58 protein-coding genes and 1 tRNA gene (2 of these 59 running past the window's edge) are annotated in these 55,561 nt (G+C 64.8%); 42 read left to right on the plus strand and 17 right to left on the minus strand.

Annotated features, from left to right (window positions below; all coding sequences use genetic code 11):
* From BXA03_RS02480 to BXA03_RS02565, 17 genes are all read left to right on the plus strand, one after another.
* Positions 1-49, plus strand: partial view of a head-tail joining protein gene (locus tag BXA03_RS02480; RefSeq protein WP_143476190.1) — the end only. Its footprint begins 272 nt before the window's first position; only the last 49 of its 321 coding nucleotides appear in the window; its start codon lies beyond the left edge, outside the window; its stop codon occupies positions 47-49.
* 1 nt (position 50) lies between these two features.
* Positions 51-494, plus strand: coding sequence for a hypothetical protein (locus tag BXA03_RS02485; protein ID WP_076503571.1), 444 nt, complete (start codon positions 51-53; stop codon positions 492-494).
* 11 nt (positions 495-505) lie between these two features.
* Positions 506-1,165: a phage tail tube protein gene (locus tag BXA03_RS02490; RefSeq protein WP_076503572.1), complete on the plus strand. Its 660-nt coding sequence runs from the start codon at positions 506-508 to the stop codon at positions 1,163-1,165.
* A 4-nt stretch (positions 1,166-1,169) separates the two neighbouring features.
* Positions 1,170-1,610 (plus strand): hypothetical protein, encoded by a 441-nt coding sequence (locus BXA03_RS02495; RefSeq protein WP_143476191.1) that lies wholly within the window; start codon positions 1,170-1,172, stop codon positions 1,608-1,610.
* A gap of 56 nt (positions 1,611-1,666) precedes the next feature.
* Positions 1,667-1,981, plus strand: a complete 315-nt coding sequence (locus BXA03_RS02500) for a hypothetical protein (protein ID WP_143476192.1) — start codon at positions 1,667-1,669, stop codon at positions 1,979-1,981.
* Positions 1,982-2,012: 31 nt separating this feature from the next.
* A complete protein-coding gene (locus BXA03_RS26980) occupies positions 2,013-4,265 on the plus strand; it encodes a phage tail length tape measure family protein (protein WP_076503575.1) in 2,253 nt (750 codons plus the stop codon).
* Positions 4,262-4,906, plus strand: coding sequence for a hypothetical protein (locus tag BXA03_RS02510; RefSeq protein ID WP_076503576.1), 645 nt, complete (start codon positions 4,262-4,264; stop codon positions 4,904-4,906). Before BXA03_RS26980 ends, BXA03_RS02510 begins: the two co-directional genes overlap by 4 nt.
* Entirely contained in the window at positions 4,903-5,544 is a 642-nt protein-coding gene (locus tag BXA03_RS02515; RefSeq protein WP_076503577.1) for a hypothetical protein, read from the plus strand. The genes BXA03_RS02510 and BXA03_RS02515 overlap by 4 nt, the downstream gene beginning before the upstream one ends.
* Positions 5,541-5,975, plus strand: coding sequence for a DUF6950 family protein (locus BXA03_RS02520; RefSeq protein ID WP_159444697.1), 435 nt, complete (start codon positions 5,541-5,543; stop codon positions 5,973-5,975). Before BXA03_RS02515 ends, BXA03_RS02520 begins: the two co-directional genes overlap by 4 nt.
* Positions 5,963-15,424: a hypothetical protein gene (locus BXA03_RS02525; protein WP_076503579.1), complete on the plus strand. Its 9,462-nt coding sequence runs from the start codon at positions 5,963-5,965 to the stop codon at positions 15,422-15,424. Before BXA03_RS02520 ends, BXA03_RS02525 begins: the two co-directional genes overlap by 13 nt.
* Complete coding sequence (locus BXA03_RS02530) at positions 15,424-16,017, plus strand: hypothetical protein (RefSeq protein WP_076503580.1); 594 nt, start codon at positions 15,424-15,426, stop codon at positions 16,015-16,017. The genes BXA03_RS02525 and BXA03_RS02530 overlap by 1 nt, the downstream gene beginning before the upstream one ends.
* A gap of 54 nt (positions 16,018-16,071) precedes the next feature.
* Positions 16,072-16,374, plus strand: a complete 303-nt coding sequence (locus tag BXA03_RS02535; protein WP_076503581.1) for a hypothetical protein — start codon at positions 16,072-16,074, stop codon at positions 16,372-16,374.
* Between the two features lie 4 nt (positions 16,375-16,378).
* Positions 16,379-16,729, plus strand: coding sequence for a hypothetical protein (locus BXA03_RS02540; protein WP_076503582.1), 351 nt, complete (start codon positions 16,379-16,381; stop codon positions 16,727-16,729).
* Positions 16,726-17,037, plus strand: coding sequence for a hypothetical protein (locus BXA03_RS02545; RefSeq protein WP_076503583.1), 312 nt, complete (start codon positions 16,726-16,728; stop codon positions 17,035-17,037). The genes BXA03_RS02540 and BXA03_RS02545 overlap by 4 nt, the downstream gene beginning before the upstream one ends.
* 13 nt (positions 17,038-17,050) lie before the next feature.
* Positions 17,051-17,644: a lysozyme gene (locus BXA03_RS02550; protein ID WP_076503691.1), complete on the plus strand. Its 594-nt coding sequence runs from the start codon at positions 17,051-17,053 to the stop codon at positions 17,642-17,644.
* Complete coding sequence (locus tag BXA03_RS02555) at positions 17,641-17,994, plus strand: hypothetical protein (RefSeq protein WP_234983568.1); 354 nt, start codon at positions 17,641-17,643, stop codon at positions 17,992-17,994. The genes BXA03_RS02550 and BXA03_RS02555 overlap by 4 nt, the downstream gene beginning before the upstream one ends.
* 489 nt (positions 17,995-18,483) lie before the next feature.
* Entirely contained in the window at positions 18,484-20,448 is a 1,965-nt protein-coding gene (locus tag BXA03_RS02565; protein WP_076503585.1) for an AAA family ATPase, read from the plus strand.
* Between the two features lie 394 nt (positions 20,449-20,842).
* Here the strand turns inward: BXA03_RS02565 and BXA03_RS26475 are convergent, their stop codons facing one another.
* From BXA03_RS26475 to BXA03_RS26805, 4 genes are all read right to left on the minus strand, one after another.
* Complete coding sequence (locus BXA03_RS26475) at positions 20,843-21,865, minus strand: hypothetical protein (protein ID WP_076503586.1); 1,023 nt, start codon at positions 21,863-21,865, stop codon at positions 20,843-20,845.
* Between the two features lie 387 nt (positions 21,866-22,252).
* Positions 22,253-22,918, minus strand: coding sequence for a hypothetical protein (locus BXA03_RS02580; RefSeq protein WP_076503588.1), 666 nt, complete (start codon positions 22,916-22,918; stop codon positions 22,253-22,255).
* 139 nt (positions 22,919-23,057) lie between these two features.
* Complete coding sequence (locus BXA03_RS02585) at positions 23,058-23,348, minus strand: hypothetical protein (RefSeq protein WP_076503589.1); 291 nt, start codon at positions 23,346-23,348, stop codon at positions 23,058-23,060.
* 230 nt (positions 23,349-23,578) lie between these two features.
* Positions 23,579-23,914, minus strand: coding sequence for a hypothetical protein (locus tag BXA03_RS26805; RefSeq protein ID WP_076503590.1), 336 nt, complete (start codon positions 23,912-23,914; stop codon positions 23,579-23,581).
* Positions 23,915-23,985: 71 nt separating this feature from the next.
* On the opposite strand from BXA03_RS26805, the gene BXA03_RS02595 reads away from it, so the two are divergent.
* From BXA03_RS02595 to BXA03_RS02605, 3 genes are read left to right on the plus strand one after another with little or no spacing between them, the layout of a single operon-like run.
* Positions 23,986-24,183 (plus strand): hypothetical protein, encoded by a 198-nt coding sequence (locus BXA03_RS02595; protein WP_076503591.1) that lies wholly within the window; start codon positions 23,986-23,988, stop codon positions 24,181-24,183.
* Positions 24,173-24,418, plus strand: a complete 246-nt coding sequence (locus BXA03_RS02600; protein WP_076503592.1) for a hypothetical protein — start codon at positions 24,173-24,175, stop codon at positions 24,416-24,418. Before BXA03_RS02595 ends, BXA03_RS02600 begins: the two co-directional genes overlap by 11 nt.
* Before the next feature lie 3 nt (positions 24,419-24,421).
* Complete coding sequence (locus BXA03_RS02605; RefSeq protein ID WP_076503593.1) at positions 24,422-25,090, plus strand: SOS response-associated peptidase; 669 nt, start codon at positions 24,422-24,424, stop codon at positions 25,088-25,090.
* 157 nt (positions 25,091-25,247) lie between these two features.
* Here the strand turns inward: BXA03_RS02605 and BXA03_RS26480 are convergent, their stop codons facing one another.
* Positions 25,248-26,318, minus strand: a complete 1,071-nt coding sequence (locus tag BXA03_RS26480) for a hypothetical protein (RefSeq protein ID WP_159444698.1) — start codon at positions 26,316-26,318, stop codon at positions 25,248-25,250.
* Between the two features lie 593 nt (positions 26,319-26,911).
* On the opposite strand from BXA03_RS26480, the gene BXA03_RS26485 reads away from it, so the two are divergent.
* Positions 26,912-27,610 (plus strand): hypothetical protein, encoded by a 699-nt coding sequence (locus tag BXA03_RS26485; RefSeq protein ID WP_143476195.1) that lies wholly within the window; start codon positions 26,912-26,914, stop codon positions 27,608-27,610.
* A 310-nt stretch (positions 27,611-27,920) separates the two neighbouring features.
* Here the strand turns inward: BXA03_RS26485 and BXA03_RS27415 are convergent, their stop codons facing one another.
* The 3 genes from BXA03_RS27415 to lexA all read right to left on the minus strand — a co-directional run bounded on the left by BXA03_RS27415 (position 27,921) and on the right by lexA (position 29,282).
* Positions 27,921-28,052 (minus strand): hypothetical protein, encoded by a 132-nt coding sequence (locus BXA03_RS27415; protein ID WP_255377162.1) that lies wholly within the window; start codon positions 28,050-28,052, stop codon positions 27,921-27,923.
* 50 nt (positions 28,053-28,102) lie between these two features.
* On the minus strand, positions 28,103-28,456 hold the full coding sequence (locus BXA03_RS02615; protein ID WP_076503595.1) for a hypothetical protein: 354 nt from the start codon (positions 28,454-28,456) through the stop codon (positions 28,103-28,105).
* A gap of 133 nt (positions 28,457-28,589) precedes the next feature.
* Entirely contained in the window at positions 28,590-29,282 is a 693-nt protein-coding gene (gene lexA / locus BXA03_RS02620; protein ID WP_076503596.1) for a transcriptional repressor LexA, read from the minus strand.
* 119 nt (positions 29,283-29,401) lie between these two features.
* Between lexA and BXA03_RS02625 the strand changes: the two genes are divergently transcribed.
* Positions 29,402-30,340 carry an asparaginase gene (locus tag BXA03_RS02625; RefSeq protein WP_234983569.1) on the plus strand — a complete coding sequence of 313 codons (939 nt, stop codon included), beginning with the start codon at positions 29,402-29,404 and terminating at the stop codon, positions 30,338-30,340.
* 74 nt (positions 30,341-30,414) lie between these two features.
* Here BXA03_RS02625 and adk read toward each other — a convergent pair whose 3' ends face one another.
* From adk to BXA03_RS02655, 6 genes are all read right to left on the minus strand, one after another.
* A complete protein-coding gene (gene adk / locus BXA03_RS02630) occupies positions 30,415-31,071 on the minus strand; it encodes an adenylate kinase (protein WP_076503598.1) in 657 nt (218 codons plus the stop codon).
* 120 nt (positions 31,072-31,191) lie between these two features.
* The gene (gene kdsB, locus BXA03_RS02635; RefSeq protein ID WP_076503599.1) at positions 31,192-31,938 is read right to left on the minus strand and encodes a 3-deoxy-manno-octulosonate cytidylyltransferase; all 747 of its coding nucleotides are present in this window, start codon (positions 31,936-31,938) and stop codon (positions 31,192-31,194) included.
* Positions 31,935-32,117, minus strand: a complete 183-nt coding sequence (locus tag BXA03_RS02640; RefSeq protein ID WP_017756993.1) for a Trm112 family protein — start codon at positions 32,115-32,117, stop codon at positions 31,935-31,937. Before BXA03_RS02640 ends, kdsB begins: the two co-directional genes overlap by 4 nt.
* Entirely contained in the window at positions 32,098-33,072 is a 975-nt protein-coding gene (lpxK, locus tag BXA03_RS02645; protein ID WP_076503600.1) for a tetraacyldisaccharide 4'-kinase, read from the minus strand. Before lpxK ends, BXA03_RS02640 begins: the two co-directional genes overlap by 20 nt.
* Before the next feature lies 1 nt (position 33,073).
* The gene (locus tag BXA03_RS02650) at positions 33,074-33,508 is read right to left on the minus strand and encodes an ExbD/TolR family protein (protein ID WP_076503601.1); all 435 of its coding nucleotides are present in this window, start codon (positions 33,506-33,508) and stop codon (positions 33,074-33,076) included.
* A 62-nt stretch (positions 33,509-33,570) separates the two neighbouring features.
* A complete protein-coding gene (locus tag BXA03_RS02655; RefSeq protein ID WP_076503602.1) occupies positions 33,571-34,209 on the minus strand; it encodes a MotA/TolQ/ExbB proton channel family protein in 639 nt (212 codons plus the stop codon).
* Between the two features lie 304 nt (positions 34,210-34,513).
* On the opposite strand from BXA03_RS02655, the gene xseA reads away from it, so the two are divergent.
* Positions 34,514-35,827 (plus strand): exodeoxyribonuclease VII large subunit, encoded by a 1,314-nt coding sequence (gene xseA / locus BXA03_RS02660; RefSeq protein WP_076503603.1) that lies wholly within the window; start codon positions 34,514-34,516, stop codon positions 35,825-35,827.
* A 42-nt stretch (positions 35,828-35,869) separates the two neighbouring features.
* Positions 35,870-36,451 (plus strand): superoxide dismutase, encoded by a 582-nt coding sequence (locus tag BXA03_RS02665; RefSeq protein ID WP_076503604.1) that lies wholly within the window; start codon positions 35,870-35,872, stop codon positions 36,449-36,451.
* Between the two features lie 127 nt (positions 36,452-36,578).
* On the opposite strand, the gene BXA03_RS02670 is transcribed toward BXA03_RS02665, so the two are convergent.
* Positions 36,579-37,775, minus strand: coding sequence for an amino acid aminotransferase (locus BXA03_RS02670; protein WP_076503605.1), 1,197 nt, complete (start codon positions 37,773-37,775; stop codon positions 36,579-36,581).
* Positions 37,776-37,924: 149 nt separating this feature from the next.
* On the opposite strand from BXA03_RS02670, the gene uvrB reads away from it, so the two are divergent.
* The 11 genes from uvrB (at position 37,925) to BXA03_RS02725 (ending at position 48,091) form a co-directional block, all read left to right on the plus strand.
* Positions 37,925-40,036, plus strand: coding sequence for an excinuclease ABC subunit UvrB (gene uvrB / locus BXA03_RS02675; RefSeq protein WP_076503606.1), 2,112 nt, complete (start codon positions 37,925-37,927; stop codon positions 40,034-40,036).
* A 202-nt stretch (positions 40,037-40,238) separates the two neighbouring features.
* On the plus strand, positions 40,239-40,775 hold the full coding sequence (gene iscR, locus BXA03_RS02680; protein ID WP_017756985.1) for a Fe-S cluster assembly transcriptional regulator IscR: 537 nt from the start codon (positions 40,239-40,241) through the stop codon (positions 40,773-40,775).
* A gap of 87 nt (positions 40,776-40,862) precedes the next feature.
* Positions 40,863-42,083, plus strand: coding sequence for an IscS subfamily cysteine desulfurase (locus tag BXA03_RS02685; RefSeq protein ID WP_076503607.1), 1,221 nt, complete (start codon positions 40,863-40,865; stop codon positions 42,081-42,083).
* Positions 42,084-42,108: 25 nt separating this feature from the next.
* Positions 42,109-42,522, plus strand: coding sequence for a Fe-S cluster assembly scaffold IscU (iscU, locus tag BXA03_RS02690; RefSeq protein WP_076503608.1), 414 nt, complete (start codon positions 42,109-42,111; stop codon positions 42,520-42,522).
* Positions 42,523-42,539: 17 nt separating this feature from the next.
* Positions 42,540-42,863: an iron-sulfur cluster assembly protein IscA gene (gene iscA, locus BXA03_RS02695; protein ID WP_076503609.1), complete on the plus strand. Its 324-nt coding sequence runs from the start codon at positions 42,540-42,542 to the stop codon at positions 42,861-42,863.
* Between the two features lie 74 nt (positions 42,864-42,937).
* Positions 42,938-43,456, plus strand: coding sequence for a Fe-S protein assembly co-chaperone HscB (hscB, locus tag BXA03_RS02700; RefSeq protein WP_076503610.1), 519 nt, complete (start codon positions 42,938-42,940; stop codon positions 43,454-43,456).
* Between the two features lie 8 nt (positions 43,457-43,464).
* On the plus strand, positions 43,465-45,321 hold the full coding sequence (gene hscA, locus BXA03_RS02705; RefSeq protein WP_076503611.1) for a Fe-S protein assembly chaperone HscA: 1,857 nt from the start codon (positions 43,465-43,467) through the stop codon (positions 45,319-45,321).
* Positions 45,322-45,326: 5 nt separating this feature from the next.
* Positions 45,327-45,665, plus strand: a complete 339-nt coding sequence (gene fdx / locus BXA03_RS02710) for an ISC system 2Fe-2S type ferredoxin (protein WP_076503612.1) — start codon at positions 45,327-45,329, stop codon at positions 45,663-45,665.
* A 49-nt stretch (positions 45,666-45,714) separates the two neighbouring features.
* On the plus strand, positions 45,715-46,437 hold the full coding sequence (dnaQ, locus tag BXA03_RS02715; RefSeq protein ID WP_076503613.1) for a DNA polymerase III subunit epsilon: 723 nt from the start codon (positions 45,715-45,717) through the stop codon (positions 46,435-46,437).
* A gap of 60 nt (positions 46,438-46,497) precedes the next feature.
* A tRNA-Val gene (locus BXA03_RS02720) sits at positions 46,498-46,572 on the plus strand.
* Positions 46,573-46,738: 166 nt separating this feature from the next.
* A complete protein-coding gene (locus tag BXA03_RS02725) occupies positions 46,739-48,091 on the plus strand; it encodes a diguanylate cyclase (protein WP_076503614.1) in 1,353 nt (450 codons plus the stop codon).
* A gap of 11 nt (positions 48,092-48,102) precedes the next feature.
* On the opposite strand, the gene BXA03_RS02730 is transcribed toward BXA03_RS02725, so the two are convergent.
* Together BXA03_RS02730 and BXA03_RS02735 are read right to left on the minus strand one after the other, a co-directional pair.
* Complete coding sequence (locus tag BXA03_RS02730) at positions 48,103-48,351, minus strand: CsbD family protein (RefSeq protein WP_076503615.1); 249 nt, start codon at positions 48,349-48,351, stop codon at positions 48,103-48,105.
* A 176-nt stretch (positions 48,352-48,527) separates the two neighbouring features.
* Positions 48,528-48,983: a DUF192 domain-containing protein gene (locus BXA03_RS02735; protein WP_076503616.1), complete on the minus strand. Its 456-nt coding sequence runs from the start codon at positions 48,981-48,983 to the stop codon at positions 48,528-48,530.
* A 107-nt stretch (positions 48,984-49,090) separates the two neighbouring features.
* Between BXA03_RS02735 and BXA03_RS02740 the strand changes: the two genes are divergently transcribed.
* From BXA03_RS02740 to glnA, 7 genes are all read left to right on the plus strand, one after another.
* Positions 49,091-49,855, plus strand: coding sequence for a pseudouridine synthase (locus BXA03_RS02740; protein WP_076503617.1), 765 nt, complete (start codon positions 49,091-49,093; stop codon positions 49,853-49,855).
* Between the two features lie 8 nt (positions 49,856-49,863).
* Entirely contained in the window at positions 49,864-50,886 is a 1,023-nt protein-coding gene (locus BXA03_RS02745; RefSeq protein ID WP_143476203.1) for a YVTN family beta-propeller repeat protein, read from the plus strand.
* A complete protein-coding gene (locus tag BXA03_RS02750; RefSeq protein ID WP_234983571.1) occupies positions 50,876-51,697 on the plus strand; it encodes a polysaccharide deacetylase family protein in 822 nt (273 codons plus the stop codon). Before BXA03_RS02745 ends, BXA03_RS02750 begins: the two co-directional genes overlap by 11 nt.
* A 28-nt stretch (positions 51,698-51,725) precedes the next feature.
* On the plus strand, positions 51,726-52,709 hold the full coding sequence (locus BXA03_RS02755; RefSeq protein WP_076503619.1) for a sterol desaturase family protein: 984 nt from the start codon (positions 51,726-51,728) through the stop codon (positions 52,707-52,709).
* Between the two features lie 60 nt (positions 52,710-52,769).
* Complete coding sequence (locus BXA03_RS02760; RefSeq protein ID WP_076503620.1) at positions 52,770-53,660, plus strand: EI24 domain-containing protein; 891 nt, start codon at positions 52,770-52,772, stop codon at positions 53,658-53,660.
* Positions 53,657-54,469: a competence/damage-inducible protein A gene (locus tag BXA03_RS02765; RefSeq protein WP_076503621.1), complete on the plus strand. Its 813-nt coding sequence runs from the start codon at positions 53,657-53,659 to the stop codon at positions 54,467-54,469. The genes BXA03_RS02760 and BXA03_RS02765 overlap by 4 nt, the downstream gene beginning before the upstream one ends.
* A 155-nt stretch (positions 54,470-54,624) precedes the next feature.
* A protein-coding gene (gene glnA, locus BXA03_RS02770; protein WP_076503622.1) for a type I glutamate--ammonia ligase crosses the window boundary here: on the plus strand, positions 54,625-55,561 show its 5' portion. Its footprint extends 479 nt past the window's final position; only the first 937 of its 1,416 coding nucleotides appear in the window; the start codon lies at positions 54,625-54,627; the stop codon falls past the right edge of the window.

Here is a 55,561-nt window from a genome sequence, read left to right on the forward strand (position 1 = left end):
GGGCTGGGTCACGGTCCGTCTATCTCAAGCCGCCGACCTGGGCCGCTGACATGCACGCACAGCAACAGATCCTCGAAGCGGTGCGGGCCGGCCTGGTCGGTGTCACCGATGCTGGCGACAACGTCTTTCTGGACCGAGCCCGCGCCCTCGGCGCGGGTCAGCTGCCCGCCGTCCTGATCCGTGAGCACGAGCAGGGCGAAGAGGTGGACCCGCCGGTCGCTGGCCGGGCCGAGCAGCGGCGCTTCCGCGTGCTGCTGCGGGCCGTGGTCGCCGACGACGCGGACGCACCCGCGAAGGCGCGGCAGCTGGGCCTGCAGCTGGAGCGGGTGCTCGGCTCGCCCCAGTTCAAGGCCGTCAAAGCCAACCGCATGCGGCTGCTCGCGAGCCGACACATGCCTTTCGACGGTGGCGAAACGCCCATGGCCGCGCGTGAGCAGCTGTGGACCGTCACCTACTTTCTTCTCCGGCGCGAGGCGCCGGATCAACCTTCCTGATCGGAGCGCACATGGACGTGCAAATCTGGGCGGACGTCAGCGTCGCGGTGCAGACCGACCGCGGCGCCGCCAAGGCCATCACCGGCGTCACCAAGGGCGCCGCCACCCTCATTCAATGTGCCGGCCATGGCTTCGAGGCCGGCGCCGCGGTGTTCGTGCGCACGCGCGGCATCGGCGCGCTGGACTACGCCGTGGGCCTGGTGGCCGACCCGAGCGCCGACGGCTTCACGCTGCATGGCGTCGATTCGACGGGCTTTCGCGGCTCAATCGCCGAAGGCTCGACGGTGCAATTGATCACCTTCGGCGCCGAGGCTGAGACGCTGCAGGAGATCACGCCCAGCGGCGGCGAGGCGCCCGATGTGGCGATCAACACCATTCACCCGCGCCCCGATCACTCGGTCCCGGGCAAGCCGGCGCCCATCGTGTATTCCTTCGGCTCGCTGTGGGTGCCCACCGATCCCGCGCTCGTCGCGCTCAAGGCCGCGGCCCGCGCGCGCAGCACCTGCGCCGTGCGCTTCACTTGGGCCGATGGCACGACGCTGCTTTTCGCGGGGATGCCGAGTGCCTCGATGGCCCCGGGCGGTGCGTCGGGTCAGCCCGTGACGACGCCGATCAAGGTCAACGTGCGTGGCCCGCTGGCGACCGTGGCCGGCGCCGACGGGGAGGACTGACGCAATGACGAAGTCAATAAGGGTCCGCGATGCGGTCGCGGAGGAAGCCGACGCGCGGACGGCGGCAATGGGCGTGGTCGGTGCAGCGGGAGCCGTGTCGTTACCCGGCGTGCCGGATGGCGTTCCGGCCGAAGAGGTCGCTTCGGCCACCCTCGGCCCAGTCATCGTGCGCGGCGCGCTCTTCACCGAGGTTCTGGCCGACGACGTCCTGGCCTCGCGCGAGAAGCCCCGCGCGGGCGAAGACGAGCAGGTCGCCGCTGTCCGCGCGGCCGTCGAAAAGACCGTGCGCACGCTCGCCCGCCAGGTGCTGGATGCGGACGGCCAGCCCCTCAAGACCTATGCCGAATGGAACGTCTTCGGCGTGCGGCACCGGGACGAGGTGCTGCACCTGTTCAACGTCGCGCGCCGGCTCAATGGCTCGGCGGAGGACGCAGAAAAAAACTGAGGGAGCACCCCGCACTGCGCGACGCGTACACGCTCGCGCAGTTGCTGGGGTGCACGGTGGCCGCCCTGGTGGGCCGCAATCTGAGTGCGCAGGAGTTCGAGCATTGGCGAGTCATCATGAAAGCGGAGCAGCTGCATCCCCGTGTGGCGCAGCTGCGGCATGCCCAGCTGCTGGCGGCGGTCTATCAGGGCCCGTCCACCCGCAAGGGTGTGCGCCGGCCATGGCTCGCGTCGGACTTCATAGCGCCCGATCCGTGGGCGGATTCGCCCGTGCCTGGTGCAGTGAGCGGCGGGGGCTCGGTGCGCCGCGTCACGAAGGGGCGGGACGTGCTCGCACTCGCGCGGGCCAGCCAGGCCAACAGACGCCGATGACTGCCCAGGTGAGCACGGGAAGGGCGGCGCGATGACCGCTGAAATCTCCATCCTGCTGACGGCCAAGAACGCGACGAAGGGGGCTTTCGACTCCCTCAGTCGCGACGTCGACAGCGTGATTTCCGGCATCGGCTCGCTGCAGGCCGTGTTCGCCGGTGCGCTCGCGGGCCTGTCCGTCTCCACCGTCATGACGAAGTTTCTGAACGAAACCCGTGATGCCGAGCAGGAGCAGGCGCAGCTCGCCGCCGTGCTGCGCTCCACGGGCGAGGCCGCCGGCTGGTCGCTCGATCAGCTCAACGACATGGCGTCGGAGCTGCAGAAGAACAGTGTTTTCAGTGACGGCGATATCAACAAGGCGCAGACGCGCCTCCTGAGTTACACGGGCGTGGTCGGCGAGCAGGTGCCGCGCGCGATGCAGGCCGTCATCGACATGTCGGCCCGGCTGGGGATGGACCTCAACCAGTCCGCCGAGACCATCGGCAAGGCGCTGGACGTCCCGAGCCAGGGGCTGACCGCCCTGTCGAAACAGGGTTTCCGCTTCACAGACGACCAGAAGGAACTGGTCAAGCAGCTGGAGGCCACGGGCAAGACGGCCGAGGCGCAGGGGATCATCCTGCAGGCGCTGGAGTCCAGCTATGGCGGCGCCGCCAAGGCCGCCCGCGACACGTTCGGCGGCGCGATTGCCGCGCTGCGCAACAACATCGACAGCCTCATGACCGGCGACAGCGGGTCCATGAAGCAGCTCAAGGACACCGTCGAGGGCCTCAATAGGACCCTGGAGTCCGACGAGACGAAAGCCGCATTCCAGACGCTCACGGGCTGGCTTACCGCGGCTTCCACGGCCGCGATCCGCGGTGCCGCCAACCTCATCACCTTCGCCAACGCGAAGAGCCGCATTGCCCTGGTGCTGGGCACGGACGACTTCGGCAAGATGAAGGCCGAGGCCGACGGCGCCGCCGCGCACGTGTCGCGCCTGGTGGAGATGGCCGAGCGTTACCAGACCGCCATTTCCCGCGGCGAGAACGTGGCGCAGAACCAGCGCAACCTCGACAAGCTGCGCCCGCGAATCGCGGAGGCGCAGGCCCGCGCCGCGCAGGCGTCCGGTGCACTCAAGGGCTTCGCCGACGAGGTCGCCCCGCTGCCGTCGAAGGCCGAGGCGCCGGCCATCAAGGGCCCGGGCGCGGGTGGCGGCGCCAAGGCCGGCAAGGACGAGAAGACGAAAGACCCCGAGGCCGCCGCAAAGCGCTACCTCGAAACGCTCACGAAGCAGGTCGAGAAGGCCCAGCAGCTGAGCCAGGTCGAGCAGACGCTCGCCGAAATCCAGCGCATCCGCAATGACGGCGGCACCGTCACCGAGGCGGCCAAGCAGCAGCTACTCCGCGCCGCCGCCGAGCTGGATGCGGCCGAGGAACGCAAGGACCGCACGAAGCGCGAAGAGAAGGAACGCACCGAGCGCGAAAGCGCCTGGCAGAAACAGCTCGAAGAGGGCCGCCGCATCATGGATCAGGTGCGCACGCCCCTGGAGTCCTACGCGGCCGAGGTCGAGAAGCTCAATGGCCTGTTGGCCTCGGGCGCCCTGGATCAGGAGACGTACACGCGCGCCGTCGCCGGTGCATGGGGTGCCTATCAGGAGGGCGAGAAGGCGCTCAAGAGTCTCGGCACCGAGGCCGACGAGTTCGCCAAGCGCGCGGCCGGCAACATTCAGGACCAGATCGGCCAGGGCCTGTATGACGCCGTCACGGGCCAATTCGACAACATCGGCAAAGCCTGGCTGCAGCTGCTGCTACGCATGGCCGCAGAGGCCGCCGCGGCTTCGCTGTCCCGCGCGATGTTCGGCGACCTCGTGCAGGGCGGATCGGGCTCGGGCATGTTCGGCTCCACGCTCAAGGCCCTCGGTGGCGTGCTCGGGCTGGTGAGCGGTGGAGGCTACAGCGCCGCCACGCAGGCGGGACTCGATGGCGCCGTGGCTGGCCTGGGCGCAGCGAAGGGTTTCGACGTGAGCGCCCTCATGAACGCCCCGCGCATGGACACGGGCACCAACTACGTGCCGCAGGACATGCTCGCGGTGGTCCACAAGGGCGAGAAGATCACCCCGGCCCGCTACAACCGCGCCGCCGATCCCGATGCCCAGAGCGCTGGCCTCACGTTCGCGCCGGTCCTGAACAACCACATTGATTCGCGCTCGGACAAGGCGTCGATCATCGCGACGACGCAGTCCATCGTGAATGCCTCGCTGCGCCAGTTCGCCGAGCAGCTCAAGCGCGGGGGAGTGATCCCCACATGAGCCGCATCGTTCAACTGAGCGACCTGGTGAACATTGCCGCGATCACCTGGGGCATCCGGTCCTTCGACCTGTCGCGCAGCAACCCCGACACCGGGTCGACGCAGGTGGCGGTGCTGGGTCCGATGCGCCGTACGTGCGCCATCGTGAGCAACGAGCGCGAGGAAGACCCCGAGGTGATCGCGCAATGGCGCGCCCTGCAGCATGCCCTCGCCGGCCAGGTCAACCGCCTGGCCGTGTGGGACTTCGGCAACCCCGAGCCCCGCGGTACCGCCCGCGGCGAGTGGCGGGCCGCTGCCCGCGCACCTGCTGGTGCCTCGTCCATGGTGCTCGATGTCAGCGCCGGCCAGAACGGCCGCACGCTGCTGATCGGGGATTGGATCGGGGTCGGCCAGGACAGCGAGGGCCCGGCCCGCCAGCTGCTGCACGTGCAGTCGAGCGCAACGGTCGCAGCCAATCAGCTGACCGTTGAGTTCGCGCCGCCCCTGCGCGCGTCCGTGCCTGCCGGTGCGCCCGTGCTGTGGGACCGTCCGACCTGTCTCATGCGCCGCAGCAGCGGCGATGCCAGCTGGAAGGCCACGCCCGGCGAGTGGAACCCCTTCGAGGGTGGGCACAGCCTGGACCTCATGGAGAGCTGGGAATGACCGTCGGCATTGACGCCAGCTTTGCCGCGCTCGCCGGGGCTGCTGCCTATGGCGAGCTGGCCCTCGTCGAGCTGCGGCCCACCACGGGCGTCCTGCGCCTGACAACGTGGCCGATGGACGTCGAGGTCATGGGCTACACGTGGAAGGGCCTTGGCAACCTGGGCCAGGTGGGCGAGATCCACGAGAGCGACGACGGCGGCGCGGAAAAACTGCAGCTGAGCCTGTCGCCTGTGCCGCTGGATATGCGCGCCTTCGCGCTGAGGGACCCGCACGAATACCGCGACCGGCCCGTCCGGGTGTGGGTCGCCATGGTCGATGCGCACACGCTGCAGATCAATGGCGCGCCGGTGCTGCGCTTCGCGGGCGTGATGGACCAGATGCGCATTGACCGTCAGGACTCGGGCGATGGGTCCTCCGGCGGGTCCTCAGGCGTCATCGGCATGACGTGCCGGACCCTGAGCTACGACGTGCGCAGCAACCCATCGAGCCTGCGCATGAACCACACGCAGCACGCTCGCCGCTTCCCCGGTGAGCGTGGCTTCGAGTACCTGCAGGGCCTCATCGGCAACCCGACGGTCTACGCGAGCCGGGCCTATCAGGCCTATATGTACATCCGCAACATGCTGGGCTACCGGTGACAGAGTTAGACGATTTCGTGAACGCGCGGCGCGCGATTCCCTTCGAGTATTTCCAGCACGATTGCGCCCACGTGGCGGCCGACTGGGTCAAGGCCCGCACCGGTCACGATGCCCTGGCCCCGCTGCGCGGGGAGGGCGCGCCGCTGGATGGCGGCAGCCTGCTGCGCGCGCTGCGCTTTGTGCGCCAGGCCGGCGGCGGCGCCGATGCCCGCGCCTCGTTCATTGCGGCGGGCGAGTTCCTGCTCGGGCCCGCGCGACCTGGCCTGACCGCGCGCCGCGGCGACGTAGTGCTGGCCCGCAGTGGCGCCAAGGTGGGCCGGGTGTCCGGCTATAGCTTCGGCATCTGCACCGGCGCCCATGTGGTGGCCCCGGGCACGGATCGCCTGGAGTTCCTGCCGATCACCAGCGCGGAGGCCGCATGGTCGCTGTGATGCGCGCGCTGCTCCTGCTGTGCCTTGCCCTTGCGAGCGTCTCGGCACACGCGGAGCCTGTCTCCACGTTCATCGGCGGCATCTATACCTGGCTTGGCACGGCCGCGGTCGGGACGATGACATGGGGGAGCGTCATCACGGCCGCGCTGACGGTGGTCAGCGTCGCCAGCACGATGCACGCCACCAGCCAGCAGAAGCGCCGGGCCCGGCAGGAGGCCGCGCACAAGCTGCAGCAGGACATCGCGAACCTCGCGGATCGGCGCCTGACGCTCCTGCAGAGCGATTCGCCCCATGCGGTGGTCTACGGCTCGCCCGCGCGTGTGGGTGGTGCCATCGTGGGCATGGTCACCACGGGCGCCGGTGCCCAGTGGACGCACATCGTCATGATCTTCGCGGCCCACCCCTGCGAGGCCATCGAAGAGCTCTACATCGACGATGACCCGATTCAGGCCGGGCCCGATGGCTGGACCACGAACGAAACGTTCTTCAAGCAGCCCGGCGGCTTCATGGACTACGACCACGGGCCCATGGTGCACGTGGGCGTGCACCTGTCGCCCGGTGGCGTGGACGTGGCCGATCAGTGGCTGATCGACCAATGCAATAGCGCCATCGGCGGCGCCCCGGGCATGTGGACGGCTGATCACAAGCTGTCCGGCTTCACCTATGCCGTGGTGTCGGTCAACAAGATCATGGACCGCTTCCAAGGCGGCCCGCCCAACGTCACCGCCAAGCTGCGCGGGAAGGCGTCGATCCTCGATGTGCGCACCGGGGAGCGCGGCTACTCGCGCAATCCCGCGCTGTGCCTCGCGGACTTCATCACGTCGGAGCAGGGCTACGGCGCGAGCTGGGACCAGATCGACACGGCCGCGCTGATCGCCGCGGCGAATGCCTGCGATGAAGAGGTCTACGGCGCAGATGCGGACGACGGATCGGAAGGCGCCGCCGTGAACTTCGGCGGCAGCCGCGCCCTGTACGTGTGCGACGGCATGTTCCGCAGCGATCAGGACCGCGACAGCACCCGCCAGCAGCTCGAAGAGGCCATGGCCGGATTCAGCATGCAAAGCGGCGGCGTGTGGCGGATTCAGGCCGGCGCCTGGAGCACCCCGGTTCTGGTGCTGGGCGATGCCGACATGCTGCAGCCCTCGGTGGTGGTGCAGACCGGCAACCCAGGAGAGCGGGTCTACAACACGGCCCGCGGCACCTATGTGAACGCGGCGCAGAACGGCGTCAGCTCGGATTTCGCGCAGTACCAGAACGAGACATTCCTCGCGCTCGATCCGCACGCCAAGATTCTGGACATGGCGCTGCCCTTCACGGGCGCCCATGTGCGTTGCCACCAGCTCGCGCGCGTGGCCGTGGAACGCAGCCGCGGCGGCCTGGTGCTGCAGATCTTCCCCAAGATGCTGGCTTGGCACCTGCAGCCCGGGGACCGCGTGCTCCTGTCCTCTGCCTTCCTCGGCTTCGAGGATAAGGCCTTCATCGTGACGGACTGGCGCTACAGCCGCACGGCGCCGCTGACGCTGGAGGTGCAGGAAGACGTCCCGGCCTTCTACGACACGGCCGACGAGGTGCTGGCCGATGCCGCGCCGAATTCCAACCTTCCCAATCCCTACGCGCCGCCTGCACCGCCGCAGAACCTGCGCGTCGAGAGTGGTCCCGAGCAGATCGTGCAGCAGGTGGCGGGGGCCATGGTGCGCGCGCGCGTCAGCTGGGCCCCTTCGACCAGCTCCTACGTGATCCATGGCGGCCGGGTGCGGGTGCAGTGGCGCGCAGGCGCGACCGACCCGGGCCAGGTTGACGGCCTGGACGTTGCGGCCTGGAACGACGTCGAGCTGCCCGGCGACGCGGTCGAAACCTTTCTGCTCGGGCTGGATGTAGGCAGCGTCTACTCGGTGCGCGCGCGCTTTGAAACGACCTTCACGGCGTCGGCCTGGGTCTATGCGGGCCACACGCTCGAAGGCAACACGGGCAACCCGGCCGAGGTGCAGGGCCTGGCCCTGTGGGTGGCAGAGGACGGCATCCGCGCGCGCTGGGGTGCCCCGGTGGGCCTCGATCAGCTGGAGTGGGACGGCACACAGGTGCGCCGCGGCGACACCTGGCCGGCTGCTGCCGCTGACGTGCGCTTTGACGGCCGCGCCCTGACCGCATCGCTTGGGTGGTTCCCTGCAGGCGCGCAGAACGTGTGGGCGGCCCATCGGTCCATGACCGGCCGGTGGTCCTCGCCGATTTCCGCCGGCATCGCCATCCTCCCGCCTGCGACAGTGGTTCCGCAGTTCGAGCTGACCATGCAGTTTGTGCAGCTGCGGTGGGCAGACTGCCGCACCACGCAGCCGATTTCGCGCTACGTGGTGCGCAAGGGAGAAGCATGGGAGACGGCCGATCCGGTCGGCCAGGCCGTGGGCACGTCCTTCTCCCTGCAGGGCCAGGTGGGCGCGGCGCGCTACTGGGTGGCGGCCGTGGACGTCGCCGGCAACCTGGGTGTGCCGGGCGCAGTGGACGTGACGGTCGATCAGCTGATCGAGAGCGCCCTCGACGTGCTGGACAAGCAGCTCGGGGATGCCTTCGAGCTGCTGCAGCAGGACCTGACGGACACGAACCGCAGCTGGGCCCAGGCGGTCGCCGCCGAGGCGCAGAACCGCGCGCAGGCCATCATTGCCGCGGCCCAGCAGAGCGCGGCCGACCTTGCGGCCGAGGCGCAGGCTCAGGCCGCCGCGATCACGGCTGCGGTCGCTGCCGAGGCGCAGCGCAACACGCAGGCGCTCGCCGCGGAAGCCGCGCAGCGCGCGCAGGCGCTGGCCGCCGAGGCGGCCGCCCGTGCCGGCGACGTCGGCGCCGCTGCCGCGGCCGAGGCGCAGGCCCGCGCCGCTGCCATCGCGCAGGAGGCGCAAAGCCGCGCCGCCGCGCTCGGGGCCGAGGCCGTGGCGCGCAACGCGGCCATCCAGCAGTCCGCCGCCGCGCTGCAGGCGTCCATTGACTCGGTGCATGCCCAGCTCGGCGACATCCTGGGCGTGGGCGACTACGACCCCGCCCACGCTTACGCGGTGGGCGAGATGGCCAAGGCCGAGGGCAAGCTCTACCGGTCCACGGCCGCAACGCAGGGCAATCCGCCCCCGGACGCCGCGTTCTGGCAGCTCGTGGGTAACTACGCCTCTATCGGCGAGGCCGTGGCGGGGATCGCTGCCCAGGTACAGGATCACTCCACCCGAATCCAGCAGACGGAAGACGCGTTTACCGCGCAGGCCGCGCAGTTGTCGGGCGTCGCGTCAAGGCTCGGCGCAGCCGAAGGCGTGGGCGCCGCGAACGCGGGCGCTGTCTCGGGCCTGCAGTCGGACGTGAGCAGCATTAACGGCGCGCTGACGGCGCAGGCCCAGCGCCTGGACCGGCAGCAGGCCGCGCTCGACGGCAAGGCGTCGGCCTCGGCGCTCGCCGCCACCGATGCCAAGGTGACGCAGGCCGAAGGCGCGATCAGCAGTCACAGCGGCCAGCTGGCAAGCCTGGGTAGCCGCATTGGCGCCGCCGAGGGCGTGGGCTCGGCCAATGCCGGCGCTATCTCCGGCCTGCAGTCCGATGTGAGCAGCATCAACGGCACGCTGACCAGCCAGAGCCGCAGCATCGTGTCGCTCACCAGCGAGCTGCAGACGGGGCTCGCCCAGCTCGACACAGATGGCGGCGTGCCGGTGTTCCGCCAGGCCATGCAGCCGGTTGTCACTGGCGTCAAACGCAACCTGTTCGACTACAACTCATCGGGCCGCGGGGGCTTGTGGTACGGGTTCAATGGGCTGACCTGGCTCGACCCCAACGAGCTGGCTCCCGATGGAAGCTCGGGCGGCGTCATGAAGGTGACGGTGGCTCAGGAGCAGATCCTGCGCGTTGCCAAAGACGGTCACGAGGGCGGCGCGCCCGGTATGGCCTACGCCTACGGGCTGTGGATCCGAACGGCGGATGGCTCGTCGAAGCAACTCGTGATCGACGTCAACGATCGGTATCTCGGCGCTGATGGTGTGGTGACGGTCGATGGGACATATCGGCGCATCACAGCAGCGATGACGACGGAGGCGGACACCTTCCGCTTCATGGACGTCAACCTGACGCCGGGCAGCTACTACGTGTTCGGAGCGCAGATCGAGGTGGGCAGCCAGGCCACGGCCTATCAGGCAGTCGAGACGCCGACGAACTTCGCTGGCTCGGGGCTGCCGGTGGGCTCGCTATGGGTCGACACGGCCAACAACAACCGGCTGAGCCGCTACAACGGTGCAGGCTGGGACGAGGTGACGGACGCGCGCATCGGGCCCACCGCCAGCGCGGTGCAGTCGCTCGAAGCCAAGACGCAGCAGCAGGACGGCCAGATCAGCAGCCACAGCGGTCAGCTAGTGAGCCTGGGCAACCGCATCGGCGCGGCCGAGGGCGTGGGCGCCGCGAACGCGGGCGCTGTCTTGGGCCTGCAGTCGGACGTGAGCAGCATCAACGGCGCGTTGACAGCGCAGGCCCAGCGCCAGGACCAGCAACAGGCCGCGCTCGATGGCAAGGCGTCGGCCTCCGCGCTCGCTGCCACCGATGCCAAGGTGACGCAGGCCGAAGGCACGATCAGCAGTCACAGCGGGCAGTTGGTGAGCCTGGGCAATCGCATCGGTGCAGCCGAAGGCGTGGGCGCCGCGAACGCGGGCGCTGTCTCGGGCCTGCAGTCGGACGTGAGCAGCATCAACGGCGCGCTGACCGCGCAGGCCCAGCGCCTGGACCAGCAGCAGGCCGCGCTCGACGGCAAGGCGTCGGCCTCCGTGCTTGCCGCCACCGATGCCAAGGTGACGCAGGCCGAAGGCGCGATCAGCAGTCACAGCGGCCAGCTGGCAAGCCTGGGCAGCCGCATCGGCGCCGCCGAGGGCGTGGGCTCGGCCAATGCCGGCGCTATCTCCGGCCTGCAGTCCGATGTGAGCAGCATCAACGGCGCGCTGAGCAGCCAGAGCCGCAGCATCGTGTCGCTGTCCAGCGAGCTACAGACGGGGCTCGCCCAGCTCGATGCGGATGGCGGGGTGCCCGTGTTCCGGCAGTCCTCACAGCCTGCTATCACTGGCATCAAGCGCAATCTGCTGAACGGAAATTCCTCGGGTCGCGCCCACCCATGGGATTACTTCGTGGGCGACTGGACGATTGATCCGAGCGAGAGCGCCCCCGATGGCAGCGGCCTCGGCGTCATGAAGGTCACGACCTCCTCCAAGACAGAGTTTCGCGTCTCCGCCGGCTTCTACTACGAAGGCACCCCGGGAGAGACTTACACCTATTCGGTGTTCATCCGTTCTGCGGATGGCTTGCCGAAGCCGCTGCTGCTCGACCTCAACGACGCAGACTGGTCGGATGGCGGCGTGCCGGTGATCGATGGTGGTTACCGCCGAGTCGTCGCCACCGGTGTGACGTCTGCGAATGGCTACCGCTTCATGGATTTGCAGCTGCCCGCGGGCAGTTACTACCTCTTTGGCGCGCAGATCGAGGTGGGCAGCCAGGCCACGGCCTATCAGGATGTCGTTTCGCCGACGAACTTCGCGGGCTCTGGGCTGCCGGTGGGTTCGCTGTGGGTGGACACCGCCAACAACAACCGGCTGAGCCGCTACAACGGTGCAGGCTGGGACGAGGTGACGGACGCGCGCATCGGCCCCACGGCCACCGCGGTGCAGTCGCTCGAAGCCAAGACGCAGCAGCAGGACGGCCAGATCAGCAGCCACAGCGGGCAGCTGGTGAGCCTGGGCAACCGCATCGGCGCCGCCGAGGGCGTGGGCTCGGCCAACGCGGGCGCTGTCTCGGGCCTGCAGTCGGACGTGGGCAGCATCAACGGCGCGCTGACCGCGCAGGCCCAGCGTCTGGACCATCAGCAGGCCGCGCTCGATGGCAAGGCGTCGGCCTCGGCGCTCGCTGCCACCGATGCCAAGGTGACGCAGGCCGAAGGCGCGATCAGCAGCCACAGCGGCCAGCTGGCAAGCCTGGGCAGCCGCATCGGCGCCGCCGAGGGTGTGGGCTCGGCCAACGCGGGCGCTGTGTCGGGCCTGCAGTCGGACGTGGGCAGCATCAACGGCGCGCTGACCGCGCAGGCCCAGCGCCTGGACCAGCAGCAGGCCGCGCTCGACGGCAAGGCATCGGCCTCCGCGCTCGCCGCCACCGATGCCAAGGTGACGCAGGCCGAAGGCACGATCAGCAGCCACAGCGGGCAGTTGGTGAGCCTGGGCAATCGCATCGGTGCCGCCGAGGGCGTGGGTGCCGCGAATGCGGGCGCTGTCTCGGGCCTGCAGTCGGACGTGGGCAGCATCAACGGCGCGCTGACGGCGCAGGCCCAGCGCCTGGACCAGCAGCAGGCTGCCATCGACGGCAAGGCGTCCGCCTCCGCGCTCGCCGCCACCGATGCCAAGGTGACGCAGGCCGAAGGCGCGATCAGCAGCCACAGCGGCCAGCTGGCAAGCCTGGGCAGCCGCATCGGCGCGGCCGAGGGCGTGGGCTCGGTCAATGCCGGCGCTATCTCCGGCCTGCAGTCGGACGTGGGCAACATCAACGGCGCGCTGTCCAGCCAGAGCCGCAGCATCGTGTTGCTCACCAGCGAGCTGCGGACGGGGCTCGCCCAGGTGGGTGCCGATGGCGGCGTGCCGGTGTTCCGCCAGGGCAGGCAGCCCACTGTCACGGGCGTCAAGCGCAACCTGTTCGACGTGAACTCCTCGGGGCGTGCGGGGCCTTGGCACTCGGTGGGTGCGGCCTCGTGGGTGGTCGACGCGAACGAGCAAGCGCCGGACGGCAGCGGCCCGGGAGTGCTCAAGGTCACGATGGCCGTCGCTGACGTGGTGCGGGTTGCCGTCGGTCGATATGACGACGGTGTGCCTGATGTCTCGTACAGCTACAGCCTGTGGATTCGGACGGCTGATGGTTCGCAGAAGGCGCTCGCCGTCGACGTCAACGATGTGTTCTTCGGTGACGACGGCGTGCATCAGCTCGGCCCCGCTTATCAGCGTATTTCCGCGACGCTCGCAACGAACTGGAACTATTACCGCTTCCTCGACTTGAATCTGCCTGCGGGCAGCTACTACCTCTTCGGAGCGCAGATCGAGGTGGGCAGCCAGGCGACGGCCTATCAGGATGTCGTGTCGCCGACGAACTTCGCTGGCTCGGGGCTGCCGGTGGGTTCGCTGTGGGTGGACACGGCCAACAACAACCGGCTGAGCCGCTACAACGGCGCTGGCTGGGACGAGGTGACGGACGCGCGCATCGGGCCCACCGCCAGCGCGGTGCAGTCGCTCGAAGCCAAGACGCAGCAGCAGGACGGCCAGATCAGCAGCCACAGCGGCCAGCTGGTGAGCCTGGGCAACCGCATCGGCGCGGCCGAGGGCGTGGGCTCGGCCAACGCAGGCGCTGTCTCGGGCCTGCAGTCGGACGTGAGCAGTATCAACGGCGCGCTGACCGCGCAGGCCCAGCGCCTGGACCAGCAGCAGGCCGCGCTCGATGGCAAGGCGTCGGCCTCCGCGCTCGCCGCCACCGATGCGAAGGTGACGCAGGCCGAAGGCACGATCAGCAGCCACAGCGGCCAGCTGGCAAGCCTGGGCAGCCGCATCGGCTCGGCCGAGGGCGTAGGCTCGGCCAATGCCGGCGCTATCTCCGGCCTGCAGTCGGACGTCAGCAGCATCAACGGCACGCTGACCAGTCAGAGCCGCAGTCTCGTGTCGCTCACCAGCGAGCTGCAGACGGGGCTCGCCCAGCTCGACACAGATGGCGGCGTGCCGGTGTTCCGCCAGGCGACGCAACCCGCCATGCGGGGCGTCAAGCGCAACCTGTTCGACTACAACTCATCGGGCCGCGGCGGCATGTGGTACGGCTTCGGCGGGGCGACTTGGCTTGACCCCAATGAGCGCGCACCGGACGGCAGTGCAGGCGGCGTCATGAAGGTGACGGCGGATCAGGAGAGGATTCTGCGGGTCGCCAAGGACGGCCACGATGGCGGAACCCCGGGCCTGAGCTACGCCTACGGGCTGTGGATTCGCACGGCGGATGGAACGTCGAAGCAGCTGGTGATCGACGTCAACGACCGGTATCTCGGCGCCGATGGCGTGGTGACGGTCGATGGGACATATCGGCGGATCACGGCAGCGATGACGACGGAGGCGGACACCTTCCGCTTCATGGACGTCAACCTGACGCCGGGCAGCTACTACGTGTTCGGAGCGCAGATCGAGGTGGGCAGCCAGGCCACGGCCTATCAGGCAGTCGAGACGCCGACGAACTTCGCTGGCTCGGGGCTGCCGGTGGGCGCGCTGTGGGTCGACACGGCCAACAACAACCGGCTGAGCCGCTACAACGGCGCGGGCTGGGACGAGGTGACGGATGCGCGCATCGGGCCCACCGCCAGCGCGGTGCAGTCGCTCGAAGCCAAGACCCAGCAGCACGACGGCCAGCTGAGCGCACAAGCCGCCAGCGTCACGGCGCTGCAGGCGCGTGCGGATGGCGTCGATGGCAAGACTGCCTCCATCGAACAGAGCCTGTCGGTAACTGCCGACACGGCAGGCAAAGCGCTCGCGCGGTACACGTTCCGCCTCGACGTCGGCGGCCGCATCAGCGGCATGTTGAACGACAACGACGGCCAGACCAGCCGCATGGCATTTTTGACCGACGTGTTTTCCATCACGTCTCCGGGCTACGCCGATAAACCGGTGTTCACCATCGGCACGGTGGGCGGTACGGGCGCATTGGGATTCCGCGGGGACATGTACCTCGATGGCTCGATCCTGGCCCGCTCCATCAGCGTGCAGCAGCTGGCGGCGCTCACGGCCAACCTGGGCCAGGTCTACACGGGCCGCCTCGACGTCATGGGCGGCATCAACGGCGAGGGCGGCGAGAACTGGGGCTATGCCCGCAGCTACGGGAAATGGTACGGGGACGGGCAATGGGGCTGGTTGCTCGCACGTCGCGGCTCCGATGGGCAGGTGATGGCCGAAATCAACGGCCCCAACATGGGCTTGCAGATGCACGGCCCCTCCGGCTGGATGCGCCTTTGGGGCCCCGGCTTCAACCTCGACACGGGCGGCCTGACCATCAATCAGGTGGACGTGATCGACACGCTGAACGTGCGTGGTGGTGCCATCAACACATCGTTGGCGGCCGTGGGCGCCGATTACGTGCAGGTGAATTTCGCAGTGCCCGCCGGGCAGAACTGGCGAGTCGCCTGCCACGCCACGAATCAGCACGCAGGCCCCGTCTTCTCGCTGCTGCGCACGCACAGCGGCAACTACGCCATGGCGGCCGACAGCGGCTCACAGAACCTGCTGCGCATGTGGGACCTCGGCCCGGGCTCCTACGGCGTGCAGATTTCCGCGCAGGACCTTTGGCGGGGTGGCTATGCAAACGGCGGCTCCGACTGGGGCCCGCCCCCCTATTCGCCCAATGGCCAGGTCGTGAACCTCGTTCTCCACATCTGCAAGAAAGCCTGATGGACGTCATCAATTACACCGTGGTGGACGAGCACGGCCTCGTGCGCTCCTATGGGCAGACGGCCGAGCCTCAGCTGCTGTCCCCGCCAGCGGGCGGCCGTGTGCTGGCCGGCGTCGCGCCGCTCACGGTCAATGCCTGGTGGGCGGCGGACAGCCAGACCTTCCAGCTGATCCCGCCCGCGCCGTCGCCGCGTCACACGTTCGACCCGGTCGCCAAGGTGTGGGCCCTGGTGCTCACCCTGGCCGATCTACGCGCCGAGCAGCTCGACGCCGTCAATGCTGCCTTCGAGCGCGCGAGCCAGGCGCTCACGGAAGGCTATCCGGCCTCCGAGCGGCTGACCTGGCCCATCCAGCAGAGCGAGGCGCTCGCGTGGGCAGCCGACCCGGCAGCGCCGACCCCGTACCTCGACGGCCTGGCCGCAGCGCGCGGGATCGAGCCCGCCGAGCTGCGGCAGAAAACGCTCGAGAACGTGCAAGCCTGGATGGCGGCCAGTCAGCAGCTGATCGGGCGCCGGCAGGCGCTGCGCGATGCCATCGCCGCCGCGGCCACGGTGGACGCCATCCGGGCCATCACCTGGGAAGGAGACGCCTAGCGACACCGACCCATTCCCCTTCCTCCTGCTTCCTTTCCTTCATCCGAGAACACCATGCCTCAAAAAATCATCGCGCTGCACAAACCCCTCATCGACGAGGGCACCGGCGCACCTGTCACGCATTTCGTCATCAGCCAATACACCATCGTGGTGGACGGCACCAAGAGCCAGGCCGTCCTGCAGGGCTTCGTGAGCGCTGACGCGCGCGCCGCCGGCCGCAAGCCGCTGGCCCATCGCGCCGTCGACCTCGTGGGCACGCCCGAGGGCGACACGCTGCAATGGCTGTACACGGCGCTGATCGCCAAGCCCGACGGCGAGCTGGCCGGCGCCGCGGCGGTCTTCGAGGAAGCGACCTAAACGCATGCCTCCCGAACCGACCTCGAACGTGGTCGCCAGCATCGCCGCGAGCGCTTCGACGCTCGCCATGGCGATGCTCGGTGTGGATTACTACGCCCTCATTTGGGGGCTCATTGGTGCGCTGCTGGCCCTGTATCAGGCCGAGCGCATGGGCCGTATTCGGTCGCTGGTCTTCGTGGCCCTGTCGACCCTCGTGGGCGCCGCCTGCGGCACAGCCGCTACCGAGTTCATCGGCAGCTCGCGGCCGGTGCTCATCGTGCTGTCGCTGATCGCCGGCTTCGGTGCGCAGGTGCTGGTGACCACGCTTTTGCGTGCGTTGCTGAGTCACGTCGGCAAGCTGGAGAGCAAGACGTGAAAACAGCCATCGAACTGGGCGGCATCATTGCCGCGTGTGCAGTCCTGATCGGCTGCGTGGTGCGTGTGGACCTTCTGCGCGCCGGGGAGCACCGGGTGAGCGTCTTCGGTGTCTATCTGCTGTGGGCGGTGTTCGCCTTCGGCGTGGTGCTGGGCCTGCTGCGCGGCGAGGAACTCGACTGGTACGACGTGGCAGCGCTCGCCGGCATGCTCATGCACCTGGCTCTGTCTCGCAAGAGCTGGCGGGGCTGCGCGCCGCGGGATGCACAGGTCAAGCAGGTGCGCGATATTGGGGGGCAACATGGATAGCGCCGTGGAAGTGATGCGCGCGGGCCCGGCCTGCCACGCGCTGAATCACCACTATGAAGCCTGCAAGCTGCTGGCCTACCCGGACCTGGCTTCGCCGCTCTTTGCGGCGCTGCGCCGGGCGGGCTTCGACCCCTACAACATGCCGGCGATCCCGACGCCGTTCGCGAGGCTGAGCGGAGCGCCCTGGACCATTGGATGGGGCGACACGCTGGACGTGCGCGTCGGCCAGGTCATCACGCAGGCCGAGGCGGACGTGCGCTATGCGCGGCGCCTCGCCCGCGACTTCGAGCCGCCCGCGCGCGAGGCCGTGCAGGTGCCGGTGTCGCAGTGCCAGTGGGACGCCATCGTTTCGACGGTCTACAACACCGGGCCCGGCGGGCGAGGGCGGGACGGCATCCTCTACCTGGCCGATGGCCGGCCGAGCACCTTTCTGCGAAAGCTCAATGCCGGCGACTACGCGGGCGCCGCGGACGAGCTGCCGAAGTGGGTGAGGGCGGGCGGGCAGGTGCTCAAGGGGCTGCAGCGGCGCCGGCATGCGACGCGGCTTGTGTTCCTGGGCTGGCCCGTTCGCAGGGCCATTGAGGCCGGCGGGGCGGCGTTTCCATGACCCCGGCCATGCAGGCGCTCGCTCCGGCGTTGGTGCTGAGCCTGGGCTGCAATGCCGGGCTCGGCTGGGCCTGGCTGCATGCGCGGGATGCCGCGACGCGCACGCTGGGCGAGCGCGACAGCGCGCGGGCGGACGCCTCGGCCTGCAGCGACGGCGTCGCCGATCTTCGCGACCTGGCAGACGAGCGCCATCGGGTCGCGAAGGCTGCGCAGGCAGCAGCAGCAGAGCGGCGGCGGCAACAGGAGGCTATGGCGCAGCTTATCCTCTCGACGCCCGCGGTGCCCGGTGACGTCTGCGCGAGCGCTCAGGCGCGCGTCGACAGCTGGATACGGGGAAGGGTGGCACCATGAGGAGAGCCGCGCTCCTGGGCGTGTCTGCGGCTTTGCTGGCGGGTTGCGTGCTCGGCCCGCCCGCGCGCGTCAATGTGCCTGTGCCGGTCGAGTGCCACGCGAAAGAGCCGAAGCTGCCTCCCATGCCCACAGACCATCTGCCGTGGGGCGTGGACGTCGACCGCTGGGTAGCGGCGGCTCAGGCGGAGTTGCTGTTACGGGACGGCTATGAAGGCGAATTGAGGGCCGCCCTTCGCGAGTGCACTGGTTGAGGCCCTGCGATTCGAGTGGAAACCAGGTTCGCTGTGAACGACCACAGTCGGGGATCGGCATGCGCATTTGAATGACTGTTTGGGAGTCGCTTCTCTGAGGATTCGAGACATCGCCGGAGCCGTGAGCGTGCACCAAGGCTGCATACAGCCCACCTCTACCCTGCAGACTCTGTGTGGTCCCCCTGCAGCTGGAATCTCGGTAGACTCAAAAAATTATGCGAATCATCGCGGAGGTGAGATGAAGCTCGTCAAGGCGCATGTGACCAACTTTCGGTCGGCGGAGGATAGCGGCGAATTCGAAATCGGGCAGGTCGTTTGCCTCGTCGGAAAGAACGAAGCCGGCAAGAGCGCTCTTCTCCAGGCGCTCGCAGCCTTGAATCCGCACCCATCGACTCCGCAAGTTTTCGACAAGGAGCGCGACTATCCCCGCCGGCACCTTGCGTCGTATGCCGAGCGACATCCTACAGACGGTGCAGTTGGAATTGTGACGGAGTGGGATTTTGAGGATAAAGAATTGGCTGAGCTTGACGGCATGTTGGGCGAGGGTGCTGTCGAACGTCGGGTACAAGTTCAGCGCATCTATGGTGGTAACTTCACATCTACCCCCAGAATTGACTTCAAAAAAGCTGTCAGTCATCTGTTAGAGAGATTCGAGGTAACTGGGGATGATCTCGTTCCCCTGAGTGCCGCCACGACAACCGATGAACTGTTAAAAGCGCTCAAGGCCGTCGAGGCGCGCACTGACGCACAGTCCAAATTGCAGGCTCACTTGGAGAGCGAAGGTAATGCGACTAAGCAGGTCAACAACTTTATCTCAAGAAACCTGCCAAAATTCATGTACGTTTCCTCCTATGACAGGATGGACGGGACGGTGCAGTTCCAACTCATTCAGTCGCTGCAAAGCCAGAACCTGCTCAATCGGGACGAGCACAGAGGCAAGAAACTGTTTCTAGAGTTTCTTCAGTATGCAGGTATCTCTTTAAATGAATTATTAAAGCAGAACACATACGAAACATACAATGCGTTATTGCAGGCCGCATCAAATAAAATCACTGACCAAATTCTTGAATATTGGACTCAGAATCCGGACTTAACTGTTGAGGTGAAGGTATCGACGGGTATGCAAGGTGATCCGCCCCCCTTCAATGAAGGAACGGTCGCTCGCGCCCGCATCTACAACACACTTCATCGCGTAGACACCCCCTTCTCGGAGCGCAGCGCTGGGTTTGTTTGGTTCTTCTCGTTCTTGGTTAAGTTCGCCCAGATCAAGAACGAGGCGACGCCTGTTATCTTGTTGTTGGACGAGCCTGGGCTCACACTGCACGGAAAGGCTCAAGCCGACCTTCTGCGCTTTTTCAACGAAAGACTCGCACCACACCACCAAGTCATCTTTTCGACGCACTCACCGTTCATGGTGCCAGTCGGAAATTTCGCTTCGGTGCGCATAGTTCAGGACGTGATCGAGTTAAAAGGGAGCCGGCGGGTTCCGCTTGGCACTAAGGTCCGCGACGACGTACTGACACAAGATCCAGACACACTTTTTCCGTTGCAGGCAGCTCTTGGTTATGAAGTGACCCAATCGCTGTTTGTTGGAAAGAATACTCTTTTGGTGGAGGGTCCCGGCGATATCCTTTACATACAGGCACTCAGCGATGCGCTCCGTAGGCGCAAGCGGCAAGCGCTCGATCGGCGCTGGACTATTTGCCCCGCTGGCGGCATCGACAAGATCCGCCCATTCGCGTCCTTGTTTTCTGGCAACGCGCTGAATATCGCCGTTCTCTCGGACCAAGCTGCAGGCGACAAACGCAAAATCGAAGATCTGCGAAAATCTCAGATTCTAAAAGCAGGTCAATTCCACACCATCGCCGATCTACTTGGGCGTCCTGAGGCAGACATCGAGGATCTTTTGGCTCCCGGTCTGCTGGTCGAGATCTTGAACGCCGCATATCAACTAACGGGCCCGCACGCACTAACGGTGAAGAAACTTGATGAAGCCGACAAGGCCACTTCCCGACTCATTAAGAAGGCCGAGGCCTTTTTCAGGCTGCTGCCCCAGACGATTGACATGCTAGATCACTTCGCGCCCGCCGCCTGGCTTGTACGACATGGCGAGATTCTCGATGCAACGTCGGCTGAGGTGAATGAAACATTAGACCGGGCTCAGGCGGTTTTCGAGACTTTCAACGAGCTCCTCAAGGATTGAGGGTCAGGCACCGCATACGAAGCGTTGACGCACTGTAGTTGGACGGGGCTTGCCCCACTTTGGGCTACCTTGGGCGATTTCCCTTAACTCCTACGTTGAACGTCCGCTCCCTAATATCTAGATGGCTGAAGTTTGGGCCCACAGCGGGCTTGGAGCGATCGTACTCAATCATTGGCGCGGTGGCTGCTCCAGACCCGTTACCGACGCCCGATTGGATTTTCACCGTCCGTGACATTTGGACTTCGTTGGTCGAACGTTATGCAAGGGCCAGAATGCACACACAGAAGCCAACTGAAGTCAGATTTTATTCCGGAGTGTTGTTCCTAGGGCAAGCCTACGGATGAGGATCCCTCTGCAGTGGATGCGCGGGGTCTCAAGCGCTGCTGCCTGCGCATTAGAATTGCACGCCTGCGTCCTGGGCCATCCCGCGTGCGAGATTTTCTGTCAATTCAAGGCATCGCAGCACAGAATCTTGCCGAAGCACTATCCTCTGACCGACCAGATATCGAGTATCCCCACTTTTTTCGATGTATTTTTGGTCGATTATTCCCTCAAGATGCGCCAAAAGATGTCTCTGTTGAAAGAAAATATTCAAGGCAGACAAGTCGATTTCTGAAAGATGCACGTCATATTTGGTTCCGAACGCCTCTTTCCACAAGTCACTGCCTTCGTCGAGATTTTGAAACGCGTTCCTCCGCGGTTTTTTGTGCGTCCTAGAGTGCCGTTCATACAGGGCTTCCGCGAACCTTTGGAATGCCATGACCACATTTTGTAAGCCAGCTTCCAGAATAAGTCGGCAAAGGTTCTCTGCTGTGTCCGCGTCCGAAACGCTTGCGCGAACTGCCGGCAGAGACGCAACGCTCGCCCTGACCGCCGACAGCGACTGGCGAAACACATGTTCAGCTGCGCTCGTCCCGCAGGCTGGGCAGAAGAACGCAGAGCCGACCACAGCATACTGACATGCGCATTTCTCGCAGGAAATTTTCAGCCGCATCGGGTCTGCCGCACTAACAGGCAGTATCACTTCTCTTGGCGCTTTGGATACGTTCATTGTAATCTTGATGAACGCATTGCGACGCTGGCGCTGGTTCCATTCGGACGCGTCGGCTTCCATCGCCTCGTCAATAATATTAGTTAGTACGCCCATTGCTTTAGCCTTCTGGTACTCGACCTGCTCGGTAGTAAACCATGATCGAGCGGGAGCCTCATGGCCGCAAAAAGGGCAGTATGCTGCCTCATCCTTTACTTTGTCGCTCCACCAGTCGGCCGCAAGAACCTTGAACGTGAATAGGCAATCTGACGCCGGACATTCGCGGTCGATATAGCCTTCCAAGTCAATGGGAACTGAATCTGTAACGTCTACCTTAAGCTGATTGCGTTCCAGCTGTTCCAGCTCACGAATAAGTTTCTCGAACATGCTCAGTCCTCTTCTTTAAGACGCGAGAGCAGTAGCCCTTGGCTCTTTATGCGTTGCGTAATCGTTGCTGCGTCCGAGGTGGCCAAGCAGCAGACGCGATCTCAGATTTAGTGATGGACGCACCTCTTTTCGAATCCATATTGGGTTGAGGCCGCGCCCTACTAAGCCCACTGCGCAAATAATGAAGGCTACTTCGCGCTCGCGCCAGCCAAGCACTCTAGCGCAAACTGAACGCAGTAAGGAGCAGCCGAATGGGTGGATACGTCCATTGGCGCGCAGTAGGAGCGCATCATCCGCTCGCTCACCCCAATCTGGCGGGCAGCGCCACGTTGGGAGAGCCCCGCCCGTTCGATCAGGGTGCGGATGTAGGCGGGGTCCGGGTTGTGCTTACTTGCGTCGGGCAGCATTGGAAATGGCGCGCTTGCGCGCGGCTTGGTACAGGGGATGGCCCTCGAACAGCACCACGCGTCCGCGGTCGAAGTAGTCGACCATCGAATCCGTGTTGTTCTCGTAGCCGGTGGGGATGATGCCGTGCAGATCGTTGCCGTAGTCGCGGTCATAGATGGTGACGCAGGCGCGGCCGTCAACACGGTTGTCCAGGCTGTAATGGACGCGGGCCTTGAGCTTGCCCTTCGTGACGGCGAAGACACCGAAGCGCACGCCGACGAACTGCTCCGCAGCGGCTTGCATGCGCGCGGCGTAGGTGGCGACTTCGGCCGTCTTTGCTGCGGTCGCCAGGATGTCGCGCGTGGTGGCGATGGCCAGCAGCTCGTCGAGGTAGGGGCGCCCGTGCATCTTGCCGTTGATGAGGAACATTGCGCGCAGGCCGCCGAAGGCGCGGGATAGGCGGTTGTCCCGGATCACCCGGCCATCTTCTAGGTACACGACAAACGACACGTCGCCGGCAACGGCATCGGCGCCGGTGATGGCGCCGGAACCGGAGCCGCTGCCGTAGAAGCCTTGGCAGTAGACGCCGAGGCCGACGAGGCGCTCCGGCTGGGTTGCAAGGGGGCGGACTTCGTCGGCGGTGAGGATCAGTTGCGTCGGGTGCATGGTGGCTCCGGTAGGGTTCGCCGCGCCGGGAATCGGCTGGCATGGGCTGAATCATATAGGCGAAAATCGCCTAATTCAACGATGACCCTCGAACGCGATCAACCATCCTCGGCGCGGACGCCCCTGCCGATGCCGCTCGTCAGGTGTCGAGCTGAACCGAGAAGTACGCCTCCCCCACGTCGCCCAGCTCGCGCATGCCTGCAAGGCGCGCCTTGTCGAAGGCTGCAGCCCATAGGCTCGCCTCGCGTATCTCGTCCTTGCTGAGGTCTTCCGCGCTGCTGTCCTGGACGGCCTCAAAGGCGCGCAGGGTGTGCGCCAAGTCGTCCCCGAGCAGGCGATTCAACTCGCGAAGAAAGCGGGCTTCAGCGCTGCGCAGAAGGTCCGCCGGTGTGTCGGCGGGGGTGTCGATGAGGCGGGCAGAGACGGACATGGAACCTCCGATCAGAACGGGGCAGGGGAGCGGACGACGTCGACGGGGCCGATGCCGTCATAGACCACGGCGCCGCTGGAGCTGGTGACGATCCATCGGCCATTGATGCCTTCGGCGGGCGCGACGTCGTAATCCTCGGGCGGGAGAGGCAGGACGATCTCGTCCCGGACGGTGTCGCTGTACTAGGCGGGCACGCGGAGCAGGGTGGGGTGGCCGAACAGGCTCATGGCTTACGGGGTTGGGATGAACTTCGACAGGAGCCCCCAGTGCACTGGCGGCAACTCTTTTTCCTTGCTGCATGGACGGACAAGCCACAGCTGCGAGAACTCGTGAATGCGGTCATCGATGACCTGCGCTTCGGTGCCGGCCAAAAGCCAGCCAAGGTCAGCGGGGCAGGGCAACAACACGGGGTCCGCCATGAACAAGGCTGTCCGATGGCTTGCGACGCCTGAGCGCACAGTCACCTCGATCCGTCGGATGAACCGCTGAAAGTTGTTGTGCGGCCAGACAGACACCTCCACACGGCCGACCACGGGCGCCGGGTACTCGGCCCGGCGCAGACGCATGCCTTTGGAACGGAGGGTGCGGACTTCACAGAACACTGGGCAAATATACAGTGTTTCTGTAGACTGAATCCATGGACAAACACGATGACGAAATCTGGATAGCAGCCTGCGCGCACCGCCTGCAGCAGCACTGGCGCACGGTCGAATCTAGCGAGCTGGCGGCCACGGCGCGGCAGATTGCGCATGACCCCGAGCTTCGCGCCTTGGCGCCCAGCACTGCCGCGGCTCGTTGGCTTGCCCCGGTCAAGGCGCCTGCGCGTGGGGATTGACCAAGGGCTGATCCTTGTTTGCGGCGCGCTGGCTGCCTGGCTATCGCAGGACCTTAGCAAGGCGCGGGCGCGGTGGGCCTGTGTGTTCGGCTTGGCCTCGCAGCCGTTCTTCCTGGCTGCGACCCGGCAGGCCGGCCAGCTCGGTATGTTCGCGCTGGCGATGCTGTACACGGTCGCCTGGGCACGTGGAGCATGGTCCTACTGGCTGCGGCCGGCGCTGCGCCGCAGAATGTGAAGGATGTGCAATCGTTACGTCGCCCCCAATGAGCTGGAGATGGAACGGCTGTTCCACATTGGCCGCGCCAATCCCGTTCCTTGGCCGCGGACGATCTTCCCGCGAAGCCCCGGCCCTTTCATTCGCCGTGCTCGCGACGACGCCGGCTACTCGCGCGAGCTGGCTGTAGGGCAGTGGGGCCTGATCCCCTGGTTTGCGAAAGAGCCGCGACTCAAGTTCTCGACCAACAACGCGCGTAGTGAAGAGCTGGAAGCCAAGGCGACGTTTCGCGATCCCTGGAGGCGCGGGCAGCGGTGCATCATCCCGGCCCTCACATTTGACGAACCGAATTGGGAGACGGGCAAAAACCAATGGTGGACCTTCCGCCGCACCGATGGTGAACCATGGGGCTTGGCCGGCCTGTGGAACATCTGGACGGACCGGTCCACGGGTGAGGTTCACGAGAGCTACACGATGCTGACTATCAACGCGGACGAGCACCCGCTGATGAGCCGCATGCACAAGCCGGATCCAAAGCTGCCGCCCGACCAGCAGGACAAGCGCAGCGTTATCCCGCTGGAGCGCGGTGATTGGGATCAGTGGCTTGCGGGCACAACTGCAGATGCTAATGCCTTGCTCCGCTTGGCACCCGTCAATGTTTTTGATGCCCGGCCGGCGGGTGAAATAGCGTGAGCGATGGTGTAACAGGGACGAACGATTTTCGAATTGCGAGAGGATGCAAAGAAGCGTCTGTAGATGGCGCGTTAGCTTACGATCAAGAGTCCAAGTTCCCTTACGCGCGTCTGCCTGCAGTTTCTCTATTTGGTTGGCTTACGTGCATTTGGCACAGTCATGTACAGGTGGAATCCTCAAATATTTGCCAGGGAAACCCCTGCTGATACTTCGTTTGAAAATTGCCTTTCGGATCGGCTACTATGTATGTCATGGGGCCAAATGAGGCCGGATCTAGGAATTGCTTCTGCTTGTTAGTGGCTCTATTCAGATAGGTCGCCGTTGTGTAAGCAATTACATCCGCTAGCTCAAGCCCAGTTTCGGAACCCGGTTGCACAAATTTCGGTTCTGGTACCGGAATTCCACGCGAAATAAATGAAAAAACGAGAGACTTGTGTAGTCCTAAAAATTCGTCTCTTGCCCATCCTTGGATCGCTTCCTCTCCACTAACTGGCTTGTCAGCATCAAAAATGAAATGCGGTTGCACTTCCGAGGATCCAGCAAGTTCAGTCATCATTAGAATTAGATGATTGTATAGATCCCTTTTGCAGAACTCCTCTTGCGCTCGTCCCGCATCACCGCTCTTCCTGTGAACCATGGCCACCGCAGCTACCGGGTACAAATACATTCCAGGAATGCAAAAAAAATCAGCAATGTCTGATATTAAAGCTCTATAACCGTCTTCACTTAATTGTGATGGGTTTTTCTTTCTTCCCTCAGGTGATTTAAGCTCTGTCATGTGAATTCGCCACGAGTCCGGATGAATATGCGGCGCATGTTTTTGCTTGATTTCATCGATTTTGCTTTTTAGAAGTTCGTGGTCCTTCTCTTTGATTCCGACCATGCCATAGCAGTAAATCTGTGGCGTAGTTGCCAATCGAAAGGCCTCGTCGCCGTAAAAAAAATTAATAGAGCCATAATTGCTCAGCGGCAGAGAAAAATCTACCGGCTTGTTGCAATTGGGGCAGGTGAGCACTATGCCCGCCCTGCGAAATAGCCGTCCATCATTCGTGAGCACTGGACCAAGCGGAGGGCGCTCTGCTAAATAGTCAACATCGAATTTAGTTTCGCATTCTAGGCAGTTCCCCTTTGGTAAATTTAGAAAATTAGGAATTGATCTGGCTGATGCAGAAATCTTGTTAAAAATCTTTGCGTCTGGGCGATGTAGCCGCGCGTGATGTTTTTTCATCGCATATGTCCTGAGTTTGGAGCAAACCGATTTCATCGGTGCACGAACTTTACTGGCGTAGCAGGCCGTTAGGCTACTCGCGAAGTGAAAAATGGACGAGCGTGCCCCCCGGCGAGGCCGCGGCGGGGGGGGGGGGCTAGGTGGCAACTGCGGCTCAACCAGTGCTGGGACATACACGTCTAAGCTACTTTTATGGGAAAGCAGCGCATGCCCAAAGGGTGGGTCGAACAATCGCTTTCACGTGGACGGCGCCTTCCGGTGAGTGGATGGCTGGCAAACATTGTTGGATGTGACGCCGCACTTCCTCAAGCCTGTGCACGCGCCGATCACTACCCGATCGCGAAGCAAGCCTAGGTCGCTACCAGCAAAACGTGACTAGTGCGCTGCCACCAAGGCGGTGAGGATCGCATGTCCACTTAGGCTGTGCATCTGGGTCTTCAACAAAGAAAGTCTGCCGTGTAAGGTTAATGATGGCGTTCCGGGGGCGCACAATAGGCGAAAGTCTTGCAAGCGCACCGTCACTACTCGATTAATCGGTATTTGCTAGAAGCGTAGGATGATGTAAATTCGTGCTTGCCGATACGGAGAAGAGCATGAACCTCAACAACCCCGCTGCACGTCTCTACGAGTTCTTGATGAGAGCACGAGCGTACCCAAAGGACCGTAAATCTCGTGAAGTGCTGTACGAGCTTTTAGATACGGAAAATGATGGCGATCTATTCGAACGCTTTGGTCAGTTACGCAAACTTGTAGATGAGATCGCTGAAGAAAATAGTCGCCAGGGTTTTACCGGCAGGTTTACAACCTATTGGGTTGGCCCAGTACAACGAGCGTTTCAAAACGTCCATTTCTCTGGGACCTGGAACACCTTCATTGATTCGCTCGATGAAACGGCGATAATGTTTTTGGAGAGTACTGTCGACATCTTAAACGAACGCATTGTGAAGCTTGAAGAGGAAGATTTAGAAAATTATCGCGCCAGGCTGAACGAAATACTAGAAAAGGTACTCGCTTCCAATGAATCCGAGGAATTTAAAATATACTTTAAGAATTCCGTTGGAAAAATAATAGATACTCTGGATAACTATAAAATTACGGGTGACAAAGCGCTATTTTCGGCATTTAACGAGGCTGTCGGTGGGATGGTAACAGACGAGAACCTGAGAACGCAGGCGGACAGGTCGGATTTCATTAAAAAAGCCTTTGCTGTTTTAAAGTCTGGGCTTGACTTGGCCTCCAAGATGAAAGGGGCGAGCGAGGCTATAAGCTATTTTCAAGACAAGATTCAATAGCGCGCGGTGCTCAGGGGCGAGGCGAAAAGAGGGAATCTCTGCCAGCGGGAGATAGCCCTTGTGCTGACCGATAGCTGCGTTATCAGCCGCGAATTTTTCGAGACCATGAAGCCGCGGCCCACCGGCTGCCCGCACCTCTCATACTCGATGAGGTCTTCGGCGACACTGCCCTTAGCGCCTTGACTGCCGGTTGTGATGGGCTTGGTCGTCGTTCAGCAGTTGCACAAGCCTGCGGATGAATTCGGCCAGGCCTACCGAAAAGCTGCACTAGGCGTGCCGCGTAGGGCGTCCATGATGCGCACGCCAAATGTCATAGCAATCCCAGGTCATCAAAATCGGTGTAGGTTCTGGTGTAGGTTACTCCAAGAATCCGCACTTTTCCCTTGAGGCTGCAGTCATCGAGGATCACGATATTCATGGCCGCCCATTTTGCCTTCAGCATTGGCGGACTCTCGCGGCCTCTTCAAAGGGCACGCGCTGGCGGCGGGGACCTCAGTGCAGCCTGCTGCCCGACGGGCGAACGGCATCGCGCATTTCCTTTTCGACCAAGCGGTCGAGTTCCGCACACACGTCGGCCATCCGCCCTGCAATCACAAGTCGCGAACCGTGTGCCGCACGCTCGCCGGGCTCAACGACACGCACGACCCGCAGCGCCGGGCGTGCCGCAGCATCGTGCCGGTGTGCAGCCGAAGGCTCGCGGGCAATCTTTCGCGAGAACGGGCGCACGTTGACGTAGTGCAGATCTGACGTGTTCAGAGCCGGCGTACTCCTGGCGCTGGATTGGCGGACCATCCACGACTGGATCGGGGCAAAAAGGGCGGACAAGGCGAGCAGAGCGGTTCCCATGTTGAACTCCTGAGGATTGAAAGGGGTTTGGACACAGGCAGGATTGAGCAGCAAGGCCGACACGCCAGGGTGATGACCTTCCGGCCATACGCCCGCCACCTGGCGCGACAGCAGAGGAAAGACTTGGCAGGCCCTACATCAGCATCGTGTTGCGGATCAGTCCGACCGCCAGACCTTCGATCTCGAATGGCTCGCCGGGCTGGACGATGATGGTGGGGTAGTCCGGGTTCTCGGCGTGCAGTTCGACCACGTCCTTGAGCCGCTTGAGTCGCTTCACGGTGACTTCGTCACCCAGCCGGGCCACCACGATCTGGCCATTGCGCGCCTCGCGTGTGCTTTGGACCGCCAGCAGATCGCCGTCCATGATGCCGGCATCGCGCATCGACATGCCTCGGACCTTCAGGAGGTAGTCGGGCCGATGCTGAAAGAGCGTGCTCTCGACGTAGTAGGTCTGGTCGACGTGCTCTTGCGCGAGGATGGGTGCACCCGCGGCAACGCGTCCGATGAGAGGCAGGGACAGTTGGGACAGGCCCGGGATGGGAAGCGAATACTGCGGCGTGCCGCCCTCGTGCAGATTGCGAAGGGCCTCGCTCTTGAGCCGGATGCCCCGCGACGTACCACTCACCAGCTCGATAACACCTTTGCGCGCCAGCGCCTGCAAATGCTCTTCGGCCGCGTTCGCCGACTTGAACCCCAGTTCCGCGGCGATCTCGGCACGCGTGGGGGGAGCACCCGTCCGTGCCATGGCTGCGCGGATCAGTTCGAGAATCTGTTGTTGCCGAGCGGTAAGCTTGACCGAAACGGTGGGAGTGGGCACTTTGAGCATGTGTCTGCGGCTCCAGCGGTTGATGCACATACTGTGTGCATATCCAGTGTCTGTATTTTTAACCAGTTTTCCACATCTTGACAAGTCTTGAGCATCCCCGCGCTGCACTCCCGCGCGTCGTGATCCTGGGTACCGGCGGCACCATCGCGGGTCGGGCAGCGCGCGCCGGTGACAACCTGGGCTACGTGGCGGGGCAAGTGAATGTTTCCGATCTGATTGCCGAGTTGCCGCTGCCAGCCGGCGCGATGGTGGACACGGAGCAGGTGTGCAATATCGATAGCAAGGACATGTCGGACGGCCACTGGCGTGCCCTTGCCCGCCGGTGCCAACAGCTTCTGGACGACCCGGCGGTGCGGGGGCTTGTCATCACCCATGGGACCGACACCTTGGAGGAGACAGCCTTTTTCCTCAGCCAGGTCCTCGTCGCAGCCAAGCCCGTCGTACTGACCTGCGCGATGCGCCCTGCCACCTCGCTGGAGCGGGACGGACCCAAGAACGTGCAGGATGCCCTGGTCGTAGCCTCAGCAGAGGGAGCGTCCGGCGTGCTCGCGGTGTGTGCTGGCACGATCCATTGCGCCCGGCAGGTGCGCAAGGTCCATACCTACCGCTTGGACGCGTTTTCCTCAGGTGAGGCAGGGCCGGTCGGCTTCGTGGAAGAAGGGCATGTCCGCGGCGTCACCGCGTGGCCACAGGCGGAGGCGCCAAAGGTGCGGGCCGAGCGATTGCCCGCGGTCGACCAGTGGCCGTCGGTGGGAATCGTGATGAGCCACGCGGGTGCAGATGCATCGCTGATCGACCTGCTCATTGGGGCGCAGTGCGTGGACGGCCTCGTGGTGGCCTCGACCGGCAATGGCACTGTGCACGCCCACCTCGAGGCGGCCATGGAGCGGGCGCGGTCAGCCGGCATCGCTGTACTGCGCGCGACCCGGTGTGCCGATGGAGCCGTCCTATCGAGCGGCGGCGGGGATCGTTGGCCCCATGCCTTCGACTTGTCGCCCGTCAAGGCGCGAATTTCGCTGATGCTCGATCTGCTTAAAGCGCGTGAGCTGGCCCCATGAAGCACAAAGGCCGGATCCTTGCGGTCCGGCCTTTGTGGGATGAGCGGCCTCTTTGAGGGCCACTCGTTGTGATCTCAGTCGGCCAGGGCGGTCATTGCGCGTCGGGTGATCTCGTCGACCGAGCCCACGCCGCTGATCGCGCGGTACTTCGGCGCGTTGGCGGGGTCCTGCTCGGCCCACTTGGCGTAGTACTCAACCAGAGGGCGAGTCTGCTGACTGTAGACGTCCAACCGCTTACGCACGGTGTCTTCCTTGTCGTCCTCGCGCTGGATCAGGTCTTCGCCCGTCACATCGTCCTTGCCTTCGACCTTGGGCGGATTGAAGCGAACGTGGTAGGTGCGGCCCGAGGCCGGATGCGAACGGCGGCCGCTCATGCGTTCGATGATGTCGGTGAAGGGAACGTCGATATCGAGCACGTAGTCGAGCTTGACGCCCGCCGCCTTCATTGCGTCGGCCTGCGGGATCGTGCGAGGAAAACCATCGAACAGAAAACCGGCCGCGCAATCGGGCAGTGCGATGCGCTCCTTGACGAGATTGATGATGAGGTCGTCGCTCACCAGCGCACCGGCATCCATCACCGCCTTGGCCTGAAGTCCGAGCGGCGTGCCGGCCTTCACGGCGGCGCGCAGCATGTCACCGGTGGAGATCTGCGGAATGCCGAACTTCTGGCAGATGAACGTGGCCTGCGTGCCTTTGCCGGCGCCCGGCGCGCCCAACAGGATGAGTCTCATGGTGTCCTCGGAAGCTTTTTATGGAAATCTTGTGGGCGAACTGCGCCGGCTCCACCGGAATGCCCCCCATTTCAGTGAGGATAGCATGCGACCCTTGTCGCGCCCGACGTGCCGAAGCGCCTAGAAGTGCAGGCGGACGCGGGCCAGGTCCTCGGGGGTGTCAACACCCGTGCCGGGGGCTTGAGCCGTCACGTGCACGGCGATGCGATGGCCGTGCCATAGCACGCGCAATTGCTCCAGCGATTCGATGCGTTCGAGCGGCGAAGCCTCAAGCGTCGGAAAGACACGCAGGAAGCCGGCGCGGCACGCATAGATGCCAATGTGGCGCAGCGCTGGCGCTTCGATGGGCAATCCCGGGGGCAGGCCGCCGTCCCGCCAGAACGGCAGGGGAGAGCGGCTGAAATACAGCGCGCGACCGGCGGCGTCCAGGACGACCTTCACCACGTTGGGATTCAGGAAGTCGGTGACGTCATGAATCGCATGTGCCGCTGTGCTCATCGGCGTATCGGGCAGCGCGGCAAGCGTGTGCGCCACGGCGTCGATCAGTCCGGGATCGATGAGCGGCTCGTCACCCTGCACGTTGACCACGACGGTGTCATCAGCGAGGTTCAACAGACCGCATGCCTCGGCCAAACGGTCGCTGCCACTGGGATGATCTGGTCGTGTGAGCACGGCTTGCACGCCGTTCGCCTCACAGGCCTGCATGATGCGGGCGTCGTCGCAGGCCACGCACACGATGCGGGCGCCCGACCTGGCAGCCTGCTTTGCCACCCGCACGACCATCGGCAAACCGCCGATGTCTGCGAGCGGCTTGTCGGGCAGGCGCGTCGACTTCATCCGCGCCGGAATCAGGACAACGAAGCTCACAGGCCGAGTTCTTCGTCTGTGAGCGGGCGTGCCTCGTTCTCGAGCATCACGGGGATGCCATCGCGAACGGGGTACGCCAGGCGTGCGCTGCGCGACCACAGTTCCTGACGCGCGGCGTCCCATTGCAACGGTCCTTTGGTGACCGGGCAGACCAGCAGTTCAAGCAGCTTCGGATCCATCGAAGGATGATAGCCGCGCGTCGAGGGCCTCGAAGAAGGCGGGTTCGATGGAAAAGTCCAGCGGCACGGCCAGCGCAGTGGGTGCGCGGGCCCATAGTTTTGCCGCATCTTTTTCCGTGCACAGCAGCTGGGCGTTGTCAGGTGGCGTCCAGTGCGTGTAGTCGTGATGGTCGGGCAGGGCGATACAGCGCTGCAGACGCAAGCCATGTCCGCGCAGCATGTCGAAGAACCGTTGGGGCTGGGCGATGCCTGCCACGGCCACCAGGTCGTCGCGGGTGGCCAGTTCGGTCAGCGCGATGGTGTGCCCGTCCCGGTCGATCGCCTTGGATGCGAGCGTCCGACGTCCCCGAAAGCCGGCAAACGCCGGGCGCTCCCCCGTATGCAGCACCAGATCGCAGCGCCTCGGCCATGGCTCGCGAAGCGGACCCGCGGGCAGCAGCCATCCATTGCCGACGCCGCGGTCGTCGAACACGCAGATCTCCACGTCGCGAGCCAATCGAAGGTGCTGCAGGCCATCGTCCGCAATGATGAGTCGCGTGCCGGGATGCTCCGCGAGCAGGCGTCGGCCGGCGGCCACGCGGTCGGCATCGACCACGACCGGTGCACCGGTGGCGCGGTGGATCAGCAGGGGCTCGTCGCCCACGTCGCGCGGGTCGCTTTGCGCGGCGACGACTTGGCCGTCCTTGGTACGTCGTCCATGCCCGCGCGAGACGACTCCCACTGCCCAGCCCCTGGCCTGAGCGTGCCGCACCAACGCGATCACGACGGGCGTCTTGCCTGCGCCGCCCGCGACCACGTTTCCCACCACGGCGACGGGGATCGGCAGTCGGTGCTGCTTGCGCCATCCGCGCGCGTAGGCTTGACGCCGGGCTCCGGCCACCAGCCCGAACAGCCCCGCGATGGGCCGAAGCAGCCATGCGCCCGCGCCTCGGCGCTGCCAGGCCTCGATCAGCACGTCAGCGGGCCGCCTTGCCCGAAGTCTGGGTGGCGAATGTGATCTGCATCAGCCCAGCGCGCCGCGCCGCCTCCATCACGGTAATGACCGACTGGTGCGCCGCGGCGGCGTCGGCGCTGATGATCAGGATCGGCGCAGGCGCACCGGCCTCCGCCTTGGCGAAGGGCGTCAGTGCCGTCGCCAACGCTTCCACACTGCGCTCGCCCAGCGGCTTCCGATCCACGGCATAGCGACCGTCTGCGGCCACAGCCACCACGATCTCGCGCGGACGGGTCGTGGCAGTCTCCGCGTCCGCCGTGGGCAACCGGACCTCCATCTCCGTGAACCGGCTGTAGGTGGTCGACAGCATCAGGAAGATCAGGATCACCAACAGCACATCGATGAACGGGATCAGGTTGATCTCGGGTTCGTCGCTGGCGGCACTGCGCAACTGCATGCGTCTGCCACGGCTGCGATCTCCCGCGGAAGACGTGCGGGTACCGCCCGGCAGGGGCGCACTCACGACTGGTTTTCCGGGCTCAGCCCGGCCAGATGCTGCGCAAAACGTTCCCCTGCCAATTCGAGGTGCAGCAGGTAGCCGTCGACGCGGCTTCGGAAGTAACGCCAGAAGATGAGCGTGGGCACTGCCACGATCAGTCCAAAGGCGGTGTTGTAGAGCGCGATGGAAATCCCGTGCGCCAGCTGTGCCGGATTGCCCGCCGCCCCTGAACCGGGCGCCTGCGAGCCGAAGATCTCGATCATGCCGATGACCGTGCCCAACAGACCCAGCAGCGGGGCGGCTGAAGCGATCGTGGCGAGTGCGGGCAGGTAACGCTCCAGACGGTGGGCGATGGCGCGACCCGAGGCCTCCATGGCCATCCGCAAGTCATCGACCGATCCAGTGGAGCCACCCTGCGCAGCACGAAAACCGCTGGCGAGCATCTCGCCCAGTGCGGAGTTCTTTTCCAGTTTGGCGATGACGTCGGCTGAAGGAACGCCGTCGCGTGAGACGCCGATCGCCTCGTTCAGCAGTTGAGGCGGCATCACCTTGGCCGACTTGAGGCTGATGAAGCGCTCGATGACAAGCGCGGTGGCGATGATCGAGCACAAGAGCAGCGGCACGATGGGCCAGCCTGCGGCGACTAAGATCGAAAACAAGTGTCCTCCTGCGTGGTCGCGAAGCGCTGCCCAGCGGTCGAAAATTATGACCGAATGTTTCTCGCCGTCCGCAGTGCCGGCGTTCTCGCCACCCACAATTTCTGTGGATAACTTTGTGGCTAACCCTGCGTGCAACCCGTGCAGGCCCACTGTCCATGGGCCTTGCGTCAAGACGATCAGATTTTGAGCAGCAGTTTTTTCTTATTTATCAACTACTTGCACCATAAGCTGCGGCTTTCCGGCGGCCCTCATGTCGCCACCTGCCGCGATAGATCGGCTTGTGGACGACAGAGTGGAGCCGCTCATGTCTGATGCCCCCATCACGCAGCCACGGGTCTGGGCGGTGGGCGCCTTGTGCCGCGCCGTGGCGGATGCCTTGGACGCGCGCTTCAATCCGGTGGCCGTTCAAGGTGAGATCAGCGGGTTCTCGCGTGCGGCCAGCGGTCATTGCTACTTTTCTTTGAAGGATGGCCAGGGGCAGGTCCGCTGCGCCATGTTCCGCCGGGCTGCATCGCTGGTGGACTTCAACGTGCGCGATGGCGACCTGGTGGAGGTGCGCGGCCGTCTGACCGTGTACGAGGCACGCGGCGACCTGCAAATGGTCGTCGAGAGCCTGCGCAAGGCCGGGCAGGGCACACTGTTCGAACAGTTTCTGCAGCGCAAGGCCAAGTTGGAGGGCGAGGGTCTTTTTGCCCCCGCGCGCAAGCGGCCGCTGCCGGCGTTTCCGGCCAGGCTGGGGCTGGTCACTTCGCTTGGCGCGGCAGCCTTGCACGATGTAGTGACCGCACTGCGCCGGCGGGCGCCGCACGTGGAAGTGGTGCTTGCCCCTGCTTCGGTGCAGGGGCTCCAGGCGCCGGGCGAACTTGTCTCTGCCCTCGGTGCGCTACAGAAGATCGCGCCCAGGCCGGACGCGATCCTGCTCGTGCGGGGCGGCGGCTCGCTGGAGGACTTGTGGGCCTTCAACGATGAGCAACTCGCGCGCGCCATCGTGAGCAGCGCCATCCCCGTCGTCGTCGGCGTCGGGCACGAGACGGATTTCACCATCGCGGATTTCTGCGCCGACTTGCGTGCGCCCACACCGACGGCTGCCGCGGAGTTGGTGGCGCCGCCGCGCGACGGTTGGCTGCAAGGGCTTGAGGCTCTTGAAGATGACCTTCGCGACGCGCTGCAAGGGCGGCTGGATCGTCTGTCGCAACGGCTCGACCAGGCGGCGTCCCGCCTGGGCCGGCCCTCGGGCCTCGCTGCCCGGCAGCAGGCGGTACTGACGCAGTGGGAGCAGCGCCTGAACCGCGCGACCACCTCATGGCTGCATCAGACCCAGCGCCGACTCGACGCGGCAGAAGGACGATGGCCGGCGGCGGGGCGAGCGAACCTTCGCAGTCGGATCGACCGGCTGGAGCGTGCCGCGTTGCGTCTTCAGGCGCTCGACCCAGCAGTGGTGCTTCAGCGCGGCTACGCGTGGTTGGCCGATGCCAAGGGGCGCACCGTGACCCGCGTGGCGCAACTGCATCCGGGCGAATCAGTGAATGCAACCCTGGCCGACGGCACCGCCAGCCTCCAGGTGATCACCCTCCAGCAAGGGACGTCGTCCGACGCAGGCAGCGGCAATCCTTCCTAGAATCCGACGGTCTCTGTCAACCAACCCACGAACGAGCTTCACATGGAACATGTTCTGCCTCCCCTGCCGTACGCGATGGACGCGCTGGCCCCCGAGTACTCCAAGGAAACGATGGAGTACCACTACGGCAAGCACCACAACGCGTATGTGGTGAACCTGAACAACCTGCAGAAGGGCACCGAGTTCGAGAGCATGCCGCTCGAAGAAATCGTGAAGAAGTCCAGCGGCGGCATCTACAACAACGCCGCGCAGATCTGGAACCACACCTTCTTCTGGAACTGCATGAAGCCGCAAGGCGGGGGTGCTCCTTCCGGCACGCTGGCCAAGGCCATCGAGGCCAAGTGGGGCAGCTACGACGCCTTCAAGGAAGCCTTCGTCAAGTCCGCCGTCGGCAACTTTGGCTCGGGCTGGACCTGGCTGGTGAAAAAGGCCGACGGCTCGGTCGACATCGTCAACACCGGCGCCGCCGGCACGCCGCTGACCACGGAAGACAAGGCCTTGCTGACCGTCGACGTCTGGGAGCACGCCTACTACATCGACTACCGCAACCTGCGTCCCAAGTTCGTCGAGACCTTCCTGGCCAAGTTGGTCAACTGGGAATTCGCCGAGAAGAACTTCGCCTGATCGTCAGGTGAGACAGCCTGTCGGTGCTACGCCGGCAGGCTGCAAAGAAAAAGGCAGCACGGATGACCGTGCTGCCTTTTTCTTTGGTGCATGGCCACCTCCGCAAGGAGGCAGCCACCGCAATGCCTCAGACCACCTTGGCGATGCTGGCGCAGACGTGGTCGATGTTCTTGCTGTTGAGCGCGGCGACGCACATGCGGCCGGTGTCGGTGCCATAGACGCCAAACTCGTTGCGCAGGCGCACCATCTGGTCCTTAGTGAGGCCCGAGTAGCTGAACATGCCAATCTGGCTGGTGATGAACCCCATGTCCTGCTTCACGCCGGCTGCCTTCAGACCGTCCACCAGCTTCTGGCGCATGGCCTTGATGCGCACGCGCATTTCGCCCAGCTCCTTCTCCCACAGGGCGCGCAACTCGGGGTTGCCCAGCACAGCCGCCACGACGGCGCCGCCGTGCGTCGGCGGGTTGCTGTAGTTGGTGCGGATCATGATCTTCAGCTGCGACAGCACGCGCGCCGCTTCTTCCTTGTTCTCACACAGCACCGACAGGGCGCCCACGCGCTCACCGTACAGGCTGAAGCTCTTGGAGAAGGAGGTCGAGACGAAGAAGGTCAGGCCGGCGGCGACGAACTTGCCGATCACCGCGCCGTCCTCTGCAATGCCGTAGCCAAAGCCCTGGTAGGCCATGTCCAGGAAAGGCGTCAGCTGGCGAACCTTGACCACCTCGACCACCTGGTCCCACTGCGCGGGCGTGAGGTCGTAGCCGGTCGGGTTGTGGCAGCACGCATGCAGCACGACGATGGTGCCGGCAGCAGCGCCCTGCAACGCGGCCAGCATGCCGTCGAAGTCGATGCCGCGCTTGGCGGCGTCGTAGTAGGCATAGGTGCCGACCTCGAAGCCGGCCTGGGTGAACAAGGCGCGGTGGTTCTCCCAGCTCGGGTCGCTGATCAGCACTTTGGCCGAGGGCGAGAGCTTCTTGAGGAAGTCCGCGCCGACCTTCAGTCCGCCCGTGCCGCCCAGGGCCTGGATGGTGGCCACGCGGCCGGACTTGACCGGCTCGCTGTCGGCGCCGAACACCAGGGCCTTGACGGCGTTGTCGTACGCAGCGATGCCGTCGATGGGCAGGTAGCCGCGGGCCGAGGGGGCCTTCATCATGTCGGCCTCGGCCTTCTTGACGCATTCCAGCAGCGGCAGCTTGCCGTTGTCGTCGTAGTACACGCCCACGCCCAGGTTGACCTTGTTGGGGTTGGTGTCGGCGGCGAATTGTTCGTTCAGACCCAGGATGGGGTCGCGCGGCGCCATCTCGACGGCGGAGAAGAGAGACATGGAGAAAGTCCTTTGGATGCTGGGGCGAGCCTCGCGGCCGGCGAGGCTGGGTGCAGAACCGGTCATCGCCTTTGGGTTAGCCTTGCCGGTTCGCTTGGAATTTTACCGGCCGCCCCACAGTTGGACTGCTGCCCCGGAGCCTCACCACCATGACCGCAGACCTTCAGACCGCCGACGATGCCGCCGCGCCCGCCAAAGGCGAGTTCGTCCGCTATCCCGATTCGCCCTTCGAGCTGTTCCAGCCCTATCCGCCCGCTGGCGATCAGCCCAAGGCCATCGAGCAATTGGTCGAGGGTGTGCAGGACGGCGAGGTCTTCCAGACGCTGCTGGGTGTGACGGGCTCGGGCAAGACTTACACCATGGCCAACGTCATCGCACGACTGGGCCGGCCGGCCATCGTGTTCGCGCCCAACAAGACGCTCGCGGCGCAGCTGTACAGCGAGTTCCGCGAGTTCTTCCCGAAGAACGCGGTGGAGTACTTCGTCAGCTACTACGACTACTACCAGCCCGAGGCCTATGTGCCCCAGCGCGACCTGTTCATCGAAAAGGACTCGTCGATCAACGAGCACATCGAGCAGATGCGCCTGTCGGCCACCAAGAGCGTGCTGGAGCGGCGGGACGTGGTGATCGTGGCGACGGTGAGTGCCATCTACGGCATCGGCGCCCCGGAGGACTACACCGAGATGCGCTTCATCATGCGCGTGGGCGACAAGATCGGCCAGCGCGACGTGATCGGCCGGCTGATCCGCATGCAGTACACGCGCAACGAGCAGGACTTCTCGCGCGGCGCCTTCCGGGTGCGGGGCGACACCATCGACGTGTTCCCGGCCGAGCACAGCGAGCTGGCGATCCGCATTGAGCTGTTCGACGACGAGATCGAAAGCCTTTCGCTGTTCGACCCGCTCACGGGCCGCGTGCGACAGAAGATTCCGCGCTTCACCATCTACCCGTCCAGCCATTACGTCACGCCGCGCGACAAGACGCTGCGCGCCGTGGACACCATCAAGCTGGAGTTGGCCGACCGGGTGAAGGAACTCGTCGGCGGCGGCAAGCTGGTAGAGGCCCAGCGGCTAGAGCAGCGCACCCGCTTCGACCTGGAGATGCTGGCCGAGATCGGCCACTGCAAGGGCATCGAGAACTACACGCGCCATCTGTCTGGCGCCGCACCGGGCGACCCGCCGGCCACGTTGACGGACTACCTGCCCAAGGACGCGCTGATGTTCCTGGACGAGAGCCACCAGATGATCGGCCAGCTCGCCGCCATGTACAACGGCGACCGGGCGCGCAAGACCACGCTGGTGGAGTACGGTTTCCGGCTGCCGTCGGCGCTGGACAACCGGCCGCTCAAGTTCGAGGAGTTCGAGCGCCGGATGCGACAGTGCATCTTCGTCTCGGCCACGCCGGCCGCCTACGAGCAGGAGCATGCGGGCCAGGTGGTCGAGCAGCTGGTGCGGCCCACGGGCCTGATCGACCCCGAGGTCGAGGTGCGGCCGGCCACCCACCAGGTGGACGACGTGCTCGGCGAGATACGCATCCGTGTCGAGAAAAACGAGCGCGTGCTGATTACCACGCTGACCAAGCGCATGGCCGAACAGCTCACCGAATACCTGAGCGACAACGGCGTGAAGGTGCGCTACCTGCACAGCGACGTGGACACGGTGGAGCGGGTGGAGATCATCCGCGACCTGCGCTTGGGCAGCTTCGACGTGCTGGTGGGCATCAACCTGCTGCGCGAGGGCCTGGACATTCCCGAGGTGTCGCTGGTCGCCATCCTTGATGCGGACAAGGAAGGCTTCCTGCGTGCCGAGCGCAGCCTGATCCAGACCATCGGCCGCGCGGCGCGCAACCTGCACGGCAAGGCCATCCTTTACGCCGACACCATCACCGCGTCGATGAACAAGGCCATCGGCGAGACGCAGCGCCGCCGCGAACGGCAGATCGCCTTCAACGAGGCCAACGGCATCGTGCCGCGCAGCATCGTCAAGCAGGTGCGCGAGTTGATCGACGGCGTGTACGGCGAGAAGTCCGCCAAGGAGGCCGGCAAGCGCGAGGTCGAGCGCGCCCGCGTCGAGGACATGAGCGAGCGCGACGTGGCCAAGGAAATCAAGCGGCTGGAAAAGCAGATGCTGGAGCACGCCCGCAACCTCGAATTCGAGAAGGCGGCCCGCGTGCGCGACCAGCTGGCGCTGCTGCGCGAACAGGCCTTCGGGGCCGCGGGCGGCGACAACATCGCCGTGCTCCCGGTGGGCGGGCGCAAGTGAGAGGAAAAACCCGCGCTATCCCGAGCAAGGCTCGGGGTTTCTGTTATACTTGAGCGAAACACTCAACAAAAAAGAACTTCGCGATGAAGGGCCGGCTCCTACCTTTCGATGGGTGGGATGCCGGGCAGGGCGGAGACGGGCGCCACCGGATCCTGTGGATCCCAGGTGTTGTTTAACGGTAAGCCAACTGAAGGAGCTTGCGATGCGTCTCACTACCAAAGGCCGTTTTGCGGTCACCGCCATGATCGACCTGGCACTGCGCCAGAACTCCGGTCCGGTCACGCTGGCCGCGATCAGCCAGCGGCAGCAGATTTCGCTGTCCTACCTGGAACAGCTGTTCGGCAAGCTCCGTCGGCATGAACTGGTGGAATCCACCCGTGGCCCGGGCGGTGGCTATTCGCTGGGCCGCAAGGCGGCCGACATCACCGTCGCAGACATCATCGTGTCGGTGGACGAGCCGATCGACGCCACCCACTGCGCCGGCAAGGAAAACTGTATGGGCGAAGCCGGACGCTGCATGACGCACGAGCTCTGGGCCTCGCTCAACCAGAAGATGGTCGAGTTCCTGGATTCCGTCACGCTGCAGAAGCTGGTGGACGACCAGATTGCCAAGGGCGTGCAGGTCGAGAACAAGCCGGCCGTCAAGCGGGCGATCTCGAGCCAGCCGGTGGTCAAGCCGATCCGGGTGAATGCGCCCAACTCGGTGTTCGCCCTCGGCAACGCCTTCGCCAAGTCTTGATGCACGGCGGGCGAGCCGCGGCGGCCTGTCGCTGCCGGCTCCTCCGTTCGTGATCGTTTTCCGTATCCACGCCAGCACGAGCGAGCCATGGACGTCACTCCTCATTTCCCGATCTATCTTGATTACGGCGCGACCACGCCGGTCGACCCGCGCGTGGTCGACGCCATGATCCCCTGGCTGCGTGAGCATTTCGGCAACCCCGCTTCGCGCAGCCATGCGTGGGGCTGGGAGGCGGAAGAGGCGGTGGAGAAGGCCCGTGGCGACGTCGCCGCCCTGATCAATGCCGATCCGCGCGAGATCATCTGGACCTCGGGTGCCACCGAGTCCGACAACCTGGCGCTGAAAGGCGCTGCCCACTTCTACAAGGAAAAGGGCAAGCACCTCATCACCGTCAAGACCGAGCACAAGGCCGTGCTGGACACCATGCGCGAGCTGGAGCGCCAGGGCTTCGAGGTGACCTACCTCGACGTCGAGGAAAACGGTCTGCTCGACCTGGACAAGTTCAAGGCTGCCATCCGACCCGACACCATTCTGGCAAGCGTCATGTTCGTCAACAACGAGATCGGCGTGGTGCAGGACATGGTCGCGCTGGGTAATGCATGCCGCGACGAAGGCGTGATCTTCCACGTCGATGCGGCGCAGGCTACCGGCAAGGTCGAGATCGATGTCACCCAATTGCCCATCGACTTGATGAGCCTGGCTTCGCACAAGACCTACGGCCCCAAGGGCATCGGCGCCCTGTACGTGCGCCGCAAGCCGCGGGTGCGCCTAGAGGCCCAGATGCATGGCGGCGGCCACGAGCGCGGCATGCGCTCGGGCACGTTGCCCACCCACCAGATCGTGGGCATGGGCGAGGCCTTCCGCATCGCCAGGGAGGAAATGGCGCAGGACCTGGCCAAGGCCCGGGCGCTGCAGAAGCGGCTGATCGACGGCCTGTCCGACATCGAGCAGGTGTTCATCAACGGCGACCTCGAGCGCCGTGTGCCGCACAACCTGAACATCAGCTTCAACTTCGTCGAAGGCGAGTCGCTGATCATGGGCATCAAGGGGCTGGCGGTGTCGTCGGGCTCGGCCTGCACCTCGGCCAGCCTGGAGCCGAGCTACGTGCTGCGCGCCCTGGGCCGCAGCGACGAGCTGGCCCACAGCAGCCTGCGCATGACCATCGGTCGCTTCACGACCGAGGAAGAAATCGACGTCGCCATCGCGTCCATTCGCCATAACGTTGCCAAGCTGCGCGAGCTGAGTCCGTTGTGGGAGATGTACAAGGATGGCGTCGACCTGAGCACGATCCAGTGGTCGGCCCACTGAATCCACCAAGAAAGAAGAGGACCCCATGGCTTATTCGGACAAGGTCATCGACCACTACGAAAACCCCCGCAACGTCGGCTCCTTCGACAAGGGCGACGATACCGTTGGCACCGGCATGGTGGGTGCGCCCGCCTGTGGCGACGTGATGAAGCTGCAGATCAAGGTGAATCCGCAGACCGGCGTCATCGAGGACGCGCGCTTTAAGACCTATGGCTGCGGCTCTGCGATCGCATCATCGTCGCTCGTCACGGAGTGGGTGAAGGGTAAGACGCTCGACGAGGCCGCCTCGCTCAAGAACGCGCAGATCGCCGAAGAGCTGGCGTTGCCGCCTGTGAAGATCCACTGCTCGATCCTGGCCGAGGACGCCATCAAGGCCGCCGTCGATGACTATCGCGCAAAGGCGGGCGCGAAGACCGGCGCCGAAGCCCTCGCCTCGTGACCGGAGCTTCGACTGCGATGGCGATCACGCTGACCGAAGCTGCGGCGCGCCACGTGTCCCGCTATCTGAGCAAGCGTGGCAAGGGCATTGGCGTGCGATTGGGAGTCAAGACCACGGGCTGCTCTGGCCTTGCCTACAAGCTGGAGTATGTGGACGAGTCGGCGCCCGAGGATGTCATCTTCGAGGAGCATGGCGTCAAGGTGCTTGTCGATCCCAAGAGCCTCGCCTACATCGAAGGTACGGAGCTTGATTTCGTGCGCGAGGGGCTGAACGAAGGCTTCCGCTTCAACAACCCGAACGAGCGCGACCGTTGTGGTTGCGGTGAGAGCTTCCGCGTCTGATTGGGACTCGGAAGGAGCGGGCCGCCACCCGAAAGGGCCTGGCGGCTTTTTCTTGGCGGCACGAGGAATGGCCCATGCAGTTGACCGACGATGACTTCACGCTGTTCGCGGTGCCGCCCACGTTCAGGCAGGACCGGGGTGCGCTGGATGCACGCTGGAAGGAACTGCAGCGCGAGGCGCATCCAGACCGTTTCGCGGCGCAGGGTCCAGCGGCGCAGCGACTGGCCATGCAATGGTCGGTGCGCATCAACGAGGCCTATCAGCGACTGAAGGATCCGTTGAGCCGTGCGGCCTACCTGTGCGAGATGAATGGCGCGCCCGTGCAGGCCGAGAACAACACGGCCATGCCGGCCGACTTCCTCATGCAGCAGATGAGCTGGCGCGAGGAGTTGGAAGAAGCCGGCGACGCTTTGGCGCTCGATGCCTTGCAGCAGCAGGTGCAGTCCGCCCGCGCTCGCGCCCTCTCCAGCCTGGACTGGCTGATCGACGAGAAGGGCGATTACCCTGCCGCGGCGCAACAGGTCAGAGCCCTCATGTTCATCGAACGCTTTTCGAACGAGCTCGATGAGCGACTCGACCGGCTGGGACAATAGTTTTCTCCATGGCACTTCTTCAGATCTCCGAACCCGGCCAGGCGCCGGACCCGCACCAGCGGCGCATCGCGGTCGGCATCGACCTCGGCACCACCCATTCGCTCGTGGCTTCGGTGCGCAACGGCGTTGCCGAATGCCTGCCCGACGAGCAGGGCAGGGTGATCCTTCCTTCCGCCGTGCGCTACCTGGATGCCCAACGGCGGCAGATCGGCTTCGCGGCGCTGGATGCGCGCGCTGCGGATCCGGCCAATACCGTCACATCGGCCAAGCGGCTCATGGGCCGGGGGTTGAACGACATCGTCAACCGCGCTGCCATGCCCTACACGCTGCTGGATGAGGGCGGCATGGTCAAGGTGCAGACTGTTGCCGGCCCCAAGTCTCCCGTGGAGGTGAGCGCGGAGATCCTGGCCACGCTGCGCTACCGCGCCGAGGACACTTTCGACGGCGACCTGTATGGCGCCGTCATCACCGTGCCGGCCTATTTCGACGAAGGCCAGCGGCAGGCCACCAAGGATGCTGCGCAACTGGCTGGGCTGAACGTCCTGCGCCTGATCAGCGAGCCCACCGCCGCTGCCATCGCCTATGGCCTCGACAACGGCAGCGAGGGTGTCTATGCCGTCTACGACCTGGGAGGTGGCACCTTCGACATCTCGGTGCTGCGACTGACGCAAGGCGTGTTCGAGGTCATCGCCACCGGCGGCGACTCTGCGCTTGGCGGCGACGACTACGACCATGCGCTGGCAGACCTGGTGAGTCAGCGCCTGGGACGGGTTCCGGCCAACGACGAGGAGCGGGCACGCATGCTGGTTGCCGCGCGTCGTTGCAAGGAGGCGTTGACCGATGCGGACACGGCGCCGCTCAAGGTGGAACTGGCCGGCACGACGCATGAGCTGACCATTGCGCGCTCCGACTTCGACGCCGCAACGCAGGCCCTGACGCAGCGCACCCTGGTGGCCGTGCGCAAGGCGCTGCGTGATGCACGGCTGACGCCGAGCGAATTGCAGGGCATCGTGTTGGTGGGTGGCGCCACGCGCATGCCGCAGATCCGGCAGGCTGTGGGCGATTTCTTTGGGCGTCCGCCGCTCACCAACCTCAATCCTGACGAGGTCGTGGCGCTCGGCGCGGCAATCCAGGCCAATCAACTGGCGGGCAACGACGGCGCAGGCAACCTGCTGCTGCTGGACGTGATCCCGCTGTCGCTGGGCCTCGAGACCGTGGGCGGACTGGTCGAACGCATCGTGCCGCGCAACACCACGATCCCCACCGCAATGGCGCAGGACTTCACCACCTACCAGGACGGCCAGACCGCTCTGGCATTGCATGTGGTGCAGGGCGAGCGCGATCTGGTCGCCGACTGCCGCAGCCTGGCGCGCTTCACGCTGCGTGGCATTCCGCCGATGGCGGCCGGCGCGGCGCGCATCCGTGTGACCTTCACCGTGGATGCCGACGGCCTGCTTTCTGTTTCCGCCAAGGAGCAGAGCAGCGGCGTCGAGGCCAGCGTCACCGTCAAGCCTTCCTATGGTCTGTCGGACGATCAGATTGCGACGATGCTCCAGGAAGGCTTTGCCACAGCCCAAGCCGACATGCAGCAGCGCGCGCTGATCGAGGCGCGTGTGGAGGCGGACCGCATGCTGCAGGCGACCCGCGCGGCGCTCGCAGCCGACGGTGAACTGCTGAGCAGTTCGGAGCGCGAGGCCATCGACCAGCTTCTGAATGCCCTGGCCGCCGTGCGTGACGGCAACGACAAGTCGGCCATCACCGAGGCGACCGAGGCACTGGCCCATGGCACCGAAGCCTTCGCCGCGCAGCGCATGAACAAGGGCATCGCCCAGGCGCTGGCGGGCCGCAGCATCGAATCCGTTTGAGACCCATGCCCACCATCAAGATCCTTCCCCACGCTGAGTACTGTCCAGAGGGCACCGAGATCCAGGCGCCGGCCGGCACCTCGATCTGCGAGGCGCTACTGGAGAACGGCATTCCCATCGAGCACGCCTGCGAGATGAGCTGTGCCTGCACGACCTGCCATGTGGTCGTGCGCGAGGGACTCGCATCGTTGAATGAAGCGGAGGAGGCCGAGGAAGACCTGCTCGACCGGGCGTGGGGCCTGACGCCGCAGTCCCGGTTGTCCTGCCAGGCCATCCTGGCGCAGAAAGATCTGGTGGTGGAGATTCCCAAGTACACCATCAACCACGCCAAGGAAAACCACTGAACATGCCTGCCGCGTTCTTCTCGTCGTCTGCGTCTTTGCTGGAGGCCGCATGTCGCGCCTGATCGTGCTGGACACCGAGACCACGGGCCTGTCTGCCGAGAACGGTGACCGGGTGATCGAACTGGGTTGCGTCGAACTGGTGAACCGCAAGCTGACCGGCAACGATCTGCACCTGTACTTCAATCCCGAGCGGGAAAGCCACGAAGACGCTTTGCGGGTGCACGGCCTGACCACGGAGTTTCTCCGTGACAAGCCCAAGTTCGGCACCATGGCGCAGGACGTGATCGAGTACCTGCGTGGCGCCGAGTTGATCATCCACAACGCAGCCTTTGACGTCGGCTTTCTCAACAAGGAATTCGAGCGGGTTGGACTCGCGCCCTTGCGCGAGTATGTGGCCGAGGTCACAGACACGCTGGTCATGGCCAAGCAGCTGTTCCCAGGCAAACGCAACTCGCTTGACGCGTTGTGCGACCGTTTTGGTGTCGACCGATCCAATCGCACCTTTCACGGCGCCAAGCTGGATGCGCAACTCCTGGCGGATGTCTATATCAACCTCACGCGGGGCCAGGACGCGCTGTTGATCGACATCGACACCGGCGAACGGGAGGAGCTCGGCGCGATGGTCGACGTGGACCTGCGGCAGTTCACCTTGCCCGTGATCATGGCCACAGGCGAGGAGCTGTCTGCCCATGAGCACGCGCTGTCGGACCTCGACAAGGCGAGCGGTGGAAAAACCATTTTTCGGTTGCAAGATCAAAAAAGCATGGCATAATCTAAGGCTTCGCGCAGCACTGCACGAAGACGCAGGTGCCAACCAAAATTGGTGTCTGACGGGCGGTTAGCTCAGGGGTAGAGCACAGCATTCACACTGCTGGGGTCGGGGGTTCAAAGCCCTCACCGCCCACCACAATTTCAGAAAAACGCCACCGGCTTCGGTGGCGTTTTTTTTTGCCTGCGGAAGTTCTTGAACGTGGCGAAGTGCGCTGCAACGCCGGGTCGGGCGTTTCTCTTGCAAGCAATTTGTTAAAGAGAACGCACAATAGTTAACGGCGGCAACGCGCCGTCGTTCGTCCATGCGCAAACTCGTTTCCGACAATTTCCTGGACCTGTTGCTCGATGCGGTCTGTGCCGTATCGGCCACGGGAGAGTTCGTCTTCGTGAATGCCGCCTTCGAGCGCATCTTTGGCTATCCAGTCGACGAGGTGATCGGGCGGAACATGCTGGAGTTCATCCACCCTGACGATCGGGCCGCCACCGTGGCAGCCGCGCAGCGCGTGATGGAAGGGCACCTGCAACTGCACTTCGAGAACCGCTACGTTCGCAAGGACGGACGCATCGTGCACATCCGGTGGACAGCGCGTTGGGTGGAGCAGGCAAAGGTTCGCGTCGCCGTCGCGCACGACATCACCGAACTCCAACGAAGCCGCGCGCTGCAGGCGGCTTTGCACGCCATCTCAGAAGCGGCCCACACGGCGGAAGACCTGATTTCCCTGTTCGAGGAAGTTCATCGGACCATCGCAGGTCTCCTCGACGCTCGTCACTTCTCGGTGATGTTGTGCGACGAGGCAGGCCTCAGTCTCCATCCTGCGTACCACGCGGCGCCGGGCGGCTCGCCCGCGCAGTCCATCGACCTCGAACGAGCACCTGCGCTGGCCCGTTTGCTCCATGGAGAGCATGTGCAGCCGGCGCCGGGCGAAGGCGACCCCCATCAGCTGACAGTGCCTTTGCGCGCGGCAGGCGTGGCCATCGGCATGTTGATGCTGCGCAGCGAGGGCGGCTACACGCAGGAAGATGCGGAGCTGTTGCATTTCATCGCCGGCCAGGTGGCTACTGCCATCGACCGCAAGCGGCTGCATGTCAGCCTCCAGGCACTGGCGGAGCGAGACCAGCTGACGCAGTTGCTCAACCGTCGCGCCTTCGTCGAGCGATTGGCCATGGCGGTTCGCAACGCCCAGGACAAGAGTTCGGAGCTGTCGGTTCTCTTCCTCGACCTCGATGCGTTCAAGCAGGTCAACGACAACTTCGGACACGACGTGGGCGACCAACTGTTGCAGGCAGTGGCTGACCGGCTGATGGCCACGGTGCGCGGTGTGGACGTGGTAGCTCGACTCGGAGGCGACGAATTCGTGGTCTTGCTGGAGCAGGACCTGGGTGGCCGGGGCGCGCTCTTGTTGGGCGAGCGCATCGAGCAGTCGTTCAGCCTTCCCTTCGTAGTGGGAGAAGCCACGCTGCTGGTGCGCCCAAGCGTCGGCGCAGCACGGTTTCCCGTCGATGCACTCGACGCCCAGCAACTGCTGCGGCTGGCGGATGCAGCGATGTACGAGGCGAAAAGAAAAAAGGCGACGAAAGGTACATCCGTCGCCTCGCTGGCAATCAATGTCTTGCCTTCCGCTCAGTCCGCGGGCTCCGGGCCCGTTTTGAACTGAGCGGGCTCACGTCACCGACGTGCGCAGATCATCCCGAGCAGGAAAGACACGGCTGCAACGCCACCGACCAAGCCGAGCGGGTGGCGCAGCGCCGTCTCACGGATCTCGTCCAGCGCTTGGCCATAGCTTTGCTGAAGTGTGCCCTGGGCCTCGCGGGCCTTGCCCTCGGCCTGCATGCTTTTGTCGCCGGTCACATCGCCAAGAGCGTCCTGAGCCTTGCCTGCCACGCGCTGAAATGCGCCTTGTGCTTGTTCGAACATCGAATGGTCCTTTGAGAGTTTCAGGAAAGGCCAGCAGCACAGTGCTGCCGGCAGCTGACGCTAAGAATCGTTCACGCCCATTCAAGCCGCTGTAGGCGAGCCCAGACACACGGACGTAGTGAGAAATCGCAGACGCCTGTCGGCCTCACACAGCCGCTTGCAGCAGTCAGTCGCGCTCAGCGCCCGACAAACGGCGCACCCGCGAGCTTGGCACCCTTGCGCAAGCCCTTCTTGGCAAACCAGCCCTGGTTCATCTCGAGGACGTAGCGCACTGGCGCTTCCGAACAATGGCTGTCGGTGGTCTGCGGCTGCATGTCCGCCAGATTGACGATGCGTCCGTCGTCCGCCACGAACGCCGCGGTGAGCGGCACCAACGTGTTCTTCATCCAGAAACACTGGACGGCCGGCTGCTCGAACACGAAGAGCATGCCCTCCTGCTGCGGGAGGTTCTCGCGGAACATCAAGCCCACTTGGCGCTGCTGGGGCGTGGAGGCTACCTGTGCGTCGATACGGTACATGCCAGCGGTGATGGGTACGCGGGGCAGATCGAGCTGCGGTTGCGCGGTTGCGGCCGTCACGGCGACCAGCAGTGTGGCGGCGGCCACCAGGGAGCGGAGGGGGGAGGGGAGCATGGCGCTTCGATGCAAGGGTGGGAGTGCGCGTTCCCGGAATGTCCGGATGCGCTGCGCCGGATTGTGACCAGCCTGCCAAGGGGCGTCGACTAACATCCGCGGCCACCATGCAATTGCAAGAACTGCTTTTCAGCCAGGGTTTCGGCACGCGGCGCGTGTGCGCGGGCCTGATTCAGCATGGCCATGTGACGGTCGACGGACAAGCCGTCACTGACGCCGGTTGCGACATCGAGGCGCAGGAAGGCCTGCGCTACACGGTTCAGGGCAAGAACTGGGAATTCCACGCCAAGGCCTACGTGCTGCTGAACAAGCCGGCGGGCACGGAGTGCTCGCAGAAGCCGTCCACCTGGCCGTCCGTGTACACCCTGCTTCCCGATCCGCTACGCCAGCGGCCCGTCAAGGGCGGGGTGGACGGCGTGCAGGCTGTCGGCCGGCTCGACCAGGACACTACGGGGCTGCTGCTGCTTTCGGACGACGGCAAGTTCCTGCATCGCATGGCCTCGCCACGCCACCATGTGCCGAAGGTGTACGAGGCCGAGGTGAAGCATCCGCTGGATGAGGCGCAACTTGGCCGGTTGCGCGAAGGGGTCGTTCTCGACGACGACCCGCGACCCGTGCGCGCGTTGGCGGCCGACCGCCTGGACGAGCGCCGACTGCAATTGACGCTGGACGAAGGCAAATACCACCAGGTCAAGCGCATGGTGGCCGCCGCCGGAAACCGTGTCGAGGCGCTGTGCCGGACCCGCATCGGGGACCTTCAACTGCCCGTCGGGCTTGCTCCTGGCCAATGGCGCTGGCTGACGGCGGCGGAGGTCGAATCGCTGTTCCTGGTCAAGAAGGTGGCGCCGAAGTCATCCTCTGCTGGGGGCTGACCGTTAGCATGGTTCGTCTCGCCTCCACAGGGTCCATCTTGCGCGCTCATTTCTCTCGTACCGGCCGCCTCGCGGCCGTTTTGCTGTCCTTGGCTTGCAGCGTCCTGCCAGGGGTGGCAGCAGCGGCCCCGCCACCCGTCTTCGTGCTCAACTCGCTGGATGCGACGGTGAGCCTGATCGACCCCACGTCGTGGACCGAAACGCGCCGGGTGCCGGTCGGCAAGGAGCCGCACCACATCTACCTGACGCCCGATCAGCGCTCGGTCATCGTCGCCAATTCCGCGGGGGATTCCCTCACCTTCTTCGATCCGAAGACCGGCGAAGTCCAGCGCACCGTCAACGGCATCATCGATCCCTATCAACTGCGCTTCTCGCCCGACATGAAATGGTTCGTGACGGCGGCGAACCGGCTGAACCACGTGGACATCTACAAGTGGGACGGCAGCAACCTGCAGCTGGCCAAACGCATCGCCACGGGCAAGACACCCAGCCACATCTGGATCGATTCCAAGAGCACCATCGCCTACGTTTCGATGCAGGACAGCGACGAACTAATTGCGGTCGACATCGCCACGCAGACGGTCCGCTGGCGGATCCCGACCGGCCCCATGCCCGCCGATGTTTTCGGCGTCCACGACGACAAGACGCTTCTGGTCGGCCTGACGGGCGGCGAGGGCGTCCAGGTGTTCGACGTGAGCGGCCGTGAGCCGAAGGCCGTCGGCATCCTGCCCACCGGCAAGGGTGCCCATGCGTTCAGGGCGGCGGGCGACGGCAAGACGGTCTTCGTCAGCAACCGGGTGGCCAACACCATCAGCCGCATCGAGTTCTCCACGCTCAAGGTGGTGGCCAACTACGCCGTTCCGGGCGGTCCGGACTGCATGGATGTGTCGGCCGACGGCAAACGCCTCTACGTGACGTCGCGCTGGGCCAAGAAGCTGAGCATCGTCGACCTCCAGAACGGGCAGTTGATGAAGCAGGTTCCGGTGGGCAAGTCGCCGCATGGCGTCTGGACGCTCGACCATGCGCGCTGATTCCCTGCGACGTGGCTTGCGACGCCTGGGCGTGGCGCTACTGGCCGCGGTGGGGGCAGGTTCGGTCCTGGCGGCTTCGGCGGCCGATTGCAGCAAGCCCGTCTACCTGACCCTGGACACCGGCCACATGGGCGTGGCGCCACTGGTGGCGGACGTGCTCAAGCGCCATGACGTGCGCGTCACGTTCTTCGCCGCCGCCGAGCGTACGAAGGACGGCGGCGACAGCCTCGACGCCCATTGGGCGCCCTGGTGGAAGGCGAGGGCGGCCGATGGGGACGAGTTCGCCTCGCACACCTACGACCATGCCTACTGGCGCGCCGATCTGCCTGACGAAAAGGGCCAGAAGCGCTTCACCATCCAGCCTTCGGCGGGGCCGGAGGCCGGCAAACGCCTGACCTGGACGGCGGCGCAGTACTGCGAAAACATCCGCAAGTCCAGCGACCGTCTGGCGCAGATCACGGGCAAGAAGCCACTGCCGCTGTACCGCGCCCCGGGCGGCAAGACGTCGCCCAAGTTGTTGGAGGCCGCGCGTGCCTGCGGTTATGTGCACGTGGGCTGGTCTCCCGCTGGCTTCCTGGGCGACGAACTGCCCAGCGACAAGTACCCCAACCAGAAGCTGTTGGCGCAGGCCCTGGAGCGGATCCGCCCGGGCGACATCCTGCTGGCGCACCTCGGCATCTGGTCGCGCCAGGATCCGTGGGCGCCGGCGGTGCTCGAGCCACTCGTCACGGGCCTGCAGCAGCGCGGCTTCTGCTTTCGCACGCTGCGCGATCATCCCGACTACCGCGCCTGGATCGCGGCGCATCCCTGAGTCGCGGGGCAAAGACGGAGGCTTTTCGATGGACTGGCATGCCTGGCTGACCGACCCGTTCGGCCTGACGCAGCAATGGCTGTTCGAAGCGGTGGTGCAGCCCCTGATGTTTGCGGCCGGCATGGGCAACCTGCTCGAGGACGGCTTCGATGCGACCGGGTGGCTGCTGGTGGGTCTGATCGAGATCGCCGTCATGGTGGCGATCCTTGGCCCGCTGCAGCGCTGGCGACCGGTCGAGCCCATCGAGGACCGCCGCGCTGTGCGCGTGGATGTGATCTATACGCTGGTCCACCGCCTGGGACTGTTCCGAGTCGGCATCTTCTTTCTGCTGCAGCCGTTGTTCGACCTGGCGCTCGGCCATGTGCGCGCGGCAGGCTGGGGCACGATGCAGCTCGATGCCCTGTGGCCCGGCGTGACCGACCGGCCATGGATCACCTTCCTGCTCTACCTGGTGGTGCTGGACTTCGTCGAGTACCTGATCCACCGCGGCCAGCACACCATCGACTGGTGGTGGCGGCTGCACTCCCTGCATCACTCGCAGCGGCAGATGACGATGTGGAGCGATGCGCGCAATCATCTGCTGGACGACATCGTCCATAGCACGATCGTCGTCGTGGTTGCGCAGCTGATCGGTGTTCCTCCGGGCCAGTTCATCGTGCTGGTCGCCCTCACCCAGCTCAGCCAGAGCCTCCAGCATGCCAATCTGCGCATGCACTTTGGCCGCGTCGGCGAGCGGCTGTGGGTCAGCCCGCGCTTCCACCGGCTGCACCATGCCATCGGTGTGGGGCATGAGGAGGTAGGCCGGCCGGGCGTCCTGGGCGGCTGCAACTTTGGTGTCCTGCTGCCGTGGTGGGACATATTGCTGGGCACGTCCAATTTCGACCTCCGCTACCTGCCCACGGGGGTCCGCGACCAAGTGGAGCCTGACGCCGCGGGGCGGGTGCGCGACTACGGCCGCGGCTTCTGGTCGCAGCAGTGGCTCGGGTTGCGGCGGTTGGTGGGTCGCGCCTGAGCGTGCTCCGGACGCCGAGCCGCACAAAGGGCCGACAGGCTGCGGTTATGCTGCGCGCCGATGCGTCTTCTCGCTGATTCCTGCTGGCGCGCGGCCGCCTACTGCCTGCGTCCGCGGGTCATCCTTCTGTCGCTCCTGCCGCTGGCTCTGATGATGGCCGCCTCGGTGGGGCTGGCCTACTTCTACTGGGACGCGGCGGTGGCCTGGACGCACGGCGCGCTGGACGCCTGGCCGCTGCTCGCCGGTCTTTGGGACTGGCTGCAGAAGCTCTTCGTGGGCGACGTGCGCAACCTGCTCGCGCCATTGATCGTGCTGCTGGCCGTGACCCCCGTGCTGGCGATGGTGTCGCTGATCGTGGTGGCTGCCTTCATGTCGCCCGCGCTGACGCGCATGGTGGCACAGCGGCGCTTTCCGGCCCTGGAGAAGAAGCGTGGGGCAGGCCTGGTGACCAGCATCGTGCGCTCTTTGGCGCTGACGGTCGCGGCTGTCCTCGCGTTGCTGGTATCGGTGCCACTGTGGCTCGTGCCGCCGCTCGTGCTCGTGTTGCCGCCTCTGATCTGGGGCTGGCTCACCTGCCAGGTGATGAGCTTCGATGCCCTGGCCGAGCATGCCAGCGCCGCGGAACGGCGGATCGTCATGCGCCGTCATCGCCTGCGGCTGCTGAGCATCGGCATCCTCTGCGGCTATCTGGGCGCGGCCCCGAGCATCGTCTGGGCCTCGGGCCTCGCGTTCGCGGCGGCGTTCTTTGTGCTGATCCCCATCGCGATCTGGATCTACACGCTGGTGTTTGCCTTTTCGGCGCTCTGGTTCGCCCATTACGCGCTCGACGCGCTCGCGCAACTGCGGCAGGAGTCCGCTTCGCCTGCGCCATCCGAGGCCCTTCCGCTGGTGGCGCCTGCCCCGGGTGCGGCAGTGCCACCACCGCCTTCCCTCACTTCTCCTTCAGCATGAGCTCCACTGAAAGCCGGGCCTTTGGCCTGATCATCGTCGGCGACGAGATCCTCTCGGGCAAGCGTGCCGACAAGCACATGTCGCGCATCATCGAGTTGCTGGCTTCGCGCGGCCTCTCTCTGTCCTGGGCCGAATACGTCGGTGACGAGCCGGCGCGCATCACCGAGGCGCTGCGCCGTGCATTCGCGGGTCCGGACATCGTCTTCTCCACCGGGGGCATCGGCGCGACGCCCGACGACCACACCCGTCAATGCGCGGCGGCGGCACTGGGCGTGCCCCTCGCTCTGCACCCGCAAGCCGCCGAACTGATCCGTGAGCGCATGCGGGACACGGCCCGGGAGCAGGGCACGCCCTATGAACCCGACCGTGCGGACAACGTCCATCGGCTCAACATGGGCGTGTTCCCCGAGGGCGCGTCGATCATTCCGAACCCGTACAACAAGATCCCTGGCTTCAGCGTCAGGGACGTCCACTTTGTGCCCGGTTTCCCGGTCATGGCGTGGCCCATGGTCGAATGGGTGCTGGACCAGCGCTATGCGCCTCTGCACCGTGAACTGGCCGTCGCCGAGCGCTCACTGATCGTTTTCGGTGCAATGGAGGCCAGCCTCACCCCGCTCATGGAGGCGGTCGAAACCGACTTCCCCGGCATCAAGGTGTTCAGCCTGCCCAGCGTCGACCATCCGCAGTACGGGCGGCACATCGAGCTGGGCGTGAAAGGCGATGTGCGCCAGCTTGAGGCGGCCTATGCACGCCTTAAACAAGGCGTTTCTGATTTCGGTGCGTCCATTGGCCCCGAGTTGGTGCGATGAACTGCTTCGCACTGTAATAGTGCATGATTGGTCGTCTTGGTGCGTGAACAATCTCACGCGATCAACGCCGCGGACACAGTTGAAAATGGCATAGAACCTGCGTTCGTTGCAAGCGCTACTTTCGTCAACCCTTCCCATTCCCCCAGGAGAAACTGATGGCAAAGACCGTCGCCGACGTCATGAAACTCGTCAAGGAAAACGAGGTCAAGTTCGTCGACTTCCGATTCACCGACACCCGCGGCAAGGAACAGCACGTCACCGTGCCCGTTTCGGCCTTCGACGAAGACAAGTTCACCGCGGGTCATGCCTTTGACGGCTCCTCGATCGCGGGCTGGAAGGGTATCGAAGCTTCCGACATGCAGTTGATGCCCGACCCGAGCACGGCCAACATCGATCCCTTCTACGAAGAGACCACGCTGTTCCTGCAGTGCGACGTGCTGGAGCCGGCAGACGGCAAGCCCTACGACCGTGACCCGCGCTCGGTGGCCAAGAAGGCCGAGGCCTACCTGAAGTCCACCGGTCTGGGCGACACCGCCTACTTCGGTCCCGAGCCGGAGTTCTTCATCTTCGACAGCGTTCGCTGGAGCAACGAGCCCGGCCGCGTGTTCAGCGAGATCGACGAATACGAAGCGCCCTGGAACAGCGGCGCCAAGCTGGAAGGCGGCAACCGCGGCCACCGTCCCACGACCAAGGGCGGCTACTTCCCCGTGCCTCCCGTCGACAGCACGCAGGACATGCGCGCCGAGATGGTCCTGGTGCTGGAAAGCCTGGGCATCCCGGTCGAAGTGTTCCACCACGAAGTCGCCGGCGCTGGCCAGAACGAAATCGGCACCAAGTTCTCGACCCTGGTCGAGCGCGCCGACTGGACGCAGGTCCTGAAGTACGTGGTCTGGAACGTGGCCAACACCTACGGCAAGACCGCCACCTTCATGCCCAAGCCCTACGCTGGCGACAACGGCTCCGGCATGCACGTGCACCAGTCGATCTGGAAGGACGGCAAGAACCTGTTCGCCGGTGACGGCTACGCTGGCCTGTCTGATACCGCCCTGTACTACATCGGCGGCATCATCAAGCATGCCCGCGCCTTGAACG

The organism is Pseudacidovorax sp. RU35E, assembly GCF_900156165.1.
Taxonomy (GTDB): domain Bacteria; phylum Pseudomonadota; class Gammaproteobacteria; order Burkholderiales; family Burkholderiaceae_C; genus Xenophilus.

What these genes read in the sequence shown, in the direction of transcription:
- BXA03_RS02730 (WP_076503615.1), bottom strand. Translation starts at nt 48,351, where the DNA reads ATGTTCGAACAAGCACAAGGCGCATTTCAGCGCGTGGCAGGCAAGGCT.
- fdx (WP_076503612.1), top strand. Translation starts at nt 45,327, where the DNA reads ATGCCCACCATCAAGATCCTTCCCCACGCTGAGTACTGTCCAGAGGGC.
- BXA03_RS02605 (WP_076503593.1), top strand. Translation starts at nt 24,422, where the DNA reads ATGTGCAATCGTTACGTCGCCCCCAATGAGCTGGAGATGGAACGGCTG.
- adk (WP_076503598.1), bottom strand. Translation starts at nt 31,071, where the DNA reads ATGAGACTCATCCTGTTGGGCGCGCCGGGCGCCGGCAAAGGCACGCAG.
- BXA03_RS02530 (WP_076503580.1), top strand. Translation starts at nt 15,424, where the DNA reads ATGGACGTCATCAATTACACCGTGGTGGACGAGCACGGCCTCGTGCGC.
- uvrB (WP_076503606.1), top strand. Translation starts at nt 37,925, where the DNA reads ATGACCGCAGACCTTCAGACCGCCGACGATGCCGCCGCGCCCGCCAAA.
- xseA (WP_076503603.1), top strand. Translation starts at nt 34,514, where the DNA reads ATGTCTGATGCCCCCATCACGCAGCCACGGGTCTGGGCGGTGGGCGCC.
- BXA03_RS02585 (WP_076503589.1), bottom strand. Translation starts at nt 23,348, where the DNA reads ATGTCCGTCTCTGCCCGCCTCATCGACACCCCCGCCGACACACCGGCG.
- lexA (WP_076503596.1), bottom strand. Translation starts at nt 29,282, where the DNA reads ATGCTCAAAGTGCCCACTCCCACCGTTTCGGTCAAGCTTACCGCTCGG.
- BXA03_RS02510 (WP_076503576.1), top strand. Translation starts at nt 4,262, where the DNA reads ATGAGCCGCATCGTTCAACTGAGCGACCTGGTGAACATTGCCGCGATC.
- BXA03_RS02485 (WP_076503571.1), top strand. Translation starts at nt 51, where the DNA reads ATGCACGCACAGCAACAGATCCTCGAAGCGGTGCGGGCCGGCCTGGTC.
- BXA03_RS26805 (WP_076503590.1), bottom strand. Translation starts at nt 23,914, where the DNA reads ATGCGTCTGCGCCGGGCCGAGTACCCGGCGCCCGTGGTCGGCCGTGTG.
- BXA03_RS02550 (WP_076503691.1), top strand. Translation starts at nt 17,051, where the DNA reads ATGCGCGCGGGCCCGGCCTGCCACGCGCTGAATCACCACTATGAAGCC.
- BXA03_RS02760 (WP_076503620.1), top strand. Translation starts at nt 52,770, where the DNA reads ATGCGTCTTCTCGCTGATTCCTGCTGGCGCGCGGCCGCCTACTGCCTG.
- BXA03_RS02685 (WP_076503607.1), top strand. Translation starts at nt 40,863, where the DNA reads ATGGACGTCACTCCTCATTTCCCGATCTATCTTGATTACGGCGCGACC.
- dnaQ (WP_076503613.1), top strand. Translation starts at nt 45,715, where the DNA reads ATGTCGCGCCTGATCGTGCTGGACACCGAGACCACGGGCCTGTCTGCC.
- BXA03_RS02535 (WP_076503581.1), top strand. Translation starts at nt 16,072, where the DNA reads ATGCCTCAAAAAATCATCGCGCTGCACAAACCCCTCATCGACGAGGGC.
- BXA03_RS02670 (WP_076503605.1), bottom strand. Translation starts at nt 37,775, where the DNA reads ATGTCTCTCTTCTCCGCCGTCGAGATGGCGCCGCGCGACCCCATCCTG.
- BXA03_RS02615 (WP_076503595.1), bottom strand. Translation starts at nt 28,456, where the DNA reads ATGGGAACCGCTCTGCTCGCCTTGTCCGCCCTTTTTGCCCCGATCCAG.
- iscA (WP_076503609.1), top strand. Translation starts at nt 42,540, where the DNA reads ATGGCGATCACGCTGACCGAAGCTGCGGCGCGCCACGTGTCCCGCTAT.
- BXA03_RS26480 (WP_159444698.1), bottom strand. Translation starts at nt 26,318, where the DNA reads ATGAAAAAACATCACGCGCGGCTACATCGCCCAGACGCAAAGATTTTT.
- BXA03_RS02750 (WP_234983571.1), top strand. Translation starts at nt 50,876, where the DNA reads ATGCGCGCTGATTCCCTGCGACGTGGCTTGCGACGCCTGGGCGTGGCG.
- BXA03_RS02540 (WP_076503582.1), top strand. Translation starts at nt 16,379, where the DNA reads ATGCCTCCCGAACCGACCTCGAACGTGGTCGCCAGCATCGCCGCGAGC.
- iscR (WP_017756985.1), top strand. Translation starts at nt 40,239, where the DNA reads ATGCGTCTCACTACCAAAGGCCGTTTTGCGGTCACCGCCATGATCGAC.
- BXA03_RS02580 (WP_076503588.1), bottom strand. Translation starts at nt 22,918, where the DNA reads ATGCACCCGACGCAACTGATCCTCACCGCCGACGAAGTCCGCCCCCTT.
- BXA03_RS02640 (WP_017756993.1), bottom strand. Translation starts at nt 32,117, where the DNA reads ATGGATCCGAAGCTGCTTGAACTGCTGGTCTGCCCGGTCACCAAAGGA.
- BXA03_RS02755 (WP_076503619.1), top strand. Translation starts at nt 51,726, where the DNA reads ATGGACTGGCATGCCTGGCTGACCGACCCGTTCGGCCTGACGCAGCAA.
- BXA03_RS02565 (WP_076503585.1), top strand. Translation starts at nt 18,484, where the DNA reads ATGAAGCTCGTCAAGGCGCATGTGACCAACTTTCGGTCGGCGGAGGAT.
- BXA03_RS02515 (WP_076503577.1), top strand. Translation starts at nt 4,903, where the DNA reads ATGACCGTCGGCATTGACGCCAGCTTTGCCGCGCTCGCCGGGGCTGCT.
- BXA03_RS02735 (WP_076503616.1), bottom strand. Translation starts at nt 48,983, where the DNA reads ATGCTCCCCTCCCCCCTCCGCTCCCTGGTGGCCGCCGCCACACTGCTG.
- BXA03_RS02740 (WP_076503617.1), top strand. Translation starts at nt 49,091, where the DNA reads ATGCAATTGCAAGAACTGCTTTTCAGCCAGGGTTTCGGCACGCGGCGC.
- BXA03_RS02725 (WP_076503614.1), top strand. Translation starts at nt 46,739, where the DNA reads ATGCGCAAACTCGTTTCCGACAATTTCCTGGACCTGTTGCTCGATGCG.
- BXA03_RS02765 (WP_076503621.1), top strand. Translation starts at nt 53,657, where the DNA reads ATGAGCTCCACTGAAAGCCGGGCCTTTGGCCTGATCATCGTCGGCGAC.
- BXA03_RS02490 (WP_076503572.1), top strand. Translation starts at nt 506, where the DNA reads ATGGACGTGCAAATCTGGGCGGACGTCAGCGTCGCGGTGCAGACCGAC.
- BXA03_RS26485 (WP_143476195.1), top strand. Translation starts at nt 26,912, where the DNA reads ATGAACCTCAACAACCCCGCTGCACGTCTCTACGAGTTCTTGATGAGA.
- iscU (WP_076503608.1), top strand. Translation starts at nt 42,109, where the DNA reads ATGGCTTATTCGGACAAGGTCATCGACCACTACGAAAACCCCCGCAAC.
- BXA03_RS02745 (WP_143476203.1), top strand. Translation starts at nt 49,864, where the DNA reads ATGGTTCGTCTCGCCTCCACAGGGTCCATCTTGCGCGCTCATTTCTCT.
- hscB (WP_076503610.1), top strand. Translation starts at nt 42,938, where the DNA reads ATGCAGTTGACCGACGATGACTTCACGCTGTTCGCGGTGCCGCCCACG.
- BXA03_RS02495 (WP_143476191.1), top strand. Translation starts at nt 1,170, where the DNA reads ATGACGAAGTCAATAAGGGTCCGCGATGCGGTCGCGGAGGAAGCCGAC.
- BXA03_RS02595 (WP_076503591.1), top strand. Translation starts at nt 23,986, where the DNA reads ATGGACAAACACGATGACGAAATCTGGATAGCAGCCTGCGCGCACCGC.
- BXA03_RS26980 (WP_076503575.1), top strand. Translation starts at nt 2,013, where the DNA reads ATGACCGCTGAAATCTCCATCCTGCTGACGGCCAAGAACGCGACGAAG.
- hscA (WP_076503611.1), top strand. Translation starts at nt 43,465, where the DNA reads ATGGCACTTCTTCAGATCTCCGAACCCGGCCAGGCGCCGGACCCGCAC.
- BXA03_RS27415 (WP_255377162.1), bottom strand. Translation starts at nt 28,052, where the DNA reads ATGCTGAAGGCAAAATGGGCGGCCATGAATATCGTGATCCTCGATGAC.
- BXA03_RS02650 (WP_076503601.1), bottom strand. Translation starts at nt 33,508, where the DNA reads ATGCAGTTGCGCAGTGCCGCCAGCGACGAACCCGAGATCAACCTGATC.
- BXA03_RS26475 (WP_076503586.1), bottom strand. Translation starts at nt 21,865, where the DNA reads ATGTTCGAGAAACTTATTCGTGAGCTGGAACAGCTGGAACGCAATCAG.
- BXA03_RS02525 (WP_076503579.1), top strand. Translation starts at nt 5,963, where the DNA reads ATGGTCGCTGTGATGCGCGCGCTGCTCCTGCTGTGCCTTGCCCTTGCG.
- BXA03_RS02665 (WP_076503604.1), top strand. Translation starts at nt 35,870, where the DNA reads ATGGAACATGTTCTGCCTCCCCTGCCGTACGCGATGGACGCGCTGGCC.
- BXA03_RS02555 (WP_234983568.1), top strand. Translation starts at nt 17,641, where the DNA reads ATGACCCCGGCCATGCAGGCGCTCGCTCCGGCGTTGGTGCTGAGCCTG.